The 57,671-nt window shown below is 55.4% G+C and carries 37 protein-coding genes (1 of these 37 running past the window's edge); 13 read left to right on the forward strand and 24 right to left on the reverse strand.

All coding sequences use genetic code 11. The features are described 5' to 3' along the window. Positions 1-175 precede the first annotated feature (175 nt). The 4 genes from AC3WTM_RS14530 to AC3WTM_RS14545 are packed head-to-tail and all read left to right on the forward strand — an operon-like array spanning position 176 to position 5,460. Positions 176-1,429: a tyrosine-type recombinase/integrase gene (locus AC3WTM_RS14530; RefSeq protein ID WP_102669679.1), complete on the forward strand. Its 1,254-nt coding sequence runs from the start codon at positions 176-178 to the stop codon at positions 1,427-1,429. A gap of 11 nt (positions 1,430-1,440) precedes the next feature. Then, the gene (locus tag AC3WTM_RS14535) at positions 1,441-2,961 is read left to right on the forward strand and encodes a tyrosine-type recombinase/integrase (protein ID WP_102669671.1); all 1,521 of its coding nucleotides are present in this window, start codon (positions 1,441-1,443) and stop codon (positions 2,959-2,961) included. Beyond that, positions 2,948-5,056, forward strand: a complete 2,109-nt coding sequence (locus AC3WTM_RS14540) for a hypothetical protein (protein ID WP_102669670.1) — start codon at positions 2,948-2,950, stop codon at positions 5,054-5,056. The genes AC3WTM_RS14535 and AC3WTM_RS14540 overlap by 14 nt, the downstream gene beginning before the upstream one ends. 41 nt (positions 5,057-5,097) lie before the next feature. Beyond that, on the forward strand, positions 5,098-5,460 hold the full coding sequence (locus tag AC3WTM_RS14545; protein ID WP_256586007.1) for a hypothetical protein: 363 nt from the start codon (positions 5,098-5,100) through the stop codon (positions 5,458-5,460). A gap of 264 nt (positions 5,461-5,724) precedes the next feature. Here AC3WTM_RS14545 and AC3WTM_RS14550 read toward each other — a convergent pair whose 3' ends face one another. After that, complete coding sequence (locus AC3WTM_RS14550; protein ID WP_102669668.1) at positions 5,725-5,994, reverse strand: helix-turn-helix domain-containing protein; 270 nt, start codon at positions 5,992-5,994, stop codon at positions 5,725-5,727. A gap of 400 nt (positions 5,995-6,394) precedes the next feature. Then, positions 6,395-6,730: a hypothetical protein gene (locus AC3WTM_RS14555; protein ID WP_146023695.1), complete on the reverse strand. Its 336-nt coding sequence runs from the start codon at positions 6,728-6,730 to the stop codon at positions 6,395-6,397. A 226-nt stretch (positions 6,731-6,956) separates the two neighbouring features. Between AC3WTM_RS14555 and AC3WTM_RS14560 the strand changes: the two genes are divergently transcribed. Further along, positions 6,957-7,943 carry a response regulator gene (locus tag AC3WTM_RS14560; RefSeq protein WP_102669666.1) on the forward strand — a complete coding sequence of 329 codons (987 nt, stop codon included), beginning with the start codon at positions 6,957-6,959 and terminating at the stop codon, positions 7,941-7,943. Between the two features lie 3 nt (positions 7,944-7,946). Beyond that, positions 7,947-8,939 carry a LysR family transcriptional regulator gene (locus AC3WTM_RS14565; RefSeq protein WP_102669665.1) on the forward strand — a complete coding sequence of 331 codons (993 nt, stop codon included), beginning with the start codon at positions 7,947-7,949 and terminating at the stop codon, positions 8,937-8,939. Here the strand turns inward: AC3WTM_RS14565 and AC3WTM_RS14570 are convergent. The 12 genes from AC3WTM_RS14570 to AC3WTM_RS14625 form a co-directional block, all read right to left on the reverse strand. Beyond that, a complete protein-coding gene (locus AC3WTM_RS14570; protein ID WP_173677906.1) occupies positions 8,848-12,504 on the reverse strand; it encodes a PAS domain-containing protein in 3,657 nt (1,218 codons plus the stop codon). The genes AC3WTM_RS14565 and AC3WTM_RS14570 overlap by 92 nt on opposite strands. Before the next feature lie 65 nt (positions 12,505-12,569). Next, complete coding sequence (locus tag AC3WTM_RS14575) at positions 12,570-14,018, reverse strand: TolC family outer membrane protein (RefSeq protein WP_102669664.1); 1,449 nt, start codon at positions 14,016-14,018, stop codon at positions 12,570-12,572. A 91-nt stretch (positions 14,019-14,109) separates the two neighbouring features. Then, positions 14,110-23,082 (reverse strand): TcdA/TcdB pore-forming domain-containing protein, encoded by an 8,973-nt coding sequence (locus AC3WTM_RS14580; RefSeq protein ID WP_102669663.1) that lies wholly within the window; start codon positions 23,080-23,082, stop codon positions 14,110-14,112. A 122-nt stretch (positions 23,083-23,204) separates the two neighbouring features. Beyond that, complete coding sequence (locus AC3WTM_RS14585; RefSeq protein ID WP_102669662.1) at positions 23,205-25,346, reverse strand: type I secretion system permease/ATPase; 2,142 nt, start codon at positions 25,344-25,346, stop codon at positions 23,205-23,207. A gap of 1 nt (position 25,347) precedes the next feature. Then, entirely contained in the window at positions 25,348-26,736 is a 1,389-nt protein-coding gene (locus AC3WTM_RS14590) for an HlyD family type I secretion periplasmic adaptor subunit (RefSeq protein ID WP_102669661.1), read from the reverse strand. Then, entirely contained in the window at positions 26,733-28,859 is a 2,127-nt protein-coding gene (locus AC3WTM_RS14595; protein WP_102669660.1) for a type I secretion system permease/ATPase, read from the reverse strand. Before AC3WTM_RS14595 ends, AC3WTM_RS14590 begins: the two co-directional genes overlap by 4 nt. A 476-nt stretch (positions 28,860-29,335) precedes the next feature. Further along, on the reverse strand, positions 29,336-29,704 hold the full coding sequence (locus tag AC3WTM_RS14600; RefSeq protein ID WP_102669659.1) for a hypothetical protein: 369 nt from the start codon (positions 29,702-29,704) through the stop codon (positions 29,336-29,338). Between the two features lie 62 nt (positions 29,705-29,766). Next, the gene (locus tag AC3WTM_RS14605) at positions 29,767-30,813 is read right to left on the reverse strand and encodes a fimbrial protein (protein ID WP_158247441.1); all 1,047 of its coding nucleotides are present in this window, start codon (positions 30,811-30,813) and stop codon (positions 29,767-29,769) included. A gap of 140 nt (positions 30,814-30,953) precedes the next feature. Next, on the reverse strand, positions 30,954-33,563 hold the full coding sequence (locus tag AC3WTM_RS14610) for a fimbria/pilus outer membrane usher protein (protein ID WP_102669657.1): 2,610 nt from the start codon (positions 33,561-33,563) through the stop codon (positions 30,954-30,956). 184 nt (positions 33,564-33,747) lie between these two features. After that, on the reverse strand, positions 33,748-34,488 hold the full coding sequence (locus AC3WTM_RS14615; protein WP_102669656.1) for a fimbrial biogenesis chaperone: 741 nt from the start codon (positions 34,486-34,488) through the stop codon (positions 33,748-33,750). Between the two features lie 70 nt (positions 34,489-34,558). Beyond that, a complete protein-coding gene (locus AC3WTM_RS14620) occupies positions 34,559-35,089 on the reverse strand; it encodes a fimbrial protein (RefSeq protein ID WP_102669655.1) in 531 nt (176 codons plus the stop codon). A 361-nt stretch (positions 35,090-35,450) separates the two neighbouring features. Next, entirely contained in the window at positions 35,451-36,080 is a 630-nt protein-coding gene (locus tag AC3WTM_RS14625; protein ID WP_102669654.1) for a response regulator transcription factor, read from the reverse strand. Between the two features lie 150 nt (positions 36,081-36,230). Between AC3WTM_RS14625 and AC3WTM_RS14630 the strand changes: the two genes are divergently transcribed. Further along, positions 36,231-39,878: a transporter substrate-binding domain-containing protein gene (locus AC3WTM_RS14630; RefSeq protein WP_102669653.1), complete on the forward strand. Its 3,648-nt coding sequence runs from the start codon at positions 36,231-36,233 to the stop codon at positions 39,876-39,878. 49 nt (positions 39,879-39,927) lie between these two features. Here the strand turns inward: AC3WTM_RS14630 and AC3WTM_RS14635 are convergent, their stop codons facing one another. From AC3WTM_RS14635 to AC3WTM_RS14650, 4 genes are all read right to left on the reverse strand, one after another. Further along, positions 39,928-40,653, reverse strand: a complete 726-nt coding sequence (locus AC3WTM_RS14635) for a tyrosine-protein phosphatase (protein ID WP_102669652.1) — start codon at positions 40,651-40,653, stop codon at positions 39,928-39,930. Next, positions 40,653-42,875 carry a GumC family protein gene (locus AC3WTM_RS14640; RefSeq protein ID WP_102669651.1) on the reverse strand — a complete coding sequence of 741 codons (2,223 nt, stop codon included), beginning with the start codon at positions 42,873-42,875 and terminating at the stop codon, positions 40,653-40,655. The genes AC3WTM_RS14635 and AC3WTM_RS14640 overlap by 1 nt, the downstream gene beginning before the upstream one ends. Positions 42,876-42,938: 63 nt before the next feature. Continuing rightward, positions 42,939-43,421 carry a polysaccharide biosynthesis/export family protein gene (locus tag AC3WTM_RS14645; RefSeq protein WP_259334654.1) on the reverse strand — a complete coding sequence of 161 codons (483 nt, stop codon included), beginning with the start codon at positions 43,419-43,421 and terminating at the stop codon, positions 42,939-42,941. Positions 43,422-43,798: 377 nt separating this feature from the next. After that, positions 43,799-45,043: an EAL domain-containing response regulator gene (locus AC3WTM_RS14650; protein WP_102669649.1), complete on the reverse strand. Its 1,245-nt coding sequence runs from the start codon at positions 45,041-45,043 to the stop codon at positions 43,799-43,801. Positions 45,044-45,532: 489 nt separating this feature from the next. On the opposite strand from AC3WTM_RS14650, the gene AC3WTM_RS14655 reads away from it, so the two are divergent. Next, positions 45,533-46,414 (forward strand): nucleoside deaminase, encoded by an 882-nt coding sequence (locus AC3WTM_RS14655; RefSeq protein WP_146023694.1) that lies wholly within the window; start codon positions 45,533-45,535, stop codon positions 46,412-46,414. A gap of 493 nt (positions 46,415-46,907) precedes the next feature. Here AC3WTM_RS14655 and AC3WTM_RS14660 read toward each other — a convergent pair whose 3' ends face one another. Then, the gene (locus tag AC3WTM_RS14660) at positions 46,908-47,408 is read right to left on the reverse strand and encodes an Lrp/AsnC family transcriptional regulator (RefSeq protein WP_102669647.1); all 501 of its coding nucleotides are present in this window, start codon (positions 47,406-47,408) and stop codon (positions 46,908-46,910) included. A 119-nt stretch (positions 47,409-47,527) separates the two neighbouring features. On the opposite strand from AC3WTM_RS14660, the gene AC3WTM_RS14665 reads away from it, so the two are divergent. From AC3WTM_RS14665 to AC3WTM_RS14675, 3 genes are all read left to right on the forward strand, one after another. Next, positions 47,528-48,562, forward strand: coding sequence for a histone deacetylase family protein (locus AC3WTM_RS14665; RefSeq protein ID WP_102669646.1), 1,035 nt, complete (start codon positions 47,528-47,530; stop codon positions 48,560-48,562). Between the two features lie 49 nt (positions 48,563-48,611). Further along, on the forward strand, positions 48,612-49,667 hold the full coding sequence (gene ocd / locus AC3WTM_RS14670) for an ornithine cyclodeaminase (RefSeq protein WP_102669645.1): 1,056 nt from the start codon (positions 48,612-48,614) through the stop codon (positions 49,665-49,667). 173 nt (positions 49,668-49,840) lie between these two features. Then, the gene (locus AC3WTM_RS14675) at positions 49,841-51,256 is read left to right on the forward strand and encodes an amino acid permease (RefSeq protein ID WP_102669644.1); all 1,416 of its coding nucleotides are present in this window, start codon (positions 49,841-49,843) and stop codon (positions 51,254-51,256) included. Positions 51,257-51,426: 170 nt separating this feature from the next. Here the strand turns inward: AC3WTM_RS14675 and AC3WTM_RS14680 are convergent, their stop codons facing one another. From AC3WTM_RS14680 to AC3WTM_RS14695, 4 genes are all read right to left on the reverse strand, one after another. Further along, positions 51,427-51,810, reverse strand: coding sequence for a VOC family protein (locus tag AC3WTM_RS14680; protein WP_102669643.1), 384 nt, complete (start codon positions 51,808-51,810; stop codon positions 51,427-51,429). Between the two features lie 93 nt (positions 51,811-51,903). Beyond that, the gene (locus AC3WTM_RS14685; protein ID WP_102669642.1) at positions 51,904-53,022 is read right to left on the reverse strand and encodes an S-(hydroxymethyl)glutathione dehydrogenase/class III alcohol dehydrogenase; all 1,119 of its coding nucleotides are present in this window, start codon (positions 53,020-53,022) and stop codon (positions 51,904-51,906) included. A 109-nt stretch (positions 53,023-53,131) separates the two neighbouring features. Next, positions 53,132-54,100 carry an ABC transporter substrate-binding protein gene (locus AC3WTM_RS14690; RefSeq protein WP_102669641.1) on the reverse strand — a complete coding sequence of 323 codons (969 nt, stop codon included), beginning with the start codon at positions 54,098-54,100 and terminating at the stop codon, positions 53,132-53,134. A 154-nt stretch (positions 54,101-54,254) separates the two neighbouring features. Further along, positions 54,255-55,094: a HalD/BesD family halogenase gene (locus AC3WTM_RS14695; RefSeq protein ID WP_090454904.1), complete on the reverse strand. Its 840-nt coding sequence runs from the start codon at positions 55,092-55,094 to the stop codon at positions 54,255-54,257. 109 nt (positions 55,095-55,203) lie between these two features. Between AC3WTM_RS14695 and AC3WTM_RS14700 the strand changes: the two genes are divergently transcribed. Continuing rightward, complete coding sequence (locus AC3WTM_RS14700) at positions 55,204-56,115, forward strand: LysR family transcriptional regulator (protein WP_102669640.1); 912 nt, start codon at positions 55,204-55,206, stop codon at positions 56,113-56,115. A gap of 341 nt (positions 56,116-56,456) precedes the next feature. After that, the gene (gene gfa / locus AC3WTM_RS14705; RefSeq protein ID WP_102669639.1) at positions 56,457-57,035 is read left to right on the forward strand and encodes an S-(hydroxymethyl)glutathione synthase; all 579 of its coding nucleotides are present in this window, start codon (positions 56,457-56,459) and stop codon (positions 57,033-57,035) included. Positions 57,036-57,118: 83 nt separating this feature from the next. Here gfa and AC3WTM_RS14710 read toward each other — a convergent pair whose 3' ends face one another. Further along, a protein-coding gene (locus AC3WTM_RS14710) for an ABC transporter ATP-binding protein (protein WP_102669638.1) crosses the window boundary here: on the reverse strand, positions 57,119-57,671 show its 3' portion. 215 nt of this gene lie beyond the right edge of the window; 553 of the gene's 768 nt are visible here — the last part of the coding sequence; its start codon lies off the right edge, out of view; its stop codon occupies positions 57,119-57,121.

The raw sequence follows: 57,671 nt of genomic DNA on the forward strand, positions 1-57,671 counted from the left end.
ATTTTTTAAAAGTTAATCAAGGTATGTGATTGATTATTAGAGATAAATGATATTCTTTTTTTTGATCGGGCATCACAGTAAGGCACTGATTCGACAAATCCGCTTCTGGCATCCACTCTCTCAACGGGCCATGTCCTCCGTGTTCATGGCGAGTCATTCAATTAGGTGGCTGCCGATGAAGCTGATTCAGTGCTGTTTCTCTTCAGGTCAGCGTGTGCCGCTACTCGTGCACGCTGGTAATACGGCGCCGTTGCCCATACTCGTTCCGTTCATATACGTCCAACTCAAACTCAGGCACCGCGCTTACAATACGGCGGCGGCGCATCTGCGCGCGATCCAGGCTTTCTACACCTATGCCAAATGCCGAGACCTCAATATCGATGACGCCATCTTGGCCTGTCACTTTGAGGCGATTTTGGCGTTATTGGACGGTTACGCCATCTGGCTCCAAAGCGGCCGTCAGGCCGATAATTTGGTCGCCCGAATCGGCAAAGCTGAAACGACATCTTTTCCGCAGATCGATCCGCGCACCCGTGACCAGTACCTGCGACTGTTGAAGCAGTACCTGTCCTGGTGTGTAACCCGATACATCCCGCGCGCCCGTCAGAACGCAACCACCTTGGCAAACATCGAGGTTGTATTTGCAGATGTCGCCGACGTCATTGAACGACGCTTTGAGAGCCATATCATCAATGTTCGTCCCGACCGCACTCGTTACCGCAGTCTGACAGATACGCAACTCCAGATCGTTCGCACACTGATTCGCCCGGGCGCCGCAGAGAATCCATTTCCGGAACGATTGCAGTTGCGCAATTGGCTAATGATTGAATTACTGCTGGAGACCGGTATCCGTCGCGGAGAGCTTCTCAAGCTCTACACCACGGATATCAATCAGGGTTCTCAGCATGCCTATGTCAGCATCAATGACCGCGAACATGACCCAGGAGACCCGCGCGCTGAAGAGCCTGCGCTGAAAACCCACGGACGGACAGTAGGTATCTCCGCACAGTTGTATGAGGTCTACGAGCACTATATCCAGGGCGATCGGCGCCCCATGCGTAACGGCAGACCAATGAAATTGCTGTACCGCTATTTGTTCATCTCTGACCGAGGTCGCCCATTGTCGATCCGCGCGTTGTCCAACGTCCTTGATCGACTGTTTCTGACCGTTGAACTGGCTCATCCGGGATTGTTGCCTACACTTTCTGCGCATGACTTTCGCCACACCTTTGCCGACCGTTTCTTAGCTTACCTGGTCGAGACGCGTGGGCATGACCTGGAGCGCGCCACGGACGAACTCCGACGAGTCTGCGGCTGGTCTGATACTTCGGCGATGCCACGCCGTTATGCAAGTCGTTATCTAGCCGAGTCGGCCAACCGCCACAATGCCCAGCGTGCCTCGGCAGCCTGGAGCCGACTTGACAGTTAAGGAGGTACGCCGTGACCAAATCAGCCGATCAAGAACACGCTTCACCCTCCTCCTCTTTTCCGGCCTACGTGTTCGAGGGCCCGGCTCGGGTTGCCATTCGAACTCGCACTAATGACCAGCCAAGGTACGTCGATACTCGATTGAGCGTTTGGACGTGGTACGACGGCGGAACGGCTATGAAAATAGATTGGGCTGCGCTCCACCTGAATCCTAACCTCATGCAAATCGCCAAAGCGTTCGTGGCCTATGCACTGGAAAAGTATGCACCGGTAACGGCATTCAAAGCATCCGGGGTGTTCGGGCGACTAGCTGAGAGCGATATCTCAGCCAAGTTTCCTTGGACGCGACAAGAAGTGGTCACGACCATAAGTACTTGGGCGAAATTTCGCGAGAGCACTATTTTTTTTAGAACGTTTTATCGCTGGGCCCTTAATCGAGGAGTATTGGGCTTTGACAAAGAAACATATCTAGCACTTAAAGAAATCAAGACGAGCCGCCTTGATCCGTACGAACGTATATTTCTATCCCAGTCTGGTTTAGCTCTTGATGAAGAGATCCGGCTACTGCAGCGAATTGAGCGCGATATCCAGACCAAAAACTGGAGGGAAGCTCAGCTCAACATGATGCTCCACTTAAGTTTCGAATTAGGCCCGCGTTCGATTCAATTCCATTCGCTTGACATTGCGGATTTTGAGTTCATCGAAAGCGCTGATCATGAAAGGTACTACACCCTCTGGCTACCCATGGCCAAAAAGGTCGGTCAACGCAGACCTGAGCGACGGCCCCGCAAAATAACCACGCGGCTGGGTGAAAAAATCTCACGGCACATTTCAGAAATTCAACGCCGATTTGGTAACGACTGTGAACCATTATTTGTCAGTCCTCGTGGAAGGCGTCTGTCTGTAACCGAAATCATTGTGGGCCTCAAACACGAGCTACGTGAAGCTGGGATAGACAAGCCGAACCAGGTAACCATGTTGTTGCGTCATCACCTCGGGCAAGGTTTGGCGGATCAGGGTACTCCGGCAGACATGATTGCCGAGCTGCTCGGCCACAACAGCACGGTTGCGGCGCGTGCTTACGTGACGGCAACCCCCAACATTGCCAGGATTAAAGAGAAAGCCCTCGGTAAAAGTCCTTCCTATCAGCGCATTATGCGAAGTTTATTAACCGGGGACATCGTCCAGCGCCGAAATACAGTCGCAGAAAGAGCCATCCGCGGCGTAATCGATACGCAGTACATCGGGGACATCGGTGCCTGTGCCCTGCCAGCTCATACGCACTGCCCCTACAATCCCGTCTACGCCTGCTACACCTGCAAGAAGTTTCACCCCTTTGCTGACGGCCGCCATGAGCAGGTGAAGGAGGCGCTGCAACGGGAGGCTCAACGGTTCATTGATATGGCAGAACAAGCCGGTGACCTAATTCACAACCGGCCCCTCGCCCAGCATCAGACAACCATCCTGGCGGTAAGCGCTACTATCGAACGCTGCCGGCAGCACTCGGAGGATGCCGCAGATGACGCTGTCTAGGGCAAGGCAGAGCCTCGAGGGCTTTATTACACAGGAGCAAGCGTTTTTTCAGTCGTTGCCAATTTCAACACCGTGGGCGTCACCGGTGTGGGACGTCGGAAGTTGGTTACCACAACGGGATAACCAACATGCTCTTACCTTCGAAACGCATCGGCAAGCCCTCGAGAAGACAGGCTATCCCGCCCCGCCTAAGGGGCCACTCCCCTTTACTTTCCAATATTTTAGCAAGGCCTTGATTGTGTATCTGCAACGCACCCGGAACCTGAAGTTTTCGATGGCGGCTGCATACAATATTGCCGTACGGCGGTTGTACAACCCGTTATTTGAGCGCGGTGTATCCGACCCCACACTGTTGACGCGAGGCGATTTCGACCGCGCCGTAGGGTTTCTCCGCGACAGTGGCTACAAGAATCTCTACGACGCGATCTCTCATCTTCAAGTAGTTGCGGATACGATTGATAATCTGCAATTAACCGAGACCGCCATCCACTTTGAGCATGATGCAAAACCAGAAAAACGTCGTCACGATTATATTTCATTGCACGATCCTGATCGTGCGGTAAGACAGCGTAAATCTGATGACAGGTTGCCTTCTCGTGAGGCGATGGAAGCCTATGCCTTTTGCTCGAACCACCCGATTAGTGAGGGCGAAGAAATTTTGCTGCGTGTGATCGATTTGTTGATCGCGACTGGGCAACGGGGTAATGAGGTAACAGTAATTCCCTATGACTGTTGGGTCGAAAGGCCGATCAAAGGGACGGTAGGAAAGGTAGTTGTAGATGCCAATGGTAAACCCATAGTCGAATGCGGGATCAGGTACTTTGCGGAAAAGCAATTTCAATCCCGTGTTCATTGGTTCGCAGAAAGCGACGTTCCTTTAGCCAGGCGTGCGGTCGAACGATTGAAGATGCTGACCCAAGAGCAGCGAGAGCTTGCTAGGTGGCAAGAAGCCCATCCAGGGCGTCTCTGGAACTACACACCACAAACAGCAATGTCGGAGATTGAGGTTCTAGATTGGCTCGGGTTTAGCGAGAACCGAGAGACCCTTAGGAATCTCTCTGTGTATCTTTCCCGAAACGGAGTTCACCCCCACGTCGAGACTAAGCATCAGTCTAAGGCGATCAAACGCAGATACTTGGCCGGTGATATTGAGCGTTTTCTCGTTCCCAAACTTCGCGGTCATGCAGCGCTTACTGAAAATGTTGGAGGTAAGCTGTGTGTTGTCCTAAAAACCAGCGAAACATTAGCCATCGCGTTTGATGGTCAATTCCGCCTCGGTGGGCGGGAAGCAAATGTGTTTCGGGCAATCCCGCGTCGGGTAACCCTCGTGGATATCAATCGCGCGCTGGGTAATGATGAAAAGTATCCGTCCATTTTTTCGCGTCGGTCATTGACCGAGTCTGATGGAGCTCCGATTAGGCTAACAAGCCACCAACCTCGACACTGGCGGAACACTATTTACCATCTGACCGGCATGAGCGATGCTCAGCAAGCGCTGGCCCTGGGGCGAAAACTTCTCGACCAGAATGTCTATTACCAGCACACAAGCATTGAAGAAAACACCGCAGCCCATCAAGAGTTCTTGGCGTTCAATAGCCATCACGAGCGTATCGACTTTCTACATACGGGCATAAGAGATAAGCGCATTCAGGGCGCTTTGACCGACAGTTACCATGCTTTGCTGTCAGATAAAGGCACGACCACAGCAGAAGCATTCCTTGCCGTACACGCCACGGCGCTGCATGTGACACCCTTCGGAGGTTGCATTCACGATTTCTCCCAAGCGCCCTGCCCTAAGCATCTTCAGTGCTGGAACGGCTGCTCGCATCTCCATCTGATGGGCACTCCATCCGAGCGCGCCAACCTTGAGAGACAAGCCGAGAATTTGACTACCACAATTACCATCATGCGCGATGCCGGCGCCGGAGAGGCAGGCAGCGATGTATGGCTGGCGGACCAAGAGGACAAGCTCAAAAATTTAAAAAACGTCCTAGCACGCGATACCAATGCAGGTGTGCAGCGCGTGTTTCCAAATGGGCGTCCGATGACGGTTGCGGACACGGACAAACGACACAGTTCGGTTTCAGATGATTAGGGGCGACCATGACGCGACGACAGACGTTGAGGGGCGGCACGTTGGACGAGGCAATCGACGCCCTTCTCGCCCAAATGGTTAGCTTGGGATTGGAGCTCGCGCCGATCTCACGCCCCGAAGTGCAGCGTCGATTGGGCCTGACGAGCCGCGCGACCTTAGTGGGAGATCGTGGTCGGCGGATCGAGTCCGCCCGTATCGCACAACTGAAGGAAAGCGGAAGAGATCCGGACGGTGCCCGCCGGCGAAGAAGCCTTGAAGAGCGTATTGCTAATCTACAGGCAGAGAATGCCGCCCTAATTACACAGCGCGATAGGCTCTACGAAGCGCTGTCCGTAATTGCGCATAACTGCCTATTGAAAGGGTTGGACGTCGAAGGCGTACTGGAGCCGTTGCGAAAGCAGTGAGCGGTTCATCACTCACCTCAGTCTGCACGGACTTGGCTGAGCAGCTCATCCAAGTTTGACCGAGTATTTGAACGTATCAGACTGCTATGGGCACAACCTGAGCCGAGGCAAAACTTTCCGATTTCGGACTCGCTGCTTTCTAGCGTTTGGTGTGCCGCCGTTTCCTAGTATCACGAACCAGCAGATCTGCAGCTTGGTCACGTTGATGCCCGCGGCGCACCGCACCGACATCAGTAAGTTAAATCCCTACATGAGAGTTGCGTACTACCTGAGATCGTTGCGGACCTGCTCAAGGATATCTTCGAGCTTAATGTCCGTGTCTTTCTTAAGGTAACAGGCGACGATGACGGATACTGGATGCACTCCAATTGTACCCGCTAGGTCGTCGATCTTCTCTAAGGTCGCGCCTTTGATACCTCTCTCCAGTGAGCTCATGAACGTGCGGCTGCTGACTAAAGCAAAATCCTCTTGGGTTAGACCTCTGCTGATACGCAAGGCGCGAAGCGCTGATCCGAAGGCTTGTTTCAACTCCATTTGCTTTACTCGCAAATGGAAAGATGAAGCCTTTTCGAACACTATAGGGCTACAATCTATAGTGTTCATTGGGAGGCTTTTATGTTCAGAACCTATCGACGAGACGCAATGACCCTCTCGTCACGGCTGGAGCCAGATCTCCAGTTGTGGTCATGCGTGGAGCAGATTATCCCACTGCCTTGGTTTTATCTCACAGCCCTCAAACGCGGTGGCGATTCATCTTCGCGTCACATGCTCATGATTTCTGACGTCCTAACTTTGGAGGAGCTGAGCTTGGCCGGGGCCATCGAGCGTGGCAATTGAGTCAATTCTCCTAGCCTCGCCGCCCGGTATGAACGGGACAGAAAGATGGTTAATGGAGCCGCTTATGGAGATAGCATACGTTCCGAAGTCAAAGGGCTCAGTCCGTCACTACCGTTTCAAGGTCGAAGAGGGTGCGGTTTACACCAACCCATGTGACCCGGGACTGGAGGTCGAGCAAGGTAACATCAGCAGGGTCGTAATCTCTCTGTGCTCTTGATTTATGCCATTTGGTTCGCCCGTCGCGCGCCTGAGGCATCAGCCCGCCCAGTTGGCCGGACGGTTTCGCCGCTTGGGTCGTTTTCAGTCCTTCATGACAGACAGCCATCGGCCAAAAATAGTCGGTCAGCTGTGTGCAAGAAATCGGCGGCGATTCAATTTTAACTACGTGCCCGACATTGCCGGCCCGCGAGAGCGGATAAAGCTCACGATCCAAGCCTGACTAGTGAGCTTGTTAGCATCCGTACCTATGCATGCTCGAACCCGGTTGCGGCTCAAGCAGCCTATCTCTTATTGGGCCTACCATGGCAGCGTGCGGGCTCCGGCGGTGCAATTCAGTCGATGACGTTTGTCACGATGCCGACATCACTGCCTGCCTAGTTACCAACTAGTCAATTGAGATAAACTGTCGCCCTCGCCCTTCTTTGCAGAGACGCTTCTTCATGCCCTCAGAGCACGCCTCTAAGCCTTATACGCTACTGGCCATCGACGACGATCCGCAATCACTGATCGTGCTCTCGAAGACTCTGACCTCTGAGTATGAAGTGCTGCTGGCCAAGCATAGCGAGCAAGGTATCGCCCTGGCCCGTAGTGCCCGTCCGGACCTGATCATTCTCGACATCTTGATGCCGGGAATGGACGGCTTCCAGGTGCTCAGCGAACTCAAGAGCCATCCGGCGACGGCCAGCATTCCAGTCATCTTCCTGACCTCACGCAGCAGCGTCGAAGACGAGCGCCTGGGTCTGTTATTAGGCGCCGTTGATTACATTACCAAACCTATTTCGCCTCCGGTGGTACTAGCCCGGGTATCGGCACAACTGAGTTACCGGAACAAACCCCTGCATAACCTTCAACCCGACAGAGCCCCCTCAGCCGGCAACGGTATGCGTGACGGATTCATCAGTGCGCTGTCACTGCAGCTGACACATAACCCGCTCATCCAGATCGACGCGCTGCTCGGTACCCTGTCGATCCTATTGGACAGCGGTGTGGCAGAGAGCGACCCGAGCACATTTCGCAGCGCCGCCTGCCTGGCGCTGATGGGCCTCAACCAGCTTAATACCCCTGTAATTCAGGCCTTGGCCCACAGTAGAGTATTGATCGAGGAAGTTCTCAGATTTGCCGACCCAGAGGACCGAGTCCTCAACCTCGCCTGGAAGATCACTCACGCAGAGGCTCTGCTGAAGGGAGACTTCAGCCGTCAAACGATTGACCTGCCGCTGTCGACGCACCTCTTTGCCCTGGCCCTGACCTACCACCTGAAACTGCTTCAACCCGGGGTGGATATTCACCACCGGCATGAGCAGGCATTTAAACAAATGGTCGAACATCCAAGCTTTTTGCAATACCGACCTGGCGACCAGGACTCGCTGTCCGCAACCTTGCTGAGGTCGTCATACACTTTTCTCGGCCTGCACAGCGAGCATTGAAGTATGGCTAACCTTGGAGATCTGGAACTGTTTGTGTTGATCGCCGACCGTCAAGGCCTGTCGCCTGCCGCTCGTGCGATGTCCATCACCCCCGCTGCTGCCAGCCTGGCACTCAAACGGCTGGAAAACCGCTTGGGTGTACGTTTGTTCACCCGCTCTACTCGCACCATGAAACTTACCCCCGAGGGAGTGCGTTACCTGGAGAGCGCGCGGCATGCCCTGAAAATTCTGGCCGACGGCAAACGCTCGCTGACTCATGATGACGGCATGCTGGAACTCACGGTGCCCTCCGACCTTGGCAGGAACTTGTTACTTGATGTATTTACGCAACTCAAACGGGCTAGGCCGCGTCTGTTTATCAAGCTAGCGCTTGGCGACAACGAGGAGGATCTGCTCACGGGAAAGTTTGACGCGGCCGTGCGTTTTGGCAAAAGTCTCTCACTGGATCTGGTTGAGCTCCCCGTTTTGAAACAGCACCACTTCATTGTCTGTGCTGCCCCCATCTATCTCTCTGAGCATCCCCTGCCAAGAACACCACAACATCTGAGTGAACATGAGTGCATCGTCAGCATTCGCAGTGGTCGAGCGGAAAATCGTTGGCGCTTCTATACATCCGGGCAGGTCGCAGATGTTCACGTGCAAGGGCATTTTTGCTGCGACGACGGCAACGCTGTACGGCGCTGGGCGGTAGCCGGTCAGGGCGTGGCTTATTTGCCGTTATTGAGTGTCATAGACGACTTACTCGCCGGCCGATTGGTCGCATTGTTGCCCGGCTGGCAGGGCGAGCAAGCCCCCTTGAACCTAGTGGTGTCGCACCGGTCGCAAATCACCGAATCGCTCCGGGCCTTGCATTTGAGTCTTATCAACCAGTGTAACGAACGAATGTCTCAGTACTTTTCCCGGTTTAATCCACCGGCAATGCCTTTGACGCTCGAAGAGTTATCAGCAGGTCATGGGCCTGTTGAAATTCCAGACGATAGACCCTCTCCTGGATAGCCAGCAGAGCCCGGCAGCCACCCCCCTCGCAAAGTTCATCTACCAGTCTCAGCGCTTGCGCGTTTTGATCGGATAGCAGAGCGGCCAGGCATTCCAGCTTTGCCATCAAACGGCGGCATTCATCTTCGCCCTCCTCCGCCAAACGCAACACTGGCCTCTGCTGCAGATCAGCCAGGCTCGCCAGCACCGATTGCAACTGGTACGCCAACTGTCGTATTAACGGAGCCAAATCAGCATCCCCGCCACAATGATCCTCCAATCGCCCGGCCGCTCGCTGCACAGCCCGTGCTCCGATGTGGCCAGCAGCGCTGCGCAAGCCATGAGCAAGAAAACCGACAGCCTGAAGGTCTTTGATCGCATGCGAACGCCACAGGTGCGCGACGAACTCGTGATGACTGTCGCGAAAACTGCACAACAGTTTTTGGTATAGCGCTACATCATGATTGACCACCGATAACCCGAATGCGGTATCGATGCCATGGTAATGCAACTCTGATGCAACGCTCGGTGCAAGCGGTTGATATTCGCCAGCCAGCACTTCCGGGGGGTTGATCCAACGCGCCAGCGTTCGGTAGAGCTCGTTGACCTCCAACGGTTTGGCGATATGGTCATTCATACCGGCAGCCAACATACGCTCTTTGGCGTCCACCAGGGTATTGGCGGTGACGGCGATAATTGGCAGGGACAGCAGATGGAGATGGCGGCGAATTTCTACTGTGGCGCGGTAGCCATCCATGACCGGCATCTGGCAATCCATCAGAATAGCGTCGAAGTGACTGTTGTGCAGCAACAGTTGCAAGGCGTCTTCGCCGTTGTTGGCAACTACTACCTGTACTTGGACGCGTTGCAGTAGCCCCTCGAGAACCTCCTGATTCATCGGGTGATCCTCAACCACCAAAATCCGGGTGCCCTCCAACAACCGCGTAAAATCGTTGACCGTATAGGGGGCCGTGACAACGCTGGCCGATCTGTCAGCACCTTGCGTAGCGAGCTCGTGCTTTACAAGGGTGGGCAACTCGAACATCTGACACTGTGGCACGCCCAGCGTTACGGTGAATTTGAACTCTGCCCCCCTCCCTTCCCTGCTATCCACCCAGATGTTGCCCTGCATCATCTGTACGATTTTTTTTGAAATGGTCAACCCCAGACCGGTTCCGCCATAACGCCGGGTAATCGACGGATCGGCCTGCACAAAGGCATCGAATAGACGGATGCGCTGCTCTTCACTGATGCCGATACCAGTGTCCGACACACTGAAGCACAACAGCACTTTGTCGCTCCACTGCCGCACTTGACGCACGCTGATGCAGACATGACCGACTTCAGTGAACTTGATCGAATTGTCGACCAGATTGGTCAAGACCTGACTCAGACGCAACGGGTCGCCCACATATCTGCGAGGCATCAACGAGGGGATCTCCAGACACAGGCTGATTCCCTTTTCTTCAGCCCGCTGGCGTACCAGGTTGAGTACTTCTTCCACCAGTTCCAGAAGGTCGAAATGCACGTGTTCTATGCTCAGTTTGCCAGCTTCGATCTTTGATAGATCCAATATTCCGTTGATGATCCCGACCAGATTTCTTGCCGCACGGTCCATCTTCTCGATGTACCTGCGTTGCGCCTCGCCCAGAGGCATATCCAGGAGCAAATGGGACATACCGACAATAGCGTTCAACGGTGTGCGAATCTCATGGGACATGTTGTCGAGAAACATCGACTTGGCCTGGGTAGCCAGCTCGGCATCGCGCCGTGATTGCTTGACCAGAGCTTCTCCGGCCTTGCGCTCAGTGATGTCGAAGATCACCCCGTCCAGGTACTGCGCCAGCCCGTCCACGTCAATGGTCTGCCCTTTGTCGTAGACCCAACGCACTTCTTGCGTCGCGGTGATGATCCGGTACTCGAGCATATAACTGCCATCATCCAGGCAACGGTCGAAAATCCCAAGGTCGTCAGGGTGAACAAGCTCCCGGTAGGCCCGCCCGGACAAAAAATGCTGCGCCGGATAGCCACTCAAGTCTTCAATGACATTACTGACAAAGATCATCTCGCGTCCGCCATTGGGCAGGCTGCGAAAAACCACTCCCGGGATATTGGAAATCATCGACTGGAGTTTGCTCTGGTTATCGACAATCGCCCGCTGAGCCTCGACAGTCTGGGTGATGTCCTGCAGCACTCCAGTCACCCGCGTCGCGACACCTTGGGCGTCACGCTGCATGACTTTGCCGATATCCAGCACCCACAACCAGTCTCCGTTTTTATTGCACACCCGGTATTCAGCGCGGTATTCGTCAGTCTGGTTATCCAGGTGCGCATTGAGCTTGGCCATGACCGATTCAAGGTCATCCGAATGAATCAGACGAGCCCAGCGATCCAGGCCATTTCCAAAGGTACACTCCAGTTCGCATTGGCTATAGCCGAGAATACGCAGCCAGACACAATTGTTGATGACGATGCCCAAACTGACGTTCCAGTCCCACAGGCCGAGTGCCCCGCTCTGCAGGGCCAGGTCCAAACGTTGTTCACTTTGCTCGATCAATGCGACATCGCGCTTGTGTCGCCGGGCGTCCGCCAGGCGCCGTAGACCGCCCCACCACAGGAGAAAAAACAGGCCGGCACTCACCCCTTCGATCAACAGGATTTGTTCATTAGGCAGGATCGAATCCAGATCGCCCAATGTGATCAGCGACCAGGGACCTCCCGGGTCGCTCCAGTCAAAATCGGCCCGGGACAGGCCATAACGTCGCCCCTCCAACGTGACAACAGGCTGATGGGCATCAAACGGCAACCTTTCAGGTATGCCATCGGGAAATGGATAGTCGGCGAATTGCTCGCGGATATCGCCGATAAACGCGCCAGGCGACCACTCACGGTCGGCCTTGAGCAGCACCGGCTGTGCGTTGGCGGCCAGCACCACGCCACTGGACGACAGGATCATTTTAACGTCGCCGTTGTGGTGTTTACTCAACCTGCTGTCCAGCAATAGGGCATCGAAGCGCGCCACCAATACGCCGATCACCTTGTCCTGACGGGTACGAGAGGCGTAGATCGGTACTGCCATGTAGAACATGCGCGTTCCTGTGACCGTACTAATCGCGCCATAGACGCTGCTAACACCCTTGAGGGCGGTGTTGAAATAGGGACGGAAAGCTACACTCAGGCCCAACTGTGACGGATTGAGCAAGTCATGGACCGCCACGATCTCCCCGTCCAGATTGGCGACAAACGCGTGACTGGCGCCCACCACGATCGACAGCGTACTCAGGGGTATCGCCGCCTGCTCCATGAGCTCCAGGGAAGGACTGCGCTCCTCAATGACTCTTTTAAGCACCGGATTGTGTCGCCCCAGGATCGACAACGCGCCAATGGCAAATCCGTCGGACTTCCACTGCTCCAACTCCGCGGCATGCTCATGGGTCTGGGCTTCGATCCCGGCCAAGTAGACATCTTCGACCTGCAAGCGGTAGTAATTGCCAACCGCCACGCCCCCCCCGACCGCGATCAGCACGCCAAGGGCGTTGTAGTACAGCCTGTTACCTTCGAAGAACTTCACTAACCGGTACAACATCCACTGTCTCTCCTTGTCAATCATTCTCGCCTTGTCAACGCGCCTGCAATGCGGCCCTGAAGTCGCTAGCGTGTGGCCAGCCGACGCGAAAACTCTGGAGGCAGGAAATCGCGATCGGGGTCGTAGTTCGGCTTGAGGAAATCACAAAGAGTCCGCAGGTCCTGCGGCGACAAGGTGCCCACCGACTGATAGAGGCGCAGGGTATCGAGAATGTAGTCGTAACGGCTGTTATTGTACTCGCGAACCGCGTTGTAGAGCTGTCGCTGCGCTTCGAGTACATCAACGATATTACGTGTACCGACCTGGAATCCCAGCTGCGACGCCAGCATCGCGCCCTGGTTGGAGATGATCGACTGGCGTCGAGCCTGGATCTTCTCGACGCTGCTGTTGAGACTTCGATACAGGTTGCGGGTGTTCTCCACCACTTGGCGACGCAGGTTGTCGTTGAGCGACTCGCGCTGACTCATGCGCTGATAGGCTTCGCGAACCTGCGAGCTGGTCTGCCCGCCGTTGAATAACGGAATGTCGAGTTGCAGACCAATCGAGCGCTGCTCAGCGTTGCCGCCATAGCCACCGCCCCGTACTCCGCTGTTGCTATAGCCAAGGTTGTCGTTATCGCCTATCTGGTAGCGCATTACTGCATCTACGGTCGGCGCATGCCCGGCCTTGCGTGCGTTCAGCGTTTGCTGCGCCACCTGCAAGGCCCGCTGGCTGACCCGTAGCGCTATGTTCTGCTGCATTGCGCTTTCGACCCAGCGCCGCGCATCGTTCGGTACGGGTAACAGGATTGGCATGTCATGTCGCACCCCCTGGACTGCGGTGTACTGCTGATGAGTCAAGGTATCGAGGGCTTCAAACGCATTGTCCACGTCTTGCTGCGCAACAATGCGATTGGCCCGGGCAGTGTCATGACTGGCCTGAGCCTGCAGCACATCGGTGCGGTCAGACAAACCCAGTTGCAGGCCCTTTTCTGCCAGGTCCAGTTGACGCTTGAAGGCGGCTTCCTCGGCCTTGCCTGCAGCGAGCCCGTCCTGGGCTTTAAGCAGGCCGAAATACACCTGGGCGCTGTCGAGTATCAGTTTCTGTTCGGCTATCTCCAATTCTAACAGCGCCTGCTGGTGTTGGGACTCGGCAGCCTTGAGGTTGAACCAGCGATCGATACGCAACACAGGCTGGTTAAGTACCACCTGGTAGCTGCTGCCACTGCGCCCGTTGTCTTGTTGCGGTTGTTGCAAGGTCGTCGTTCGCTCTTTGAGTTCGGCACTGGCCGACAGCGTGGGCAACAAGCCGGCACGGGCTTGAGGCACGGCCTCAGCCCGTGCCGCCTGGTCAGCGCGGGCCGCTGCCAGCTCGGAATTGTTCTGTCGAGCATCTTGGTACACACGCCAGAGATCGCTGGGAATGGCCACAGGTGGATAGTCCCGAGGAGCGCTCGCAGCCGGTTCAATCTGCAACAGGAGCGCGAGCAGCCAGACGATAGACGCCCGCTGTCGCGAAATAATTGGTTTGATCATGTACAGGGCAACTTTTACAAGAGGAATGATTCAAGCTGAAGGTGGGAGGCAGGAGGCGCGTTGCGCCCCTCCTGCTGTTTCTCGTACTACCTCAAGACATCGAAGGCACCAGTGCCCCATGCGCGGCCTGGCGGTTTTGCGGCAAATATTCCCGGGCACCGCCGGTGTCGGCGAACGCGGCCATCGCGCCGCTCAACTTTGTCAGGCTGGGGCTCGTTGCGCTCTCCACTGACTCCGGCGGCTGGTTGGCCCAAGCCAGCTCGAACAGGGCATTTTTATCGGCCCCTACCCGGGTAAAGCCCGCGACCAGATGATCGATACTAATCACCGCCCCGGAACCTTTCAGTTCGATTTGCAGGTGCCGGTACGTCGCCGCCTGGCTGCCAAATACCTTGCGTATGAGCAAGGTAGTGCCTCCCGCCCAGTCAGTCAGCATCAGATCGTCATCATGGCGGCTGACGAGGAGCTTTTCCCCATCGGCTGCCGGTATGATCAATCGGTCCAGGGCCTGGTCCGGGTCATCGTTATCAATGACAACTGTGCGGTAGTGCGACCACATTTCCTGACTGAGGCGGTAGGTATCGCCGTTGGCCCCCCCATGCAGCACGACACTGTCGACACCGTCAATCAGTGGCGGCTGCAGATCACCCTGGCTACCACGCAAGCCGTCGCCCCGCAGCAACAACGACGAACCAAAGCGCTCGACAGAGGTGTAATGGCCGAGCCTCTTCGGATTACCCGCCCAGACATGGTACAACCACTGGTCTGTCTGGCTGTATACATAGGCTGCTCTCTGCCCAACAGCGGTTCCCACGAAACGCAAATCTTCCGCAACCGGGAGGCCCTTGCCAGAGAACACTTGACCACTGCTGACGTCGAACCACCCTTGCGCGCCCTGCCCCAGCAAAGTCAGCACACCTGTAGCTCGCCACTGGCTGGCGAGCTCGCTTAGCGCTTGCGGCAAACGAGCAAGGTTATCTTGCTGCCAGCCTTTGTCGACCGCCACCAACTGCAATTTACCCTTGTTGTCCCGGAGCAAAATCTCGCCTTTGACGGTGGTCAGGCGTAACCCGGCGTCATTCATCTCTGCCGCCTTGAGGTGCAGATTCGGCACTAGCTCACTGGCAGCGGGCAGTTGCGCCGACACCTCAAGCACCTCGTCACTGCCAAACGCGGTGGCAAGCGCCGCCGGGGACAAAGAAGGCTGACGATAGAGCTTGCCACTTGCCGGATCGAAAATCCGCGCAGCGCTGCTGCCTTCGTCAAATCCCAGAAACTGCAATGGCTTGCCTTGCAGCGGGGCGGATGCCACCACCACCTGTCCGTTGTGGTACCACACGGGCAGCACGCTCTTGCCGTCACTGCCCTTGACGCCAAACACGGCCAGGGTTGCACTGCTGCCAGCGACACTGGATAGGTCTTGCCACCAGGCTTTACGCCCTTTGAGCCAATGCTTGTTGACGGCCTCGTAGCTGAGCTGTCCCTTGGCATCGACCCGGGCCAGGCGGCCATCCTCGGTCAGGAGGACGAGAACTCCGTTCAAGTCGATTACATTCGCCAACGCTGGGGTTGTCACCCGCAATGCTGTCGGTTGGGTGGAGTCGAGCACCGCCTGGCCCGGCCCCTCCTGGCGGAACAGGACCTTTTGCGCCTTGCTGTAGAAAAAGAACACCTCCTTGCCTTCGAGGCCAGGCATGCTGCCCGCCAACAGCAGATCAGCGGGAATAGGCCAGGCGCTACGATTTTTTTCGTGCGCTTCGAAACGCAGGGTTTTGTCCGCAGGTGGCGCCAGATTCGGTTTGATCACGGCGCCATCGCTGGTTCGTATCCAATAGCGGTGTGCCACGCCAGCAGCATCGGTGCCAAATACCGTCATCAACGCGGCAGGGGTTGGCTCGATCAATCGCGCGCCCAACCCATTCACTGGGGTGTCGCGCGGCGTGCCATTGCTCGCGTAGCCATTGAGCATGGTTTTTACCGCGTCGCCATATTGGCCAGTACACGCCGAGAGCTGTAACAGCGCCTCATCACCAAGCGCACTCACCAGCTCCATGCGATCGCCCTGGATCCGGTAGCTCAGCTCGGCCTCACTGCCATCTTTGAGCAAATGGCGGCGCGTCAGGTAGACCGCATCCCTCTCTTGCCATAACCGGCTGATGTTGCCCGCGCTCTGGTTGAACCATGGATCGAACTGCGCATCGATCTTGCCATTGGCGATGTCAACCCGCCACGCCGCGGCGTTCTCGGCGTCAAAAAAGTAAGCATGTTCGCCGATAACTGCCCCCAGCTGAGCGTGCCTGGCCTGCTCGATATCGGTGTTGGTGAACAGCATGCGATCCTTGGCGACGTCATAGAACGCCCGGCCGACATTTCGTCCCTCGTGGCTGTAATTCTCCACCACAACGTACTGACCTTGCATCTGATGAGCCTTGGCCAAGTCGCTCAAGTGCTGCTCGATACGATGACCAGGTACCTGCCATTTACTTGCGTCCTCCTCCAGCACCCGGGTAGTCATGCCGGCAAAATCGACTTCCCGCACCTCGCCTTTGGCATTGACCACCAGTATGCGGCCGTTCTGGGCCGGATCGAGTTCGACCACAACACCACCGACCACCAACTGTTTGTTCGACACGCTGATGCTATCGCTGGCAAGCTGGCTGCTATCGATGATCCAGCGCGAGGGCACACTGCCTGTTTCGCTGGTGAGCTTGACCCGGACGCCCTCGTTCAAACCGATCAGGTATTCGCCCCCTGCGCCCTTGATCTCGTAGCGCAGGTAGCCGAGCAGTTCATTGGGCAGCTCGGGTACTACCAGTTGCCGGTTACGCTGATCGAGCAGCACTTCGACCGGAGTATCGACGTACTCCTGATGAATCTTGCGGATCGTGTACTCGGCCGGAAAGAGGTAGAAGTCGTAGTCAAAGCGATTGTCTTGCTCAAGCCGACGAATCACATCAAAGCCGCCGTCATGGCGGTTGGTTGTGCCGGGAAGTGTCTCGTATTCGTAACTGATATAGGACTTGGGCGTACCAGGCAGGATAACCACCTTGGTATCGCTGTGAGCGAGCGGATGGTGGCTCCCATAGCCGATGCCACTGCGCACCTCGACCGCCTGACTGCGATCGCGGACCATCACCGGCATGTCGCCACTCCAAAAGAAGTAGTTGATTGCTCCAGAACCGGTAGCACCGTGATGCGTGCGGTAGATGTACTGACTGTCGAAGTCGATTTGCCCGTTGCGCAGGTCGACGGTCTTCACTACCGCCCCGGCAAGAGGGACCAGCACCTGTTTCTGCTCGTCATAACGATAACCGTGGCCTTTGTATGCGCTGTCGAGCGCATCAAAGTAGCGGCCCACCGCCTGGGCGTCCACAGTCACAGCACCATACGCCTGTGCCAGTGCGGTAAAGCCGACCGCAAGCCCACCCAGGACCACTGCACACCCACCGAGCATTGCTGCGGCGGTGGAGGCACCGATCAGGCCGACGCTCACCCCCGCAACACTGGTCACGAAGCTTGCCGAGTCGAAGGCGAGCTGAGTGCCGAACACAGCCTTTTGCATATCGTTTTCGGCGTGAGCCAGCTCAAACGAATCAAAGCCAACCATCGCTGCCCCCAACAGGACGCCAGCGCCTTCATTGGCGGTGCGTCCCAGAGTTGAGGCAAAGTCCTGGAGAGTGGTTTCAGCGGCTACCGCTTCGCCGCGCAGTGCCGTGCGGACCAGCTCGGTGATCTTGGCCACGTCCTGGATGGTGCCGTGCCCCATCTGGATAAAGTTGATGTAGCTGTGTACTTTGAGCGCAGTAGCAAGATCAGGCGCCGCCCCCCCGCTCGCAGCGTCTTTGCGGCTCCTATCGGCAAACCACTGGATCAGCGCGTGCACCGCAAAGCCTGCGTTCAAACCGTCCACCGGTGCGGCCTCACCGACCTCGCCCTTAGGCCGCATCTGGCCATGCTCGAGGGTAAAGTGCTGACTCAGCACATGCAGATTTTCGTCGACGAAACGCCGAAACTCGATAAAGGTGGTACTTTCGGTAGTCAGCCAGCGGGTTTGCTCGGGCTGATCACGGTTGATGAACTGAACCCGGTACCGGCCGTCGTCCTGCGCTTCGGTATTGGCAATCACCGGCATCCATCGATGGTCGAGACCCGCTTCCCGCGCAAGCAGGGTGCATGACTCTTCAAATCTGGCGCCCCACTGCTCGGCATCGAGCGTCACCAGCGCCGTGCGCAATCGGGTGTCCTCGATAGCCTGTGCTTGTGTACTCAGCGTACGTTCGACCTGTCGCCGTTGCTCAATGGAGCTCACCAGCTCATCAGGTCGTGACAGGTCAGCAACGTTCAGGCCGTTGCCCACGGGTACCTCGGCCATTTTGGCGACATCGATCTGCACCAAGTTAAAAACAGGAGCCGACTGGGTGCCAAACGAACCATAGAGAGTAGCCTGTTCGCGCCCGACCAGATATTGCTCCATCGCCACGGACAGGCTAGCCGTATTGTCGAAGGCAAAGATTCCGACATTTGGATCGTAGAAAAAGTAGCGACGTCCTTCGGCTCCAAAGGTGCTCCCCACCAGCATCGAGTGCCCCTGGGTGTTGAGCGCGAACATCGAGGTTCTGTTCGTATCGGCCAGTCGGGAAACCACCTCGGACAATGTGGATTTGCCCAGTTCGGTTGACGCCTCAACGGCATCGACATTGCTGTGAAGCCTGCTCAAGCTGTTTTTGAGTAACGTAGAGCTGCCTGCTTGCGGGTCGGCGGCGGCCACGAATATTTTTTCCACCAGGCTGTTTGCGCCATCCTCACCGCCACTGGCCAACGCAACCGCCATGGCCCTGACCAAGGGATAACAACGTCCGCCGGATTTGTCGCCAACCAGCGAAAGATAAAAATCCTGCGGTGCCAGCAGGTTGAAGGTGCTTCCAGCACGATGAAAGTCCTCGCTGAACAGCATCGTGCGGCTCAGCACTTTATCGATGTACTCGGCCTGGCTCGCTTTACTGATACGGCCACTCAAGGCACCCCGTTGCTCAGGGGTTAGTTGGCCGTCGAGAAACAGACGCTTCATCCCCAGGACTGACATCTTGTCGCCCAAACCGGGAATGGCGATATCACGGAAATTACGCAAGCCCTCGGAAAACCCAGGGACCTGCGCGCCATGCTGAAATGCCTCAGCGATCGCATAACGTTCGCCCACACTGCTGGTGTGCTCCGCTCCCCCATCCTGGATTGAGGTATCGTCAATCCTCACTACGGCATCAGTGCCTTGTTTAGCCTTGATCTGCTGCCAGAGCCAGGTTTTGTCAACGGAGGCCGCTTCACGCAATACCGAATCGTACTGTGCCCGGTAGAAGTCCTCAGTAAGGTCGAGTTGCTTGAGCTGCTGATCAATCAGAGCCTTGTTATCTGAGCTGCGTCTGGCGTTGTGAAGTTGGTTGCGCTTATCCGTCAACTGCTCAATGTCGGCGTTGACCTTGACTTGGACCGCTTCACGCAGCCGATTCCAAGCAGCAATTGCCGGATGCTTGGAGGAAAACTCGCCGTCGGTATAGACAGCATCTACCACCCCTTCGGCAGACACCCCGAACAGGCCTGCTACTTTCCTCAACTGTTGGTGAATCTTTTCGCGGTAAGCGTTGAATTCATTCTGGTTGCGTTTCCCCACCTGACTTTCGGCGACCTGGATCGAAAGCGCGGGCTCGCCATCACGTAGTTTCGGCCAGAGTCTTTTCCCGATTCGCTGGTACTCCTGACGCTGGCATGCCAACTGCCATTCGCCATCAACGTATTGCATATACGCCGTAGCCAATCCCTCAGCAGTACCGGGGTACTGATAATCCTTGAAGTCGATCGCCATCACCACGTTGTCGTAGAGTAGCGAGCTGTTGACCCGGCCGTCGTGATACACCCGATAGGTGTTTGCGTCCAGGCTGGTTACTATCAGCGAACACCCTAACAGCGTGGCGGTGAAGAGAAAGCTACCGGGTGCCGCGTGCTTGGGAATATCCACATAAGCGGGAGATGTATTGGCCTGATTCGGACCGTTGTAGCCGAGAAAGTACGCCGCCACACTGTCGGAATGGCTAGCCGATTTGCCTTCGGCAATAGGCTCGGCATATTCGATCTCATAAAGGTCCGGTGCAACCTTCACTAACTTGGCAAAGCCGTGTGCCGGAAGGCGCCCCGACTTGATCAGTGTCTCGCCACTGAGGAGGTGCATTTTAGCGAACCGTTCAGGATCGGCAGCGAACTGTTGGATGTCGGCGCTGCCTTGGCGGGGTACATATCCATCCCCCTCAAATGCCATCCCTGTCTTGAATTGCAAATCCCTCACTGCCTGTCCCACCAGCGCTGGCCTTGGACCAATATTGGTAAAGCGCGGTGGGTAGTACTGGTCAGCGACTGGTAAACCCTGATTAATGATCGGTAAAACACGCCCCATCACCCCTTCATACAGTTCACCCCGCAATGCCCTATGGCTACCTTTAGCGCGGTACTGGTCGAACATCTGCAGCAGGTCCTTGCCAATACTTCCCTCCTCCTGCGGTTCATAACGCGCAGCGACGTAGAGGGTTTCGAAGAAGGAGTGATAACCGTTGCGGATCATGAAGGCCGCATTGGCCATCTGGAACTGCCAGTATTGCTTGACGCTCAAGGCCCCTCCGAACAATTCCGGCAAGACATTGCTGACCGCCTGAGTGGTCCCAGAAATGCCGCCGACGAACGGGGTATCAAGGTCATTCATGTAACGCGTGGCCGGACTCTTGGGGTCTGGGCGAAACTGATTGTAGCTGCGGTACTTGTCGTCTTTGATCTGGTACGAACCGTCGTCGTTTGACGCACCTTCAGCGCGGGTATTGAGGATCAGATACGGGTCGGGCTGATCAAGTCGGTTGTTGATGATGACTTTGTCGGCACGGCCCTCTGGCGTCAGCGCAGCATGAGCGTTGACCGGGACCATCGCCTTGGAAAAACTATCGGCAACAGGTCGCAAGGCATGGAATAAGGTTTGCCTGCGCAGGCCCCTGCCCTCAGTGCTCGACAGCGCCGCCTCAACTTCCGGGCGCAGGTGTACATCGGCGCTCTCAAGACTTTGTGGACCGTTCAACAGCAGGGTGAGTAACTTGCTGTCTAGCGATTGCTCGACAGCACCCCGATCAAAGACTTCTCTTTTCAAATTGTTTGGATGCGGTGCAGCATTGGCAGTGGCGAATCGCTGGTTTTCTGCGTCGATTGCTCGAATTCGCCATTCTTCGTACAGCGGTGCCAGCAGCAACTTTGCCTGAGCAATATCACTCTGCAGGTAACCCCCTTTAAGGATTCTGGCCACGCTCTTCTTATCCTTGACCAGATTCGATGCCAACCTGAACAATAGCGGGTCATTGTCGGTGCTCTGCCACACCGACGCGGCGAACGCCTGCTCCCACAGCACCTTGTTCAGGTTATTGCCTTTGATGTCGCGCATGCTGCTACGCGTGTACTGCGGCGATAACACCCCCGCCGGTGTAATGTGGTTGCGTTCGAGTAACCGCATCAGTTGTTGCTCGAATGCCACACGCTCACTGCTGCCTTCAAACAAGCGACTGGCCGTGGTTCCGTCGTTACGCAGTTGTTCCAACTTCTCGAAAAAGTCGGCGTTGTACTTATAAAGTGCGTCAGTCTGTGCCTTGTTCAAGTGACTGCTAGTGACCTTGTCGCGATCAATGCTCATCACACCAAAGGGCGTCGCGGACAGGTACCGACCGTCTTGAGGCATTTCTAGCAAGTATTGCGTGTCGGCAAAACCAACCGAGCGTTCCAGTTCGTGAATGTTTATAAACTGACCGTCACGGTCCGGGTTGTAACTGCTACGGCGATAGTCCTCTAACCCTATTGTCTGAAAGCTGCTGATATCCGCGTACTGATTGATCAGATCGCTCAAGGCGCTCGGCAACGGCACTTCACGAGTGGCGATGGTGTTCAAGGCCTGGCCAGACACCTGGATACCAATCTGGTTTGGTACCCTGCGGTCAACGCTGATCAGCAGCAACTTGCGGCCATTACTCAGCAGCTGTGCTTTGAAGCCTTCACGCAAACAGGTCTCCGACACCAGGTGGTTGGAGAAGTATTTCTCAACAAACTCTGTTTTAACCAAGACCGAGCGTATCGGCGCATAGGTCGCCGAGCGAGCTGATGGAAACTCATTCTTGAGGCGGTATTGTTGCTGCCAAGCCAGGGAGCGGGCGGCGGTACCAAAAGAGAAGTTGAGAACGTTGTCGGAAGCTACTACCAACCTGCCGTCTTCCAGGAACATGTCCTTGAAACGGCCATCGGTACTGGTATTGACTAAGGCGACGTTCATACGGATATAGCCGGGACGTTCCTCCATCATCAGCAAAGAAATACTCACTGGCTGATCATCAGAGGCTCGGGGTGTGTTAGTCAGCGCACCGAGAGCTGCGGCTTCCTGTGTTGCGGGTGCGTTGAGCAAGGCGCTGTAGCGGGCACTGACGTCCTTGTAAGCCTGCAGCTCCGAGAACAGCGTTACATAGGTTTGGCTGAAGGTGGAATCGGCAATCTGTTTGCTCAGTTGCTGCTCCAGTCGCTTGATGCGGATATCCAGCTTGGCCAGCTTCATCTGCGCGCTCTTCCTCAAAGTCAGCGCACTCAGGGGCTCCGAGCTGCCAGGATTGAGAATCGCCTGGGCCTTGCCCCAGGTACTGTCATAATGCGTAATAGCTGTCTGCTGGCGGCTGTACAGCTGTAATTCGCGGTCCAGTTGCCGTGTGTAAGCGTTGGTCGCCGGTGTCTTGGGCAAGCCTTTCATCTGAAGCCGTCGTTGCTGCAGCACCTGCAGATGGTCGCCGACCGACACGGGGTTTTCCTGCATCTGAAAATGCTGTGCCGCCAGCACGCTCAGGGTGCTCTTTTGCATATCCAGCAACCGTTCGCCTACCTCTTGGATAAAGGCGGCACGCTCCTCGGCGCTCATGTTGAACCATTCGGTCTGACGACCCGAGGCCTTGATTTGACGATCGATAAGGGTGTTGAGGAGGCGTAAGAAGTCCTTGGACATAAAAGCCATTTGCGTAGTGATCCTTTGTCTGTTGTTAAGCGAAGCCCTTCAAGCTGCGAAGGGCTGTCTAGCGATACGGGTATCAGGGGTGGGGGGTTCGTGCGTCCTCCTGCTGCCAGTGGGTCGGAGACTCAACCCTTCATCTGCAAGGCCCATTGCCGGGCATACAATCCGTCCAGAGCGAGTAGCTGTTCGTGGCTACCTTGCTCAAGGACCTGGCCTTGATCGATGACTAGAATTCGGTCGGCATGACGCAGCGTGTTGAGGCGATGTGCGACACTGATGACCGTGCGGCCCTGGGCGATTCGCTTCAGGTTGGCCATCACCGCCGCCTCGGACTCGTAGTCCAGGGCACTGGTGGCCTCGTCCAGCAACAGGATCCCAGGGTTAGTCAGCAGCGCCCGCGCCAGGGCTATGCGCTGACGCTGGCCGCCTGAAAGCTGGCCGCCGCGCTCACCGACCTGGGTGTCGTAACCCTGGCTTAGCGCCTCTATAAAGGTCGCAGCACCGGCGAGGGTAGCCGCCTCGTGTACGTCGGCATCGCTGGCCTGGGGGCGGCACAGGCGAATGTTCTCGGCAATGCTGCCAGCGAACAGCACGCTTTCCTGCAGCACCACACTCATGTTGCGACGCAGTGCCACCGGGTCGGCAATGGCCAGGTCGATGCCGTCCACCAACACCCGGCCGTGCTGCGGCACATAAAGGCGTTGCAGCAATCGGGTCAGGGTCGACTTGCCTGAGCCGGAGGGCCCGGTAATACCGATGAACTCCCCTACTTGTACATCCAGGTTGAGGTTGCGCAGGATTTCCTGGCCATCTTCGTCATAGCGGAAACGCACGCCCTGGAAACTCACCGCGCCCTGCAGCGCCGGCACTGAGGCCAGACCGCCGCTACCGCTTTCACACTCGGTGTCGAGAATATCGCCCAACCGTCGCAACGAGATCAGGGTGTGCTGGAAATCCTGCCAAACCTGGGCCAGCCGCAGAATCGGCTCCACCACATGACCGGCCAGCATGTTGAAAGCCACCAGTTGGCCGGGCGTCAACTGCCCATCCATAACCAGCATCACGCCCCACCACAGCAGCAGCGCGGCGCTCAGCTTCTGAATCAGACCAATGCCCTGCCCGGCCCAGATACCGACGATGCGCGTGTGAAACGCAGCCCTCACATAAGCCGCCAGCTGACGTTGCCACTGGTGCTGGAAACCGCCTTCGGTGGCGCCGGTCTTGATGGTTTCGATGCCCGTCACAGTCTCTGTGAGAAAGGCGGTGTTTGCCGCACTCAGTTCGTACTCGCGCAGCGCCCGACTGCGCAACAAGGGGCCCACGCACAGCCAAAACAGGAAGTACAGGAGCAGGGAGCCGACCACCACCCATGTCAAGAGCGGTGCATAGTTGTACATCACCGCGATGAACAGGCTACAGAAGGCCAGATCCAGCACCAGGGTCAGCGCCGAACCGGTGAGAAACTGGCGGATCTGCTGCATCTCTCCGACCCGGGCGATGATCTCGCCGGTTTGACGACGCTGGAAGTAGCTCAGCGGTAGCTGCACCAGATGCTGGTACAAGCGCGCGGACAATTCAGCGTTGATCTTGCTGGCCAGGTTGGAAAACAGCCAGGAACGCAAAAGGCCAAACAGCGGTTCAAACAGCGCCAACGCCAGCAGGGCAATGCCCAATACTTGCAGGCTGGACATACCCCGACTGACCAGCACCCGGTCGATGATGTTCTCGAACAACAGGGGCGTGACCAGGGCTACCAACTGCAGCATCAGCGAAACCAGCAACACGCTACGAAACTGCCGCACATGTTTGAGGATCGATGGCCAAAACCAGGCCACGCCGAAACCCGGCGCTTTCAGCCCAGTGTGCTGTTCAGCCAGCAACAGCACCTCGCCCTGCCACAGTTCAGCCAGTTCTTCGCGGGGCAGAGTCTGGCAATGACCCTCCAGCGGCCAGAACAGGGTGACCTGGCCTGGTTCCACTACATTGAGCACCGCCCAACCGCGCGCGGTATCCAGCAAGGCGGGTAATGGCAAGTGTTCCAGGCGCTGTACGGTGCTACGCACGGCCCTCGCCCGCAGCCCGACCCAACCGGCACAACGGCGCAGGTCGAGTCTGTCGGCCATACCGTCGACGCGGCCCAAACGGTGACTCAGCTGTGCCGCCGTGAGGGTCAGGTCAAAATGCCGTGCCGCCCAAACCAAAGCCTCCAGGCCGGTATCCAGGGTGTTCGGTGTATCGTCGCCAGCGTGGCTAAATGCAGAGGTCATATCAACGCTCCCGCAAGGCTTCGGACTGGTACTGCTGGATCGGGCTCAACAGATAATCAATCACCCGTCGATCACCCGTGCGTATCTCGCCGGTCACGGTCATCCCTGCCTGCAAAGGTACCCAGCCCTGGTCCACGGCAATAGCGGCCTTTTCCAGGCGGATACGCGTTGGGAACACCAAGCCCTGCTGCTCATCCTTGATGGCATCACCAGACACATGCATAACGGTCCCGCGCAGGGTGCCGTAACGGGTATAGGGGAACGCATCAACCTTGATCTCCACTGGCTGACCCGCCCTGACGAAGCCCACATCCTTGTTCAACACCATGACTTCGGCGTCCAGCTCTGCGCCCTCTGGCACAATCACCAGCAGTTGTTGCGCTGGCTGTACCGCACCACCCAGGGTATGCACCGCCAGTTGCTGAACCACGCCATCCACCGGTGCCAACAACGTTTGCAGGCGCTGCTTGTCGCGCCCGCGGATCAGTTGCTGCTCGAGAATGGCAATGTCCTGCTGGGTACGATGGCGCACGTCGTGCTGCTCGCGCTGGGTCCTGGCCAGAAAACTGTCGCGCTGATTCTGCCGGTTGCGCGCCTCGGCCTTTAGCACCTGCAGATCGGCATGCTGTTGGGCCAGCGCGCGCTCGACCTCCAACTGCTCCTTTTCCTGCTCCAGTAGTTCAACCTGGGGCATCAGTTGCTGGGCCGCCATCGCCCGGCGTGCATCGAGGCGCCGCCGGACGTTGCTAGCCAGCTTGCCCAAGGCGGCAATCTCCAAACTGCGAGCCCGCTGGCCGGCCTGATTGATGGCCATCTCAGCATTCAGGCTGTCCAGGTTGGCGTTGATTTCTTTCCAGGTGCTTGCCAATTGCGCACGGGCTTCCATTGATTGCTCCGGGCTCAGATCGGGTGGTGGCAGATAGCTGCCAATCGGGTCATTGCTCAGCAGCGCCTGGGCCCTGGCCAGCTCCAGGCGTTTGAACGCCAGTTGAGCCCGCAGCTCGCTCAGCTCGGCATCGACACCAATCGGGTTCAATGCCACCAACACATCACCGGCCTTGACCCGTTGCCCGTCACGCACGTGGATTGCACCGACCTCACCCGCATCATGGGCCTGAATGATTTTGGTGTGGCTAGGCACTATCAACCGGCCGGAAGCACTGGCGTGAATGTCGAGAAAGCCGAGAATCGCCCAGGCCAGCGCCAGTACGATCGACAACATCAACAGCATCGCCGTGCCACGCGCCCAAGGCGCTGGTGGTCGCTCGACAATCTCCAGATAACCGGGCTGGAACTCGTACTCGTCGCGACTGCGTTTGAGTGCGGCAGGCGCCTGGCACAACGCGCGCCAAGCCTGCCGGGGAATGCTCAACAATGACCAACGCATCATGCCTGCTCCTTGCGTAACGCACGTTGCAACGCCCATAGGCGTGCATAACAACCACCGTTGGCGAGTAACTCAAGATGGGTGCCCGATTCACTGACCCGCCCCTGCTCAACGGCAACAATGCGTTGGCATTGGCGCACGGCCGACAATCGGTGAGCGATGATGATCACCGTGCGCCCCTCAGCGATCCGCGCCATGTTGCCCTGGATCAATGCTTGGGATTCGTCGTCCAGTGCACTGGTGGCCTCATCAAAAATCAGGATCCTTGGGTCGCCCATCAGTGCGCGGGCAATAGCCATGCGCTGACGTTGGCCACCAGACAGCGATCTGCCAGCTTCAGCCAGCACCGTGTCGTAGCCCAACGGCAGTTGCAGAATAAAGTCATGGGCGCCCGCCAGGCGGGCTGCGGCGATGACTGCTTCCAGGGAGGCAGTGGGATGACGCAGGGCAATGTTCTGTCGCACGCTGCGGTTGAACAAATAGTTTTCCTGCAGCACCACACCAATCTGGCTACGCAGCCAGGCCGGCTCCAGCTGCTGAAGAGGCAAGCCGTCAATCAGAATGCGTCCGGCATCAGGGGTATAGAGTTTTTGCAGCAAGCCGGTCAGCGTGCTTTTGCCAGAGCCAGACGGCCCGACGACTCCCAGGGTCTGGCCCGCGACGATGTGCAGGTCCAGCCCCTTGATCACAGGTTCCAGGTCGGGACGATAGCGGAACACCAACTGCTCGATGCGCACCTCGCCTCGCAACGGTTGTAGCGGACGCAGTTCGCCCTGCATCTGCTCGACCGGCAGGTTGAGCATATCGCCCAGCTTGTCCACCGAGACTCGCACCTGAACAAATTGCTGCCAGACTTCGATCAACTTGGCCAGCGGCTGACTGATGTGAGCCAGCATCATGTTGAAGGCGATCAATTGGCCGATGCTCATCTCCAGGCCAATCACTTTGCTTGCGCCCCAGCAAATCACTGCAACTGCGGTGCATTTCTGCAGCAGGGTAACTGCCTGGCTAATCGAGCAGCCCAAAGTCTGACTGGCGAAACCGGCCTCGACCATCTCGGCGGTCTGGGATTCCCAGCGCCGTTGCATCCGCGGCTCTACCGCCAGACTCTTGATGGTCTCGGCGCTGCTTACGGTTTCGTTGAGAAAGGCAGTATTGCGGGCAGAACTCTGAAACTGGCGCTCGATGCGCTTCTCCAGCGGTCCGGTGCTGATCCAGGCCAGCAGGACATACAGTGGAAGCGTGGCCATCACCAACAGAGTCAAGGGCCATGAAATCCAGGCCATGACCGCAAAAAACACCAGGGTGAAGACGACATCGATGCACAACGTCAGCAGTGAGCCCGTGAGGAACTCACGAATGCTATCCAGCTCCTGAACCCGGGTGATGATCGCGCCCACCTGGCGCTGCTTGAAATACAGCAGCGGCAACCCCAGCAGATGACGGAACAGTTTGATGCCAAGACCAATGTCAATGCGATTGGCGGTATGCGCCGAAAGGTATTCGCGCAAGCCTTTGAGCAAAACCTCGAAGATCCCCACCACGACCAGCGTCATTACCAGAACATCCAGGGTCGCCAGGGCCCGGTGCACCATAACCTTGTCCATCACCGCCTGGAAAAACAACGGTGTCGCCAGGGCCAGTACCTGCAATAGCAACGAACACAGCACCACCTCAGTCAACACCCGACGATGGCACAGCAGCTCTGGAGCGAACCAGGACAGATCGAAACGCAGGCCTCCCTGGCGAAGACGGATCACCTCCCCGCTCCACTGTTCGGTCAATTGCGCTCGCTCGATCACATCGGGCGTGCTGGCCGAAGGCGATTGAATCAATGCCTGGGCATCAGACAGGCGTGCGAGTAGCACGAAGTCGCCCGCCCGGGTGCGCCAGACCAAAGGCAACAACTTCGGCGTCAGCTTGCGCAACGACAAGCGCTCGAGCCGTAGATTGACTCCTGCGCACTGCCCGTATTGCTTGACCGCGCGGCGTACGTCCGGGCCGGTCACTTCCTGTTCGGGTTCCGGAACCCGCCCCTGGCACACTTGCAACAGCAGCCTGCAACTGACAAGCGCTGCATGGACTTCGGTCGCTGTAGCAGAAAGAGGAAGCGCTCGCGTCGTCATACCGGAGCTCGCGATAAAACCTGGGAGTAGCATGTTGCAGAATTCGCTGACATAAACCGCTCTTTACATGATCAAGGGAACATGGAGGCACGGTCGAATTCTGCGTCAATAACTGTGAGTTGATAATCGCAGACTGGATTGAAAGGTTTTAATTAAAATTTAATAGTTCACTTGAGATGTTGCGCAGGGCATCTAAGCGCATTCGAACGCGCTTGTGCAACTTAAGAAATTTCTTGCAGACACAAGCACTGCCCTGAGTGAAACTAAACGGGTTGCTCCGCATCGAGAACTTTGCCCCCGCTGCTGGCTGTAATACTGCGACTTGAGATTTCGTGACCGCACTGTAGCCCCAACAGGCGCCACGCTTAACTTAAGAAAACAGTAATACGCCACCGGGGGATTTTTTGCGTTCCCCCATCTTAATGCGTCATCAAGGCGGCAATCTGCCTACCACCAGGCACCATCTGCCGCACGCTTTAGTCCTTTGCACACCCTTGTGCCGCATTGATCAACCTGCCTTTGTCAACCCACGCATTCCTCTGGTAAACGGTGTAGGTGGTTTGGCCGCTGGCGCGTGACAGCTGAACAAGTCCTACTGCCGTAGTGCGGTCAATACTGCCAATCAATAGATTGATGCTACCGTTATCCTCCACGGTAAACGTTTTTGTGCCGCAGGTGAGTTCGTGCTTTATGCAGGCGATGTAAGCTTGAGTGCCTTTGGCCGTAAAACCATTAGTATGATTGCGATCAAGTCCTATATCCGAATGATGTGAGCAACCAACGACCAGCAATAGAGTGTAGACACATAAAGTTTTACCCAGCCTTCCAGCGATTACTACTTTCATATGGTAAATTCCTGGTTTTCGGGCACGGTGAATCCTGACGACGCTGCAAGATAAGCCCGTAGTTATTGATATGAAAACGTTATTGTCGAACGCGCGCGAACCGTTCCAGGTTGCACGGCTGCTGCTGTTTGCACATATCTCACTGTAAACGGAATAATATGGTTGGTCGGAGGCGAAGTGGCATTGCCACCGACAAACCATTGGTTATTGTTGCCTGCCACCCGCGAGTCCGCTCCATATGAGACCACGTGCGCCCTGTCTGTTGCGCTGATTTGAAGGCCAACCCCCGTAGCTGTTGAGCCTTGAGCAAGCGTCAAAATATTGCTCGTGTTAGCCGGGGAGTTGGCATCTGTCATGGTTGCATGCAGGGCAACGCCAGCAGGGCAGTTTACGCCAATCGTAAAACCTTGTGAGCCGGCGGTGGAACCTACGCCTTGCAAACTGCTCGCGGAAACAGTGGGCAGCACTACCTGCTGATTCTGATCGTTAGCAAGCACCGAGCAGGTTCCACCGGTGACGGTCACCCTGGTTGCGCTATAGGTTGAGGCGCGATTTATAAAGAATACTTCTGCACCATTGGAAATTACGCGCCATTGCACACTTACAACGTGCCGTCCGGGAAGCGTATAAACGCCAGGGTTTAACGGCCCCGTAGCAACATACTTGATCTGAACGCGGACAAAATTAGCATCATGCGCGTTCCGAAAAACATCCTGCTCAAAGGTAATGCCAATGTTGTTTGGACCTAATAAGCGCATGTAATATCCAATATTATTGATACCGGTTGGATACACATCGTAGTTTTCCCCCCCATCATTTATGATCAATCCCGATGGCACCCGAAATAGGCTCGCCCTTCTCAAAACTACAGTATTGGCGGGGCACGCCCTACCGCTATATCCCTGGTCGATCACGTTAGACCATTGACCTAATATTGATCCTCTATCTGTCACCCCAGACCTTACAGTCATCCACGGAACAAAAAGTGAATTCCCGCGTTCGAAAAATCCGCATGCTAACACCGAACTTTGAGCGCTAATTTCAATTGTCAGCTCTATCAAAAAAACAAGCACTATTGAATTGATCGATTTTATCTTTAATATTTTCATCACAACACACCTATTGATGCTTCTCTGATTGCAGGCTGGCATAATGGACCTACCTCTACGCATTCACTCATTAAGTTGTTTTTTGCCACCAATACAATCCGATCGCTCCGCTCTTCAGGAAAATCCCCCAAAACTAGGCCCTATGCACGACACGGCAAATCGATCCGCGCCAGTTCCGCATTCGCATGTTCCTTCTCCCTCGGCTTGAGGTGATAAGTCATACTGCACCGACTTGACTCCTTGCCATGGGTGCTGACCCATAACCTGCCCTGGTCGCTGCCGAGGCGGGCGAATATCTGCCCGCCCTGCCCGACCACACCCACTGTGCGACCGTCCGAATCGTAGACATTGGCCCCGAAAGGCAAAGGCTTGCCATCGGGCTGCCGGGCATTGATCAGTAACGCGCGACCCGTGACGGTCTTGAAGCGGGCCATGACCACTGAGCCACTGCGCGGTACCACTTCCTGACTGGTGCTTTGCAATTCAACGTCATCGGAAAGACCCTTGGGATCGATTCCCAGGCTGTTTACCCGGTAAGGCGTCAAATACGATACGATTGCCTGGCCATTGCGGTCGAGTTTCACGCCCGCAGCATTGCCCAACGTCGCACCAGCCGCATCAGGGGCATGAACGATGGCAATGGTGTCACCCAACGGTTGACCGAAGGTAATACCAGCCGGATGGACGACCACCGAGCCACTCCCCCCCAGTGAGACCTGCTGGAAGTCGCTACCCTTACTGAGCGAAGCACTCAGATCAGCCGCCGACGTTCGGAGCTGGACGTTAGCGCTGGTGCTACTTGAATTCTTACCGCTGCTTGGACGATTGTTGCTGGCCGAAATGCCATAGCTCAGGCTGTGGTCTTCGCCGCTGGTTCCACTCAAAGTACTTTGCACGTCGGCACTGCCGTCGCTGTTGGAGCTGGCACTGGCACTCAGATGGGCACGATTTGTGCTTCTGGCCGATCCCAGGGGCATGCTAAAACTGACCATGTATTGGGTGGAGTTCTCTCCATACATATCCTGAGTGCGCGAGGCGCTGACACCCGCAGTGCCCCAGCTGAAAGTCTGGTTGTAACCTGACTGAAACTGCTTGTCGCTTCCCGGACTGTTCCAATAATTCTGCACCGAGGCATTGAGATACAGGTGCGAGCTATTGTTGATGCGCTGGCTGACGTTCAGTTGCGCTCTGCTGCGAGCATGACGGAAGGTGTCCGGGTTGCTGTCGCCACTTTGTTGAAATTGGTCGCGGGCAACAAGTGCATCGCGCATACCGAAATAGCCTTCAGTGGAATACCGATACGCGGCCAAGGTGAAATTGGTGCCTGTGTTTTGCAGTATTTTATTGTAAGTGACACGCGCCGATTGACCGGTGAAGGCTTTGCCCGCCAAGTCGGTTTTCGAGGCGGTAATGTCTGCGCCTAGCGCACCGTATTCGCTGTTCAACACACCACCTAGCAGAGCAGCACCATAGCCCTCGGAGGCGGACATGCCGGCATAGCCGGTCACCAGATTGCTAAGGCCTCGCTGGTAGGTGGCCTGGGCGACGGTGGGCGAGCTACCGTACGACAGGTTGCGCGCCTGGCCAACAGTTGCCGTGTAGCGTGAAGTACCTTCGCGCAGGGAACGACTGACCGACGAGAACGGCACGATAAACTGCTTTTCCTGCCCATCGGCTTCAGTTACTGTGACTTCCAGATCACCGCTTTGGCTGGCAGGGTTCAAATCAGTGATTTCAAAGGCACCGGGGGCGACTGAGGTCTGCTGGATGATGAAACCATTATGACGCACTGTGACCCGCGCATTGGTGGCGGCCACGCCACGAACAACGGGGGCATAGCCACGTAGCGAGTCGGGCAGCATACGATCGTCAGTGGCCAGCTGCACTCCACGTGTCGCAACCGAATCGAACATCTCGCCATCGGTGAACACATCACCCACCGTCAATTCCGAGCTGAGGGAATCGATATCCCGCTGCGCGTAGCGGGTAACAACCTGGTAGGCCTTGCCAGTTTCGTTGTTCCAGTTCAGCGCCGAACGTTGGCGCAAACGCCAAATGCCCAGATTGATGCCGGCATTGAAATCGGCATATGCGGTATTGCTCTGACCGCCCTGACCACTGCTTTGGTAAGCGTTGACACTGTAGTTGACGAACGCGGCGTTAACCCCCCTTTCCCAGCGCTGTGGGCTGACATAGCCGCGTGGACGGATGAGCATTGCGACTTGCGGTACGCTTAACTCAAGCCGTTGATCGGCACTGTCGTAGCGATAGGTCGCATCGGCGATGAGGCCGAACAGATCCTTGGAGGTCGCTTCAGCACCTGCGCTCGCTTGTAATTTGTCGGTATCAACACCGAGTTGATCCAGCAGCTCCAATGGCAGTTCAGGCTTAGCCTGGTGCGGTGTCACACCAGGAATAAACACAACATCGAAGCGTCCTGCTGATACACCATTGATACTGAGGTCAACACTGTAGGTACCTGTTTCGACAGGGTTTCCTCGACTGTAGCGCTCGACATCAAGCGAACCGGCGCTCGCGCCCATCAACATGCCGCTATCAAAGTTGGCGAATTCGCTTGAGGGGCCGTCGAACTCTTTCGCCCGGACAGTGGAGGTCAGGCCAAAGCTGTCAATCAGGGTCGCAACTGCAAGTGACTTTAAACAAAAAAGATTAAAGCAGCGAGTAACACTGAAATTGTTTCCACGCCTATTGAGGTGACACCCTTCCCAGTTTTTGACTTGCAACGTCATTCAAACCACCACAGCCCCAAGGCTCTTTCTTGCACCAACGAGGAAACGTCACGAAGACAAAAGCCTCAATGATTACTTGAATACACAAGAGAGTTCTTCAGGCTTGGACAGCCTTACACACAACAAACAGCTAACGACAAGAGCATGTCGCTCGACTACCGCACGCAACTATTGAGAAATCTCTCTATAATGAAATAGGGAGCTCAAATTTACTGGTACCACCAAAATCATTTATCACGCCCCCTTCAATCCGGCTGCTGCCCGATGGGGAATAGCTGCCCTTGAGTGGCAAGGTCTTGCGCTCGCCCGGCGCGAACATACTGTTTGCCAAGTTCAATTCAGCACTGGCATCGCCCACTTTGAGCGAGTTCAATGTTAGAAAATAGGGTGTTGTATTAACCCCTTCAAGGGCCCAACCGCCAGCGCTACTCTTCAGCCGCCATTGGATTTTATGGGCAGCCTGCGCCACATCTTCTTTCAAGCCAGCCGGACGATAGAAGAGCTTGATCCGGCTGCGAAAAGCAATGCTGAGCTTGTTTTGCCCATCCTCGGCAGACGGTGGAACTTCCAGTACATTCAGCCAGAATAATGATTCCTTATCCTGTGGCAGCATTTGCTGACCAGTCAGGCGTACCCGCAGGGTCTGCCCCTGGCCGGCATTGACCCGGGCAATGGGAGGGGTCAGGACAAACGGCGCCGTGGAAGTATCCGGTCCGCTGTGCTTATCACTGCCATCAATCCAGGACTGCACCAGAAGAGGAACCTTCCCGGTATTATCGAGCTTGACGCTGACTTCCTTCTGGTCGGAGGGATAGATCACCCGGGTACCGTTGATCACGATGGCCGCATGGGCTTGAGCAATAAAAAGGCTGCTTAGAAGGATCAATCCAGACAGCAACAACCGAGGAAACTTAAAGGGTCGCATCGCTTATCTCCTAGCGCTTATAAATGGTTGCTGGCAGCTGGGGGGCCATAGCGACCCACCGGCAAATGGCTTAAAAATAGACGATGGAGTAGGCTACGCTGGAACTCACAGTACCCGCGACAGGTTGGGCGATTCGGCGGTATTTGACGGTGTAAGGCAGCGTAAGGCCGCCGCCAGCTATGCTTGCGATAGCGAGGGCGGGAGCTTGACCAATCACAAGCGGGGTGGTGCTGGTCCCTTGGTGGATCAGTAGCTCTACACCAGATCCACTGCCAGTGGTGCTCAAGGCCCCCTGAGTAGTGACGAGAGCGCCCGATTCGAAATGTACCGCCGCACCATTGGTAGCGCCTCCGCAGCCGCTCAGCACGACGTTAAAACTGGTGTCGCCAGTTGTATTGCCGTTAGCGGTCAGCTGATCCAATCGGGCGGCTGGCAAGATCACAGTAGGATTAAGACCGCCACCGTTGATATTGATGGTACAGGTAGTAGCAGTAATTGAGCCGTTGAAGGTGATGTTGCCATCAGCAGCTTGGGCCGGCAAAATAATTACAGCACCCAAAACAGTAGTAACAGCAGTAGCTAGCCGCGCTTTTAATTTCATGGATATACCATATATAAGTTGAATTGACAGACTTGTTTTTACACAATCTGAACATCCCCCCAAAAACAAAGAACCTGAACATACTTTAAACGCGCACCTGAGCACTCATCAGTGAATCACCGAACAACTCACCGCAACGTTACGGCGAGTTGAAGCATCGGAATTTCCACCCCTCAGAGGCGGTGCATAGTGGTTTCTGCTTGGAAGCGACAGATTCAGTTTCTAGGAGAGCAGTGCTGGCGTCTGCAAGAAAAGTCTTAAGCTGCACGGTAGAGCGCGCGCCACCTGAAGGGCAGCGCTTAGACCTGATCGAATGGCCAAAGCACGAACGGCCTGCCACCCGTGAAGATTGGCGCCCGATTCAGATCAACTTGTTGCGCCGGGCGAAGTCGGCAAGATCGACCACAGACTTGACACCCAGCTTGTCAATCAAGCGGGCTTTATAGCAGCTGACCGTCTTGCTGCTGAGCATGAGGTTTTCAGCAATCGCCTTGTTACTCATGCCTCTTGAAAGCTGCTGCAACACCGAAAGCTCGCGATCAGAGAGAGAGCTGATCATTTCCATTTCACCCATCAGCATGTCGCCTTTACGGGTAGAAACGTTGACTTCGTCGGGGTAATAAATTTCCCCTTTCATGACCGACTTGATGGCGTCGGAAACAGCGCCCAAGTCATCCGTCTTGGTTATAAATCCTGACGCCCCCGCCTTGATACAGCGCTGCGCGTAGTATTCCGACGCCAACGAGGTAAGGATAATAATTCTCGCTGGCAACTCGAGCCTTTTGATCCGGTCGATGACCGCAATTCCATCGAGCTTGGGCATCGTCACATCAAGGACGACAATATGTGGATTGTGCTGGCGAACAAGACTGATGGCCTCTACACCGTTTTCCGCCTCGGCCACCACGTCATGCCCCGCCTGAATCAGCACTGCACGCAACGCCAACCTAATGAGCGGATGGTCATCTACCACAAGAATTTTGTACGCCACGCCGCTAACCCTTGCTTTCTATAAGGTGATAGCGAGTGTACCATGGAGGCATTGAGATATCAGCCGCTTTAACCCGGGTTCTTATCAGTGTCTATAAATGCAAGAGTCTGGCAGCGGGCAGCGGGCAGCGGGCAGCGGCAAGGAAAAAGCATGAAGTATGTTTGGATATTAGTTCTTTCCTGCGTTGTATTTAATTATGCCTCAGCCAACAATAACCCGGTGGTACTGAACGTTGTTGGTCGCTCGATTATTGAATCTGATCAGTTCTCTCTCAACCAAAGCGATACCCAGTGGCTGGCAAAGAAAGCCACCTTACGCATTGGCATATCCGACCCTGACTACCCTCCTCTCGATATCACGACCCATACAAAAGAATTCGAGGGCATTACCGCCGACTATTCCGCACTACTTGGGCAGCTTCTCAAAGTCCGGGTCGAGATAGTCAGCTTTCCAGACCGCACCACGCTGATTGAGGCGCTCAAGCGCCGCGACATTGACATGATCGGATCGGCCAACGCCTATGAAGCAGTGGATCCGCAGCTTATGCTCTCGGCGCCTTACATGCTCGACCAACCCACTATTATCACGCGTATTGAAGATGATGTCGCAACTGACGAGAGCCTGGCCGGCAAAAAAATTGCGATGCTTTACCATTACCTGCCTTTAGCGACCGTGCAGGGTTTTTATCCCCAAGCGCAGATCGTGCTCTACCCCTCCATACTCAATGCCATCGGTGCGGTCGCGTTCGGCGATGCTGACGTATATTTGGGCGATACGGTTACTGCCAATTACCTGATCAATAAAAGTTACCTGAGCACTGTTCAGATGACTGACTTCTCAAGGCTGGAAGCCAACAACTTCTCTTTTGCGCTGCTGCGCTCAAACGCGCAACTTAAACGCGTGGTCGACCAGGCGCTTGAAGCCATTCCCTCCAGCGAACGCATCGCCATTGTCCAGCGCTGGCAAGCAGGCGGTGTCAGTATTTCGGGGCGCAACACGATCAAGTTCAGTGTTGAAGAACAAGAATGGCTGACCCAGCATGGCCAGTTGAAAGTCTTGTTCAACGAAGACTACTTGCCCTTCTCCTTCGTCGATGAAAATGGTCAGTCCAGGGGATTGACGGTTGATGTACTGAAGAAGATCAGCCAGAGAACCGGCCTGCGCTTTGAAACTGGCCGCGGATCCTCGGTCAACCAAATGATTGCCGAGCTCAACGCCGGCAGGTTCGATATTGTCGCTTCGCTGACACGAAGCCCAGACCGGGAAAAGCTGGTCAACTTCAGTCGCCCGTATCTGGCAACACCGCTGGTGCTCGTGACACGCACCAGATCCGACGCGCCTCATAACCTTGAAGACCTGGCAGGCAAGAAACTGGCCGTGGTCTATGGCAACGTCAACTTGTCGCTGCTTGCACGTAAATATCCGCACGTACAGCTTGTGCCGGCCAACAATCTAAATGAAGCATTCGCCATGGTCGTTCAAGGAAAAGCGGATGCAACCCTCAGTTCGTTGATCAGTGCGCGTTACATCATCGCCAGGACCTACCCGGACGCACTCAAGATAGCCTCGACCACCGGTACCAAAGCAGGCCAGGTCGCCTTCGCGGTCAGCAAAGAAGCCCCCGAGCTGTTGTCGATACTCAATAAATCATTGCTGAGTATCTCACCCGAGGAAATGGATGAGATCACCAATCGGTGGCGCCGTGCGGTTGTCGTCGAAGACAGCTATTGGACCAGACACCGTGAAACCATCATTCAGGGCCTGGTTGCAGCCGCACTGCTACTGCTTGGCATCTTCGTGTGGATCACTTCGTTGAAACGCGAAGTGTCCAAGCGCAAACTCGCCGAGCGCGCACTCAACGACAAACTGGAGTTCGAGCGCGTGTTACTCAACGGCACCCCGCACCCTATCTATGCCAGGGACCGCGATGCGCGTTTGTTACTGTGCAATAAAGCCTACCTCGATACCTTCGGCGTCAGCGACGGTGCTCCCCTGGAGGGCACGACCGTCGAACAAAGCCAGCTACTCGATTCAGCCCAAGCAGCGCAATACCATCAAAGTTTGTTTGAGGTGATGGCCTCTGGCGAGCCCAAATTCGAAGATCGCCTGCTCAGTCTTCCCTCTGGTGAAACACTCACTATCTATCACTGGATGCTGCCCTATCGGGCAAGCGACGGCACCGTCAAAGGACTGATTGGTGGGTGGCTCGATGTGAGTGAACGTCAGGACCTTATCCAACAACTGCACGCCGCCAAGAATGACGCCGATAACGCCAGCCGGGCGAAAACGACCTTCCTTGCCACCATGAGCCATGAAATCCGCACACCTCTGAATGCGGTGATTGGGATGCTGGAAATGGCGTCAAAAACCGCCGAGCAAGGCGTTTTTGACCGGGCAGCCATCGATATCGCCTCGGAAGCCGCACAAGGACTGCTCGATCTGATCGGCGACATACTTGATATCGCGCGCATTGAGGCGGGACAACTCAGCCTGACCCCCCAGCAGGCAAACCTGCGCGACCTGTTGATGTCGATCGTGCGTATTTTCGATGGCCCGGCAACACAGAAATCACTACAGCTGGTCACTCATATCGACCCTTCGGTCGACCAGCTTGTACTCATCGACCCCGCGAGCTTCAAGCAAGTGTTGGCCAACCTGCTAAGCAACGCAATCAAGTTCACCCCCCAAGGCTCGGTCAACCTTTCGGCAAGCGCGACCCTTCATCCCACAGAACGAACCTTGAGCCTGGAAGTCAAGGTCGAGGACAGCGGCATTGGTATTTCTGTCGCCGACCAACAACGCCTGTTCAGGCCTTTCTCCCAGGTTAAGAACGCTCAACAGCTGTCTGACAGCGGTTCGGGTCTTGGCCTGGTCATCAGCCGGGCATTAGTAGAAATGATGGGGGGAGCACTCGAGCTGATCAGCCAGGAAGGTGTGGGCACCCTGATCACAGTCAGGATCGATCTGCCGCTTCAGAACGCTCTCCATATCGAAGCTTTGGCCTCGCAACAGCAGACGCCAGAAGCACTGGCTGCCGATTGCCCGCTGAACATCCTGATTGTCGATGACTACATGGCCAATCGTATCCTGCTTATCCGCCAACTGAGTTACCTGGGCCATCATGTCAGCGAAGCCAGCGATGGTGTCGAAGCACTGAAGCTATGGCACGAAGCTCCCTTCGATGTGATCATCACCGACTGCAATATGCCCAACATGGACGGGTATGAACTGGCACGAAACATACGTCAGCAGGAACAGCAAAGAAACGAACCTGGCTGCCTGCTGCTGGGCTTCACTGCCAACGCAGTGCCTGAGGAACGGCAAAATTGCCTGGATGCCGGGATGGATGACTGCCTGTTCAAACCCATCAGCCTGAGCACCCTGAGCAACAGATTGCTGGCGCTCTGCAACGAGTATAACGATGGGTTCAATGATGGCGAATTGTCAGGTGATCAACTTCACGCCCACCTGATGCGCTTGGCTGTTGCAGACGAGACGGCGATGCAAGCCCTCTGGTCAGAGCTGGAGCGCAGTACCGCGAACAACCTGCTTGAACTGCAAAAGTTACTCGATCAGCGTGACACCAAAGGAATGGCCAGCCTCGCCCATCAGATCAAGGGCAGTGCACTGATACTGAAATATGAAGCGCTCAATATCAGTTGCACCAGTATGGAAATAGCCTGCCGAGACAACGTGGATACCGAGACGCTGACGGTCACGGCAGGCGTAGTCTCCAGCTGCATGCAAAGCCTGTTGGTTTGGTTGCAAGAGGGGAAGGTGTCAACCAAAGATCAGTAGAAGTGGGCATGCCCCGCGAGAAGACCCTGAGTGCCTGCATATCGCACGACTATGCAAAAAGCCCCTGCGCTATTTCCCACGGAGTATCATGCACCAGGGCATAGGCCTTGCGGTCTCCAATAAGCTGTGCAGCGCATTGATGTGCTTGAGCGAGAACTGCAGGACGGTGCCGCACGTTGTGACCATCACTTGCCAGTACGTGCACGACTCCTTGCTCCAGCAAGTCACGGGCAACTGACTGAACCTGCTGACCAAAATACCCTGTCAGGGAGGCTCCGGTCACCTGCAACAAACACCCTCGTGCAACAAACGGCCTGAGCTTCGCCGGATTTCGCATCACAGCCTTGTTGCGCTCAGGGTGCGCGATCATCGCAACGATGCCATGAGCCAACAGCCAATCGATCAGATGCTCTGCGGCATACGGGATTTGTCCATGGGGAAACTCAAGCAGGACCACCCTCCTACCTTCCCACTCTCCCATAAAGGACAATGATTGCGACTCAATTGCTGCCGGCAGGTGGTCGCCGAATCGTACTTCTGCGGCAGCGGCAATGCGCAAGGCAATGTCGGCTTCAAACAGTGCAACTTTCATTCGAGCACACGCGACTTGAATTCCTGAGACGCTGTTGTCGTGGCGCCCGGGGTGCATATGAGGTGTGCATACGATTGTTTTTATACCGTCTGCCACCGCCATGCGCGCCAGATCCAGCGCGGCTTCAAGGTCAATCGAGCCATCATCCAGACCCGGGAGCATGTGATTATGTAGGTCGATCATCAGGTGGGGCTGTCGCTATAGCTGTAGTAGTCGTAGTAACCGTCGTAACGGCCACCCCTGGAACCCGCTGCCGTAACATCGACCTGGTTGAGCACAATGCCTTTGACCGGTGCACTGCCTTGTAACAACTGGCCAATTCCTTTGTGGACGAGAGGTACCGCGGTCGCATAGGACTTGACGACATAAAGTACAAAGTCCGCCAGTGTGGACATCAACAGCGCATCGCTGACGGCGAGGCATGGCGGAGTATCAATAACAATGCGTTGATAGCGTTCACTCAGTTGTTCCAGTAGCTGGGAAAACAAGGGAGACGCCAGCAGCTCCTGCGGGTTAGGTGGTACGGTGCCCGCTGCCAATACATCCACCCCGTCAGCCTGCTGAATGCAATCGTCCAGAGAAGCAGTGCCGGCGAGCAAGTTAGCCAGCCCCGGCGAACCAATGGGCAACTGAAAATGCTTCGCTAGCATGGGACGGCGCAAGTCTGCATCAATCAGCAATACTTTCTCCATCTGCCCCAGGGCGCATGCAAGGTTAGTAGACACAGTGCTCTTGCCTTCGCCAGGTATGGATGACGTGACCAGTAGAACCTTGTGTGGTTGCTTGAGATCGCCAAGCACGATGCCGGTACGCATTGTCCGAATAGACTCGCTGAAGCGCCGATCCAGCTCTCGACTGTAAAGTTGCCACAACTCGCAGCCAAGCTTTGTGGACACCCGCGGAGCAACGCCGAGTACCGGAATGTTCAACTGCTCTTCGACCTGATCCGCACTTTTGAAGGTGTTGTTCAATGCCTCGAACAATAGTGTCAATGCGGCCGCCAGGATGAGGCACAACATTGCGGTGAGGGTCACGACCAGGACTTTACGTTGCCCCACTGGCATCGTCGGTACGATCGCTGGGTCCACGATACGCACGCTGACGATATCCAGGTCGGAAGTGGCCGCAGTTTCTTTCAAACGATTGGCGAAGGCGTTATACAGCGAGAGATTGGCGTCCACCTCACTCTTTAGCTCACGCAATTTGAATTCCTTGCGAGAGACGCTCTGTTGCTGTGACTGAACGCGGTTGAATGACGCTTGCAGGGTCTTTTGATTGGCAACCGCAAGCTGGTAGTTACGCTCGATACCTGCTACCACTTGCACGATCTGCCCGTGCAGGCTGGCGGAGGCCGCATTCAATTCGGCGCGCACAGCTTCCATCTGCGGATGTTGCGCTCCGTAGCGCTTGGAACGCTCCTCAACCTTGGCCCGCGCCTTGGTCTCATCTGCCTTTAGTTGCTGAATCAGTGGATGACCGAGCACTGCCGGAACAGCTGCCAGCTTTTCCCAGTTGCCACGATTGGCCTGAACCTGGCGATATTGGCTTTCGGCTTCCGCATACTTGAGCCGGGCATCGATCAACCGGTCACCGGTGCGCGCCAGTTCCGTCGCGCTGATCGTCGACACACCACCTACATCGACCAAATTCTCCGCCTCCCGATAACGCTGCAGACGTTCTTCCGAGACTTTAAGTTGCTCGCGTAGGCTCACCAACCGGCCATTCATCCAGGCGCTGGCCCCGGCAGAGACTTCCACAGCCGCCTCCATTTGGCTCTCGATCAATTCCTTGGCCAAGGCGTTGGCAGCTTTTGCCGCCATTTGCGGGTCGCTCATTTCGACCTGCACCTTCACCAGCGTGCTGTTGCCTTGGCGTATAACCTTGATGCGAGTCATGAATGCCCGCGTCACTTCATCAAACCGAAGTACCTCAAGCTCTTCAGGTGTAGGTGGCTCAAGCGCTGCTCCGCTCGGAACAAGTTTGCGAATGTCGAGCGCACTGAGCAGTTTCTTCAGCAAGGCAAATGTCCCCTCCTGTTCCTTCGCGAAAAACTCGGGATGGGCGACCAGGTTCAGCTGACGAACCACGCGTTCGGCCAAAGCCCGGGACTTGAAGAGTTCAAGCTGGGTGGGCAGGTATTCGCTACTTACGGTATCCCTGCCGTAAACATGTTCGATCGAGCCAACCGATGAAGGCTTACCCTCGATCAGAACGGTTGTCTCAGCCCTATAGGTCGGTGTAACCGTCAATAGGGAAAGTCCGACCAAAAGGCTGGGCAGCATCGAAAAACCAATAATGGCCCACTTACGCCGCCAGAGAGCTTTCCAGAGCTTGAGTAGATCAATCTCATCAGACATTTCAAGACCCGGGGGATTCGGCTTGCGTGAAAGAAGGTTACTTTGCATATAAATCTCACCTTGAAACTTGCTTAATACTGAAGACGAAAACACGCGCTGTTACCGTGATTACTAAAAGACCCCCCAAGCAATGGTGACGGCGTCTCCCGGCAAAAGTGGTGAGTCGAACGAGCCTTTATGCGTTTGCGTGACCGAGCCCTGATCTCGACCGATGGTCATTCGGCTTTCAGAGCCACGCTTGGTCAGGCCGCCCGCGAGGGCGACAGCACGCCTCAGTGTCAGCCCAGCCTGATAGGGGTAAACGCCCGGGCTGCGCACTTCGCCGCTGATAAAAAACTGCTGGTAGCGCGGCACACTAACCGACACCCTTGGGTCGACCAGGTAGTCACCACGCAATTTGTCGGCAATCAGCTGCTCGATCTGCGCTGCAGTCTTGCCCTGCGCATTGAGATCCCCAATAAAGGGATAAGTAAAACTGCCCGCGTCAGTTAATCGAAGATCATTAAAGCTCAGGTCCTGCTCACCCACTACATCGATACGTATAACATCACCTGAAGACAACCTGTATTGGGAGCTCCCTTGAGCCAATATCAAAGGGCTCTTGAAAAATAGCAGCCCGATCAGGACATAAAAAACATCGACAGCTTCATAAACTTAAACACTCTTGAAAGACTAACCGCTGATGAGTAGTAACATCGCGCACTCATCTTGAAAGGCCTCAGATGATGGGGGCTAAATTGCTCTCAGCGACCAGAAGCATTCAATTACCCCATGGCCAATTGCGCAAAAGCAATGCCATTACTTTGTTTCTCATAATGAAAGTTGAACCGCTGAATACTTGAGAATATGGTTAACCCCAAGAGAGGAAAATTACATACTCAGTTTCCACGCACGCGGTGTTTGTGTCTGCAAGAAAAATCCTAACCTGCACGGACGAGCGTTTGGACTAGTGTTTGATGCCCTACGCATGCTTACACTGCCTTAACTAGGCCACCGAGATTGGTGCGCTCTTCAATCCAACACAACAGGTCGACCTCACTCATGGGGCGCGCAATGAAATACCCCTGTACGGTTAGCCCCCCCAATTCCTGCAAGGCTCGATATTCACACGCTGTTTCCACACCTTCGACCACCACGCTCAAGGCCATTTTTTGCGCCATAAACAGAGCCCCGGCGACCACTGAGGCCTTGCGTCCATCGTCGCCAATGCCACGCACGAACTCTGCGGGAATTTTCAACTCGGAAAATGGTAGTTGCAGTAAACGCTGAATGTTCGACGCGCCGGTGCCAAAGTCATCAATCGACAGATGGCAGCCCTGCATGCGTAAGCGCAATAGACCTTCCAGGTGTGCAGCCGTAGTCTGCAACGACGGGTTTTCGACAATCTCCAGCGTGAGCACGTTGGCAGGTAGCCCGAAGCGCCCCAACAACGCCAATACTTGCCGAGCAAAATCATCCCGCTCGATCATCGACGGTGGGATATTGACCGATACTGGCAGGCGTTCACCGCGCTCGCGCAGCACTCGCGAGGACAACGTCAATGCCAGTTCCAGCATCCGCCAGGTTAACGGTTCAATCAGTCCGGCACTCTCCACTGCGCCCATGAATTGACCGGGTGACATCAACCCATGGCTAGGATGTTGCCAACGGACCAACGCTTCCACACCTGCCAGCTGCCCCTCAAGACTGACTTTGGGCTGGTAATAGGCAACCCATTGCTCAAACATACCCGAGCGACTGATGCGCTGACCGGGAGCAAGCTGATGTAACTCTTCCAATGAAAACCGCTGTGATATCTGCTTCAGTGGCAGTGATTGAGCGTCTTGAGCAACAAGATTCTGATAAGTCTCCAGCAACTGGCACAACGTTTCAAGCGACATGGGTTTGCACAAACTACCAAGCACAAAAATCCCCTGTGATCGGGCGCAATGGGCCGCACCATCAAGTATGCTTTGGTCATTGCAACTCAGGATGATTAGCGCACGAGCTAAGCGGTATTTGGCCAAAAACCGTATCATGTCGAGGCCATCCTGGCCGTCCATCTGCAAATCGCAAATGGCAATATCGACCCCTCCTCGATTGGCTAGTGCTTGCTGGGCGACCTCCACACTGTCCGCCGTCAGCACATTGAAGACCTGAATGGCATTTAGCATCTTGTGCAAGGCCATCAACTGGAAAGCGTTATCTTCAAGAACCAGCACATTAAGTGAGCGCAACGCAACACCTCTATAATTTAAGTGGTTTTATTCAAGGCCAACTTATTCGCTCAGCGAAAGTTACCCGCGCCGGGGGAATACGCCACGGCTTATACTTAGCACTAAATATAGCTAGGTTCGGGCCGCTGTTATCTCCAAGAGTGCGATTATCACCTACTCGAACCGCCTTGAAATGCAAGAATTTTCTTAATCTCCAGCAATCTAATTTTTTCTGCTCAGCTTGCCCCGTGAGACATTTTAAGAAATTTCTTGCAGACAAAAAAAACACCGTGATTAAAACTGGCCAGGTTGCACCACGTTAAGCACCTTTATGCCCCCGGCCCTGGGGGCATTTTTTATCTTTTACTGAAAACATTCGTCGATGTCGTACCGCGACACCCGTATTAGTTATCTGTTCGATCTACCGTGCGCGCTTGCCGTGCCGAGCATATCGAGTTTAGGTGCTCTCAATGTCAATTCGTCCCAATATTCATCATTAAGACAACTAAATTGAAAAGCCTCCTCGCACTCTTGATATCCCTACTATCAATTTCCTACGAAACAGCCGAAGCATCGCTAACATGCAAATCTTTCTTTCATGTATCTGGACGGCCTCATCAATACGCTTACGCGGAGCGAGCAGAATATATTGGCGAAAAAAAAACCAGAGCCGACATCCCGTCATGTGATTTATTAAGGAGGGGCAGTGTTACAGCCAATATGGAGAAAGATGAAATCTTTTCCCTTCTGGCAATGACCATGGTCGAAAGAGACTGGCAAACAGGCGTTAACGGACGGGGCCACAATATAGGTTCGATTCTCGTTGACAACTCAAACAAGCCAGTATTTTGGGCAAGAAACACCATAAGAAAGGACGACGACGCCACGCAGCATGGAGAGGTTCGTCTGATGCAGGGCTTCTTAAAATGCCCGGGTGTGGGAAAGCACGTCAAAGGATATAGCGTCTATACAACACTAGAACCATGTGCCATGTGTGCGGGGATGCTCGCAATGACTCAAGTTGATCGTGTCATCTACCTACAACGAGATCCGGCCTATGGAGGTATTGGTGAGAGACTGAAGAGTAGCAAATACCCTAGAACTTATGAGGAAGATACGCCTAACCAGCTAACTCAAAAAAATAAACTTGATCATGCATTTGAGGTATTTCAAAAGGAAAACGACAGCATTACAGATTTTCTGCTTACGGATGAAGCTCATTGGATCTTCGTGTCGGCTGGACGTGCATTAGCAAAATATCAGATCTCACACCCTGAAAATGAGAAAATACTAAATTCAGCACGAGCCTATCTAGCAAAAATTACGAAAAAAGAACATGATGAGCAAGCTATGGAAGTCTGCCAGACTTTTAACGATTCACGGGCAAATTAGTGCTAACTTACTTTCACCATAGCTCAGGCTCTCAAGCTCCCGCCTGGAGACGTTGAGGGTTTGCTGAATACGCTCGTCTAACACGCCTTCGAATTGGCTTTTAATCTGCCCCATCGCTGTCAGCTTGCCAGGTGCTGGCCAAGGCTTTGCTGGATCCATCCCGAATGCTGGCATGGCATATGGAATTGGAAGAAGACTTCAAGGATGCACCTGCCACTTAGAACAGCCGGCCTAAGGAGTGGCAACAACTTATTTTCTGTTTGCTGTCGAGACCTTCCTGTTGTATTTAGGCGGTCCGCGCGCAGGCCTCGATGTCCAGACGAAGATGCAACGCAGATGCTCATGAACTGTTTTAAGTGAACATTGATTAATCTTGATGATAAAAAAACGCTCGTCTGTCGCAGGGTTAAACGTCCATGAACATATGACATCGCCCACTTGTTAAATTCAGTGTCAGGATGGAACTAGGGGTTTGATAAATAGTTCCACTCACTCAGTCCTTGATCGATTTGGGTATCGCAATACGGCTACTGGTCTTGACCTCGCGCAAAGCCAGACTGGACTGAATGGAGGCAATACCCACCTGACGCCTGAGCACCTGCTCTATAAAGTCACTGTAGCTATCAAGGTCCTCTGCCAACACTTGCAGTACGTAATCGGCATCCCCGGTGATCTTGTGGCAGGATAACACTTCAGGTAATTGAGCAATCACGGCCTCGAAGGCGTCCGGAGCGTGATCGGCATGGGTGGAAAAACGGATGTGCACGAACGCCATGATGTCCAGCCCCAGCATTCGTCGATCCAGGTTTGCCTGATAGCCCTTGATCACGCCCGCCTCCTCCATCCTCTTACGCCGTCGCCAGCAAGGCGTCAGGCTTAACGACAGGCGTTCACTGAGCTCGGCATTCGAAATGCTCGCGTCCTCCTGCAGCAACGCGAGAATCGCCAGGTCGGTGTCGTCGAGACTGATGCGCTTGGATGATTTTTTCTGCATTACGCCATTCCTGAGTAGAAATTCCCGATAAATCTACTAAACAACGAATAAAAAGCAAAGAAAGCGCACCGCAGCCGGAAGAGAATATTTGTACTGGCTCACATCAACGGATGCGCACAATGTTTACAGTTTTCAGTGATTCCCACCGTTTTCACCACGGCACCGAATTGAAAGATGGCGTGCTCAAGCCGTCGTTCGAACAACCCAGCCGGGCCGATACCGTCCATCATCGGGTCAAACAGGTAGGGCTAGGCCAGGTCATCGAACCGCGAGTATTTGACAGGGCGTGCTATGTCAACGCACACAGCGAGCGCTATGTAGCCTTTCTGGAAAACGCCTGGTCTGAATGGTGCGCAACCGGACGCACCCACGATGCCTTGCCGCTGGTATGGCCGGTGCGTGATCTGGCCAACGAGCAAGTACCGACTTTCATTGATGGCAAGCTCGGTTTCTTCGCCATGGACGCCGGCTCCCCGATTACCGCGACCACATGGCAAGCCGTAAAAACCAGCGCCGATATTGCCCTCACCGGCCTGGCGCTGATCGATGAAGGCCACGACAGTGCCTTTGCCTTGTGCCGACCACCCGGCCATCACGCAGCTCGCGAATACATGGGCGGCTATTGCTATCTCAATAACGCCGCCATTGCCGCTCAACAGGCTATTACCCGAGGCGCCAAACGGGTCGCGGTACTGGACGTCGACTTCCATCATGGCAATGGCACCCAAAACATATTCTACGAGCGCAGTGACGTCATGTTTGTTTCGCTGCACGGCGAACCGGCAGTGTCCTATCCGTACTACTCAGGCTTCAGCCACGAAGTCGGCGCCGGCTACGGCGAAGGGTACAACCTCAACTACCCGCTGCCGAAAAACACGACATGGGAAAGTTACCGCAACGCCCTGCTCCACGCCTGCCGGAAACTCCAGCAATTCGCCCCTGAAGTGCTGGTTATTTCACTCGGCGTCGACACGTTCAAGGACGACCCCATCAGCCACTTCCTGCTGGAAAGCGACGATTTCATCGGCATCGGCGAGCTGATCGCGGGTGTGGCCTGCCCCACCCTGTTCGTGATGGAAGGCGGCTACATGGTCGATGAAATCGGAATCAATGCGGTCAACGTGCTGCATGGATTCGAGAGCAAACGCGCCTGAGCCCCCCGTGAATCGCAGTGCTTGAACTATTGAATCGGAGAATAAAATCATGACTCTTTTTATAGACGTCGATCATGCCGCACGCCTGTTCGCCAAGGTGGGAATCCGCCGGGCCATCCGCCAAATGGCGGCTTACATCGAAACTGACTATTCACGCTGGGCGCAGTTTGATAAGTCGCCGCGCACCGCCAATCATTCCGCCGACGGTGTGATCGAGTTGATGCCCACCGACGATGGCCAACAGTATTCCTTCAAATACGTGAATGGCCATCCGGACAATGGTCAAAGGGACTTGCTCACCGTCATGGCTTTCGGTGTTCTGGCCGATGTCCACAGCGGCTATCCAACGCTGCTCAGTGAACTGACGCTGACCACCGCCGTGCGCACCGCCGCGACCTCTGCCTTGGTCGCGAAATCCCTGGCGCGCCCGGATGCAAGCATCATGGCAATCATCGGCAATGGCGCGCAGAGCGAATTTCAGGCCCTTGCCTTCCATGAAATGCTTTCCATAAAGAAACTGCGCATTTTTGATATCGATCGCGATGCCTCGCTCAAGTTAAAGCACAACCTGTCCGCATTCCCGGATATTGAAGTGATCCTGGCCAGTTCGGTACACGAAGCGGTGAAGGGCGCGCACATCATCACCACTGTCACCGCAGACAAAGCCTATGCAACGATTCTGACGCCCGAAATGATCGAGCCCGGCATGCATATCAATGCCGTCGGCGGTGACTGCCCGGGGAAAACCGAACTGCACGCGCAGATCCTGCGCAATGCCCGGGTCATTGTTGAGTTTGAACCTCAGACCCGGATTGAAGGCGATATCCAGCAACTGGAGGCCGACTTCCCCGTCGTAGAGTTCTTCCGGATTGTTCAAGGTGAGGTGGCGGGCCGTGAGAACGACGCACAGGTCACTGTTTTCGACTCGGTGGGTTTTGCTCTCGAAGACTTTTCTTCATTGCGCTACGTGCACGACTTGGCACGCGAGCATGCCATCGGTGAGCGCATCCACCTGGTGCCGACGCCGGCCAACATAAAAAACCTCTATCAACTGCTCGAACAGCCTTGGGCCGTCGCTCCCTCGCGCCTGCGCACAGTCAGCTGATAGTCCACAGGTGATGCCCCGGAGCAAGGATTCAAGGGGCCCCGCCCCTTGATCGCAGGCGAGAACCCTGCCACCCGCAAACCCGTACCGTCATTAACCGTGACGTCTCTAACAAGAAACTACACACCCACTTTCTGCCAAAACTCAAAAACATAAAATTAAGAGGTTTTGTAATGAAAACGACTCCGTCCGGGCTGCCTGAACAGCCTGCGCTGCAGCGCACCCTCAGCAATCGTCACATTCAGTTAATGGCCATGGGAGGAGCCATCGGAACGGGTCTGTTCATGGGCTCTGGGAAGATCATCGCCCTCTCCGGCACATCGATCATTCTCATCTATATGATCATCGGCCTGTTCGTCTACTTCGTCATGCGCGCCATGGGCGAACTGTTGCTCTCCAACCTGAACTTCAAAAGCTTCGCGGATTTTGCCGGTGCCTACCTTGGCCCGCGTGCAGCTTTTTTTCTCGGCTGGTCGTACTGGCTGAGCTGGAGTGTCGCAGTGGTAGGCGATGCAGTCGTGGTCGGCGGATTTTTTCAGTACTGGTTCCCCCATGTACCTGCCTGGATTCCGGCCATCGGCATGCTACTGACGCTATTCGCCTTAAACGTGCTGACCGTCAGGCTTTTCGGTGAGGTGGAATTCTGGTTCGCGATCATCAAGATCATTGCGGTCGTCACTTTGATTGGCGTCAGCATGATGCTGATTGCCAGCTCATTTGTATCGCCCAATGGCGTCACCGCCTCCCTCAGCCACGTGCTGGATAAACAGGCAGCCTTCCCTAATGGCCTATTCGGCTTCTTCGCCGGGTTTCAGATGGCCATTTTCTCGTTTGCCGGCACCGAGCTGATCGGCACCGCAGCCGCCGAAACTCGATCCCCCGAAAAGACCCTGCCTAAAGCCATCAACTCGATTCCGCTGAGAATCATCCTGTTTTACGTACTGGCATTGATTTGCATTATTGCCGTGACGTCCTGGCAACAGGTTTCGCCCGTCAAAAGCCCTTTTGTCGAACTTTTTCTGGTGGCAGGTTTTCCCGCAGCCGCCGGCATCGTCAATTTTGTAGTACTGACATCCGCCGCTTCTTCGGCCAACAGTGGCGTATTTTCATCCAGTCGCATGCTGTTTGGACTGGCCAGTCAGGACAACGCGCCGGGGATTTTTCGACGACTGTCGAGTAATAGCGTGCCGCTGTTGAGCCTGGCATTCACCACGCTGTTGATGTTGGTGGGAGTACTGGTACTGTTTATCGTTCCGGAAGTCATGACAGCGTTCACCATCGTCTCTACCGTGTCGGCGATTCTGGTGATTTTCACTTGGTCGACCATCCTGGCGTCCTATATCGCCTATCGCAAAAAGCGCCCTGAACTGCATGCGAAATCTGCTTACAAGATGCCGGGAGGCCTACCGATGGCTTGGATTTCCTTGGCCTTCCTTGCCTTTGTGCTGTCGTTGCTTGCCCTTCGGCCCGATACCCGGCTTGCGCTTTGCGTAATGCCTGCATGGTTTATCTGGCTGGCCATCGCATACCAACTCTCTCATCACGGGAAGAGAAATTTGGTTAACCTTACGGCCAGACCAAATAACTGAAGTGCGAGCCATACATCTTCAGGATGTGGTCAACTTAACGCTGTAAAAGAGCAACGTTCGAACACCAAGGTTAAACGGGCTTGTTCAAGCCACCGTTGCAACCTTACAGTTACTAATCGTTGTGAGTAAGGGCTAATGACGAAGCATCTAATGATGCTTCGTCTTGAAGCTTAGGCTGGCTTGAAACAGTACGCAGCCAGCTTGTTCCCATCGAGATCCCGCGCGTAAGCCGCATAGGCGTCAGGTGCCCAGCCTCGCGGACCCGGTGCACCTTCGTCGGTGCCGCCACTGGCCAGCGCCGCGGCGTGGAAAGCGTCAATGGCGGCACGATTCGGCGCTTCGAAGCTGATGGTGACACCGTTACCCACGCTGGCCGGGGCGCCGTTCGCCGGTTTCAGCACGAAGAAGGATGGAGCGCTCTCACCCCAGATCGAACCATTCTCGTCCAGATCAGCGATGCGTTTTTGGCCCAGGGTACCCAGGACATTGTCATAGAAGCTGCGCGCTTTTTGCAGGTCGTTGGTACCAACAGTCACATGAGTGAAAATGGTCATCTTTGTGCTCTCTTTGGTGTAGAAGCGGTGGGTTGATGTTGCAGGTTTTCGCGCCTTTGACTGGCCCTGACGGGTTTCGCCAAACCTGTTGAGTCAGCGATCGAAATGGATAACGGTGCGGATGCTTTCGCCTTTGTGCATCAGGTCGAAGGCTCTGTTGATCTCCTCCAACCCCATGGTGTGGGTAATGAAACTGTCCAGCGGAATGTCGCCCTTTTGCGCGTTCTCGACATAGTTGGGTAGCTCGCTACGTCCTTTCACACCGCCAAATGCCGAGCCGCGCCAGATGCGCCCGGTCACCAGTTGGAAAGGACGGGTACTGATTTCCTGTCCTGCTGCGGCGACGCCAATGATCACCGACTCACCCCAGCCCTTGTGGCAGCACTCCAGGGCGGCGCGCATCAGATGGACGTTGCCAATGCATTCGAAGGAATAATCCACACCGCCCTCGGTCATCTCGATGATTACGTCCTGGATCGGCCTGTCGTAATCCTTGGGGTTGATGAAATCGGTGGCCCCCAGTTGCCTGGCTATCTCGAACTTGGCCGGGTTGATATCGATCGCGATGATTCGACCGGCCTTGGCCATGGTCGCACCGATAATAGCTGCCAGGCCGATGCCGCCAAGACCGAAGATCGCCACACTGGCTCCCTCCTCCACTTTCGCGGTGTTGAGCACCGCGCCAATGCCGGTGGTCACACCGCAACCGAGCAGGCAGACCTTCTCCAGTGGCGCATCCTCGGGGATTTTGGCCAGGGAAATTTCGGGAAGCACGGTGTATTCGGAGAACGTCGAGGTGCCCATGTAGTGAAAGACAGGCTGCCCTTCGTAAGAGAATCGGCTGGTGCCATCGGGCATCAAACCCTTGCCTTGAGTGGCACGGATCTTCTGACAAAGATTGGTCTTGCCGGAGGTGCAGAATTTGCACTCGCCACATTCCGGGGTGTAGAGCGGTATCACATGGTCGCCCACCGCCAGTGAAGTTACCCCCTCGCCAACCGCTTCGACGATACCGCCACCTTCGTGGCCAAGAATAACGGGGAAGATCCCTTCGGGATCGGCGCCGGATAACGTAAACGCATCGGTATGGCAGACACCTGTCGCAACAATGCGTACCAGCACCTCACCGGCTTGCGGCGGCGCGACATCGACTTCGACAATTTGCAGAGGCTGGTTCGCCGCGAAGGCGACGGCCGCTCGTGATTTGATCATGTTCGTGATTTCCCGGACGCAAAGAGGCGCCGTTCCTTTGTAGAAACAGTCAAGAGATTGTGTTCAGAGGGGCGTTACAGAGGGCGGGCGTCCTTACCCTTGAGGCCGATTAGAGCGATGCCTCGATCTTTTTTGCTGCGCCTTCATCGACCCAGGCGTGCCAGATTTCCGGGTGTTCCTTGAGGAACATTCTGGCCAGCTTCGGTGATTCGATGCGCTCCCGGGTCATTCTCGCCAGGTTCTGATTCAACAGATCGATGGGGATGTTGACCTTTTCAAGTACTGCGACCAGTTCGGGAGCCTGTTCATGAAATGCCTTGGAGAGTCCCACCATGGTGATGACGTCTTTGTTGACGCCGGTCTTTTCCTCCAGCCTTATCGCATCGATCTGCCCCATCAGCGGCGTCGGTGACCAGTAGTAGAACAGTACCGGTTCACCGCGCTTATAGCTGGACAAGACAGCCGCATCCAATGCGGCGCCAGTGCCTGGACGGAAATTCGTGAAGGTGTTTTCAAGACCATACTCTTTCAACATCTCGGTATTGTCCTGCTCACAGATCCAACCCGCAGGACAGTTGTAGAAACGGCCTTTGGACGGTTCTTCCGCATCGTGAAAAACACTCGCGTACCTGCTCAGGTCAGCGACTGTCCTGAGGTCGGGCGCCTGCGCTGGCCGGTTACGTTTAGCGTCCCCTTCAACGACGTAACGCGGCACATACCAGCCCTGAGTCGCACCAATAATCGGAGCGCCAACCCCGACAACTTTTCCAGCCGCCGCCGCCTTTTTCCAGACTTCGCTGCGCTCCATCCACTCTTCGCCAAACACCTGAATGTCGTTGCTGGCCAGTGCGGTCTCGAGAATGATGGTGTTACCCACCAATTGATCCGTTGCACAGCCATAACCATCCTTGAGCACGATCATCATGATGTCGGTGAGGAGCATCCCGCTCTCCCAGTTCAACCCGGCAAATTTCACCGACTTGCCCGATTCACACCACCCTGAGGCCTGGCTTGAAGCACTACCGACAAGCAAGCCAAGGGTGAGCAAAGAGGCCAACAAACTCTTCCTGTTTTTCATGATCAGACGCTCCGAATCATTATTATTGGGGGCAGCGAACTGTTGTGTGCGACACAGGAGCAAACGAGTCCATAAGATTTAGCATGGACAAGTGCGTGCGCAAACACGTGAAACAAAGGCGTGAATCAATTGCATTTATTGTTATTGGCGAAGCTCAAGCTAATGGATCAACAGAAGTACGCCCGTAGAACAACTGACGCGCATAGGCACTGAACTCGACATCGGGCTGGTCCACGTACGCAAACACCGCGTTGAGCCTCAACCTGTCCCCTTCCACCGGCGTGACCCGGTGCAATGAATAGCGGCCGCGGAACAATGTCAGGGTGCCTGGCACTTGAGGCAGAACCTCTACCTGCTGTGTTTGCGAGTCATCGAGGAATTGCCTGACCGCGTCATAGCAATCGTCGCTTTCATTGCGCAGCATCCGCACATACTCGAAATCCCCACCGGCGCTTGCAGCCTGAAGGGACAGCGTGACGCTGAAGTCTGAACGATCAAAGTGCCACCCCAACTCCTGCCCTGCCGTGAAGCCCTGCAAGTTAAGGGCGGCTAATGGATCGGCATGACGATAGAGCGTGTCCAGAGCCAAAACATCTTTGATGAAAGCAAGGACTTCGTCCGATCCATAGATCTGCCGGATCAAATGGTCGGCAGGAATATCGGCATAGGCAACAGTGTCTTTTGCCGTGTTCATCAAGCGTCGTAGCGGGTGTTCCGGATCAACGCTTTCGTCCTGAGGTTTGAAATAAACCGTGTGGCTTTCCCGAAAATGAAACATGCGCGAGTGCAGTGCAAGTGTCTGCTGCGCCATCGCGACAACCGATGGATTGCGAACAAAACCCGGAAAGATCGCAACGCCCTCTTGTGCCAGCAACGACTGACTGTGAGTGACCAGTGCGAGATAAGCGGGGCTGGTGCGATCGGTGATTGGGTAACGCTCGAGATCGACGAGATCGCCCAGGGTTAGCGCAGGTGTGAAAGGCAGGGTAGTCATTGTTGTTGGTCTCCGTTGGCTCTGCTGGATTCAGATTGCATCGGCACCAAAAACAAGTCACGCTCATAATTTTACGCAATTTTGTGAATTATTTTCAGGTCGTATACCCATGAGACTGACGCTGGATCACTTGGTGATGTTGCAAACCTTGTCGGAAGTCGATTCGATCACCGCGGTGGCCGAACGTTTATGGCTGACACCTTCGGCAGTCAGTCACCGCATACGCGAAGCGGAGCGGCGGCTAGGTGTGAGCCTGACAGAAAGATCAGGAGGAAAGCTCAGACTCAGCCCTGCCGGCGTGCGCCTGGAGCGGGCCGCCAAAGACATCATCGCCATACTCAATGAAGCTGAGTCCGAGGCCCGGTCCATGGCCGGTGGCGTCACAGCGTTTGTCCGTATGGGTGTCACCTCCTACGGTCCATTTCGCTGGATTCCAAAATTCATCAAGCACTACTCAAGTCTTCGGCCGGACATCGAAATCACACTGGTGACCGTGCCCCGTAACGACGTTTACGCGAGTCTGATGCAAGGCAGACTGGATGTGTCCATTATCGATGACGGCATGGTGCCTAGCGGTGTCGCCAGGTTGCCGCTTTTTCGGGACGACTTGATTGCAATCATGGCAACCGATCATCCCCTTGCGGGAAGGAAAAATATCTATGCGCAAGACTTCAAGACTTACAACCTGGTGACGTATTCGACCGATCGCGCCAGTGGCTGGGAGTATGACCGTTTCTTCGCCCCCGCCAGCATCTTGCCGCGCCGCATGATCACGGTGGAGTTGATTGAAGCCATCGTTGAACTGGTCCGCTCAGGATACGGAATCAGCATATTGCAACGGGATTTGGTAACCCCGAGTCTTGAGCGCGGGGAGCTTGCATGGGCGGCCCTGAATGACGGCTTGGATATCGCCTGGAACGCAATCGTTCGTCCCTCGGAACGGGAAGATAGCGAGGTCAGTAAAATGGTTACGGAGCTTGATACCTGGATTAAAAATGCAGGAAAACCTGAGCGCAGCTAATCGCTGGTTAGCGTGCAAAACTGGTTTTGGTCGATGGCAGCCCTTTGCGACGGGCAGCAATCGGCTGTGGGTTCAGGTCCGCAGCGCAGAGTGGGAATCCGCGAGCAATAAGAAACCGCTTGCTACCCGGTTTTCAGGGTGTCTTTGAACTATGATTTTCTCTGGGATACCGGAGGCGACAGCCACTCTTTCTCCCCGTGGTCGCTTGGCCCAGGCGATCTTCGGGTCGATACATCCAAAGGCGTCGAGGGTCGCACCCAGTTGCCGAAGATGGTTCAGGATGCGATGAGGTGCACGGCCCAAGGCACTTTCGTCTGACACCCTGAAACGGAGAAGCCAACGTGAACACCTTGAAACTTCACCCTGCACTGGACAATGGTATCCAGCCTGCCGCTGCGAATTTCACAGGAGGCACCCTGCAATGCCTGTGTGCGACCGACAAGGTCGAGGTCAAGATCGACGCGCAAACCCTGCATAACCACGCATGCGGCTGCAGCAAATGCTGGAAACCGCAAAACGCGATATTCGCTGTCATTGCCGTAGTACCTCGGGATAAGGTCAGCATCACTGCCCACGGTGAAAAACTGGCAATTGTCGACGAAACCGCCACCATTCAGCGGCACGCCTGCAAGCAGTGCCACGCCCATCTCTTCGGGCGCATCGAGAACAAAGACCATGCGTTTTATGGTCTGGATTTTGTCCACACCGAGCTCTCTCCCCAAAGTGGATGGGCTGCGCCGAGCTTTGCAGCGTTCGTGTCTTCCATCATCGAAACTGGCACACCGCCAGCACAAATGAAGGCCATCCGTGAGCGCCTGCGCTCGATCGGCCTGGAGCCCTATGACTGCCTGTCCCCGGACTTGATGGATGCACTGGCGACTCATGTCGCCAAACAGAAAGGCCTGCTCCCCGCAGCCTGATTGATCGGCCGCCGCGGTTTCTTCGTCGGACCGCGGCCCCGACATCCCCGAAAAACCACTTCCCGCACACTGGGCGCGACAGGTTACTTCAGACTACCCGACAAAAACTGTTTCAACCGCTCGCTACGGGGCTGTTCCAGCACAGTGCTCGGCGCCCCCTGCTCCTCCATCCGGCCCTGATGCAGGAACATCACGTGGTTCGATACCTGCCTGGCAAACGCCATTTCATGGGTGACCACCACCATTGTCCGGCCCTCTTCGGCAAGCTGCTGCATGACTTTGAGCACCTCCCCCACCAGTTCGGGATCCAGCGCGGAAGTCGGCTCATCGAACAGCATCACCTGGGGTTCCATGGCCAGCGCGCGGGCGATAGCAACGCGCTGCTGCTGGCCGCCGGAAAGATGGACCGGATACTGGCTTTCAACCTTGGCTGGCAGACCTACCTTGGCGAGGTAATGGCGCGCACGCTCCAGGGCTTCCCGTCGACTGATGCCCAGCACACTCATCGGGCACTCAATGAGGTTTTCCAACACCGTCATGTGGCTCCACAGATTGAAGTGCTGAAACACCATCGATAACTGGCTGCGCACAACCTGCAACTGCCGGGGATCGACCGCACACAAGTCGCCACTTTTG

The sequence above is a fragment of the Pseudomonas sp. EU05-FHT14B02 genome, from assembly GCF_058791055.1.

What these genes read in the sequence shown, in the direction of transcription:
- AC3WTM_RS14685 (WP_102669642.1), bottom strand. Translation starts at nt 53,022, where the DNA reads ATGATCAAATCACGAGCGGCCGTCGCCTTCGCGGCGAACCAGCCTCTG.
- AC3WTM_RS14680 (WP_102669643.1), bottom strand. Translation starts at nt 51,810, where the DNA reads ATGACCATTTTCACTCATGTGACTGTTGGTACCAACGACCTGCAAAAA.
- AC3WTM_RS14540 (WP_102669670.1), top strand. Translation starts at nt 2,948, where the DNA reads ATGACGCTGTCTAGGGCAAGGCAGAGCCTCGAGGGCTTTATTACACAG.
- AC3WTM_RS14660 (WP_102669647.1), bottom strand. Translation starts at nt 47,408, where the DNA reads ATGCAGAAAAAATCATCCAAGCGCATCAGTCTCGACGACACCGACCTG.
- ocd (WP_102669645.1), top strand. Translation starts at nt 48,612, where the DNA reads ATGACTCTTTTTATAGACGTCGATCATGCCGCACGCCTGTTCGCCAAG.
- AC3WTM_RS14550 (WP_102669668.1), bottom strand. Translation starts at nt 5,994, where the DNA reads ATGGAGTTGAAACAAGCCTTCGGATCAGCGCTTCGCGCCTTGCGTATC.
- AC3WTM_RS14695 (WP_090454904.1), bottom strand. Translation starts at nt 55,094, where the DNA reads ATGACTACCCTGCCTTTCACACCTGCGCTAACCCTGGGCGATCTCGTC.
- AC3WTM_RS14560 (WP_102669666.1), top strand. Translation starts at nt 6,957, where the DNA reads ATGCCCTCAGAGCACGCCTCTAAGCCTTATACGCTACTGGCCATCGAC.
- AC3WTM_RS14570 (WP_173677906.1), bottom strand. Translation starts at nt 12,504, where the DNA reads ATGTTGTACCGGTTAGTGAAGTTCTTCGAAGGTAACAGGCTGTACTAC.
- AC3WTM_RS14610 (WP_102669657.1), bottom strand. Translation starts at nt 33,563, where the DNA reads ATGACGTTGCAAGTCAAAAACTGGGAAGGGTGTCACCTCAATAGGCGT.
- AC3WTM_RS14575 (WP_102669664.1), bottom strand. Translation starts at nt 14,018, where the DNA reads ATGATCAAACCAATTATTTCGCGACAGCGGGCGTCTATCGTCTGGCTG.
- AC3WTM_RS14635 (WP_102669652.1), bottom strand. Translation starts at nt 40,653, where the DNA reads ATGATCGACCTACATAATCACATGCTCCCGGGTCTGGATGATGGCTCG.
- AC3WTM_RS14600 (WP_102669659.1), bottom strand. Translation starts at nt 29,704, where the DNA reads ATGAAAGTAGTAATCGCTGGAAGGCTGGGTAAAACTTTATGTGTCTAC.
- AC3WTM_RS14595 (WP_102669660.1), bottom strand. Translation starts at nt 28,859, where the DNA reads ATGACGACGCGAGCGCTTCCTCTTTCTGCTACAGCGACCGAAGTCCAT.
- AC3WTM_RS14640 (WP_102669651.1), bottom strand. Translation starts at nt 42,875, where the DNA reads ATGCAAAGTAACCTTCTTTCACGCAAGCCGAATCCCCCGGGTCTTGAA.
- AC3WTM_RS14700 (WP_102669640.1), top strand. Translation starts at nt 55,204, where the DNA reads ATGAGACTGACGCTGGATCACTTGGTGATGTTGCAAACCTTGTCGGAA.
- AC3WTM_RS14590 (WP_102669661.1), bottom strand. Translation starts at nt 26,736, where the DNA reads ATGATGCGTTGGTCATTGTTGAGCATTCCCCGGCAGGCTTGGCGCGCG.
- AC3WTM_RS14530 (WP_102669679.1), top strand. Translation starts at nt 176, where the DNA reads ATGAAGCTGATTCAGTGCTGTTTCTCTTCAGGTCAGCGTGTGCCGCTA.
- AC3WTM_RS14620 (WP_102669655.1), bottom strand. Translation starts at nt 35,089, where the DNA reads ATGAAATTAAAAGCGCGGCTAGCTACTGCTGTTACTACTGTTTTGGGT.
- AC3WTM_RS14585 (WP_102669662.1), bottom strand. Translation starts at nt 25,346, where the DNA reads ATGACCTCTGCATTTAGCCACGCTGGCGACGATACACCGAACACCCTG.
- AC3WTM_RS14675 (WP_102669644.1), top strand. Translation starts at nt 49,841, where the DNA reads ATGAAAACGACTCCGTCCGGGCTGCCTGAACAGCCTGCGCTGCAGCGC.
- AC3WTM_RS14615 (WP_102669656.1), bottom strand. Translation starts at nt 34,488, where the DNA reads ATGCGACCCTTTAAGTTTCCTCGGTTGTTGCTGTCTGGATTGATCCTT.
- AC3WTM_RS14565 (WP_102669665.1), top strand. Translation starts at nt 7,947, where the DNA reads ATGGCTAACCTTGGAGATCTGGAACTGTTTGTGTTGATCGCCGACCGT.
- AC3WTM_RS14580 (WP_102669663.1), bottom strand. Translation starts at nt 23,082, where the DNA reads ATGGCTTTTATGTCCAAGGACTTCTTACGCCTCCTCAACACCCTTATC.
- AC3WTM_RS14605 (WP_158247441.1), bottom strand. Translation starts at nt 30,813, where the DNA reads ATGAAAATATTAAAGATAAAATCGATCAATTCAATAGTGCTTGTTTTT.
- AC3WTM_RS14690 (WP_102669641.1), bottom strand. Translation starts at nt 54,100, where the DNA reads ATGAAAAACAGGAAGAGTTTGTTGGCCTCTTTGCTCACCCTTGGCTTG.
- AC3WTM_RS14630 (WP_102669653.1), top strand. Translation starts at nt 36,231, where the DNA reads ATGAAGTATGTTTGGATATTAGTTCTTTCCTGCGTTGTATTTAATTAT.
- AC3WTM_RS14665 (WP_102669646.1), top strand. Translation starts at nt 47,528, where the DNA reads ATGTTTACAGTTTTCAGTGATTCCCACCGTTTTCACCACGGCACCGAA.